Annotated in this window: 46 protein-coding genes, 1 tRNA gene and 1 CRISPR repeat array; of the genes, 17 read left to right on the plus strand and 30 right to left on the minus strand. The window is 33.5% G+C overall.

Going from position 1 to position 43,560, the window contains the following annotated elements:
• Window positions 1-48: 48 nt before the first annotated feature.
• A CRISPR array of direct repeats spans window positions 49-861; the repeat unit is 29 nt; unit sequence GTTTTGTCTGAACTATGTGGGATATAAAG.
• A gap of 1 nt (window position 862) precedes the next feature.
• The 3 genes from NE054_RS00735 to NE054_RS00745 form a co-directional block, all read right to left on the minus strand.
• Window positions 863-1,582, minus strand: coding sequence for a uroporphyrinogen-III synthase (locus NE054_RS00735; protein ID WP_297887189.1), 720 nt, complete (start codon window positions 1,580-1,582; stop codon window positions 863-865).
• Between the two features lie 2 nt (window positions 1,583-1,584).
• Entirely contained in the window at window positions 1,585-3,117 is a 1,533-nt protein-coding gene (locus tag NE054_RS00740) for an ion transporter (RefSeq protein ID WP_297887194.1), read from the minus strand.
• Window positions 3,118-3,181: 64 nt separating this feature from the next.
• A complete protein-coding gene (locus NE054_RS00745) occupies window positions 3,182-3,421 on the minus strand; it encodes a NifU family protein (RefSeq protein WP_297887197.1) in 240 nt (79 codons plus the stop codon).
• Window positions 3,422-3,503: 82 nt separating this feature from the next.
• Between NE054_RS00745 and tmk the strand changes: the two genes are divergently transcribed.
• Genes tmk through NE054_RS00765 form a run of 4 tightly spaced genes read left to right on the plus strand, consistent with a single transcriptional unit; the run spans window position 3,504 to window position 6,818 of the window.
• Window positions 3,504-4,118 carry a dTMP kinase gene (gene tmk, locus NE054_RS00750; RefSeq protein ID WP_297887198.1) on the plus strand — a complete coding sequence of 205 codons (615 nt, stop codon included), beginning with the start codon at window positions 3,504-3,506 and terminating at the stop codon, window positions 4,116-4,118.
• Window positions 4,115-5,035, plus strand: coding sequence for a DNA polymerase III subunit delta' (locus tag NE054_RS00755; protein ID WP_297887200.1), 921 nt, complete (start codon window positions 4,115-4,117; stop codon window positions 5,033-5,035). The genes tmk and NE054_RS00755 overlap by 4 nt, the downstream gene beginning before the upstream one ends.
• A 9-nt stretch (window positions 5,036-5,044) precedes the next feature.
• Entirely contained in the window at window positions 5,045-5,881 is an 837-nt protein-coding gene (gene ricT / locus NE054_RS00760) for a regulatory iron-sulfur-containing complex subunit RicT (RefSeq protein ID WP_297887202.1), read from the plus strand.
• Complete coding sequence (locus NE054_RS00765; RefSeq protein WP_297887204.1) at window positions 5,862-6,818, plus strand: KpsF/GutQ family sugar-phosphate isomerase; 957 nt, start codon at window positions 5,862-5,864, stop codon at window positions 6,816-6,818. Before ricT ends, NE054_RS00765 begins: the two co-directional genes overlap by 20 nt.
• On the opposite strand, the gene NE054_RS00770 is transcribed toward NE054_RS00765, so the two are convergent.
• Complete coding sequence (locus tag NE054_RS00770; RefSeq protein WP_297887207.1) at window positions 6,798-7,169, minus strand: hypothetical protein; 372 nt, start codon at window positions 7,167-7,169, stop codon at window positions 6,798-6,800. The two genes, NE054_RS00765 and NE054_RS00770, sit on opposite strands and share 21 nt — an antisense overlap.
• A 16-nt stretch (window positions 7,170-7,185) precedes the next feature.
• Window positions 7,186-7,614, minus strand: coding sequence for a radical SAM protein (locus NE054_RS00775; protein WP_297887209.1), 429 nt, complete (start codon window positions 7,612-7,614; stop codon window positions 7,186-7,188).
• 57 nt (window positions 7,615-7,671) lie between these two features.
• Between NE054_RS00775 and NE054_RS00780 the strand changes: the two genes are divergently transcribed.
• Entirely contained in the window at window positions 7,672-7,923 is a 252-nt protein-coding gene (locus NE054_RS00780; protein ID WP_297887211.1) for a hypothetical protein, read from the plus strand.
• 72 nt (window positions 7,924-7,995) lie between these two features.
• The gene (gene rgy / locus NE054_RS00785; RefSeq protein WP_297887298.1) at window positions 7,996-11,421 is read left to right on the plus strand and encodes a reverse gyrase; all 3,426 of its coding nucleotides are present in this window, start codon (window positions 7,996-7,998) and stop codon (window positions 11,419-11,421) included.
• A gap of 5 nt (window positions 11,422-11,426) precedes the next feature.
• On the opposite strand, the gene NE054_RS00790 is transcribed toward rgy, so the two are convergent.
• The 7 genes from NE054_RS00790 to hemJ all read right to left on the minus strand — a co-directional run bounded on the left by NE054_RS00790 (window position 11,427) and on the right by hemJ (window position 17,858).
• A complete protein-coding gene (locus tag NE054_RS00790; protein WP_297887213.1) occupies window positions 11,427-11,801 on the minus strand; it encodes a competence protein comp in 375 nt (124 codons plus the stop codon).
• A gap of 14 nt (window positions 11,802-11,815) precedes the next feature.
• Window positions 11,816-12,961, minus strand: coding sequence for an SAM-dependent methyltransferase (locus NE054_RS00795; protein ID WP_297887215.1), 1,146 nt, complete (start codon window positions 12,959-12,961; stop codon window positions 11,816-11,818).
• Window positions 12,961-13,653: an NADH-quinone oxidoreductase subunit I gene (locus NE054_RS00800; protein ID WP_297887218.1), complete on the minus strand. Its 693-nt coding sequence runs from the start codon at window positions 13,651-13,653 to the stop codon at window positions 12,961-12,963. Before NE054_RS00800 ends, NE054_RS00795 begins: the two co-directional genes overlap by 1 nt.
• A 49-nt stretch (window positions 13,654-13,702) precedes the next feature.
• The gene (locus tag NE054_RS00805; RefSeq protein ID WP_297887220.1) at window positions 13,703-15,433 is read right to left on the minus strand and encodes an NADH-quinone oxidoreductase subunit D; all 1,731 of its coding nucleotides are present in this window, start codon (window positions 15,431-15,433) and stop codon (window positions 13,703-13,705) included.
• Between the two features lie 74 nt (window positions 15,434-15,507).
• The gene (gene leuB / locus NE054_RS00810) at window positions 15,508-16,581 is read right to left on the minus strand and encodes a 3-isopropylmalate dehydrogenase (RefSeq protein WP_297887222.1); all 1,074 of its coding nucleotides are present in this window, start codon (window positions 16,579-16,581) and stop codon (window positions 15,508-15,510) included.
• Window position 16,582: 1 nt separating this feature from the next.
• Window positions 16,583-17,422 (minus strand): carboxylating nicotinate-nucleotide diphosphorylase, encoded by an 840-nt coding sequence (gene nadC, locus NE054_RS00815; protein ID WP_297887224.1) that lies wholly within the window; start codon window positions 17,420-17,422, stop codon window positions 16,583-16,585.
• Window positions 17,423-17,429: 7 nt separating this feature from the next.
• Window positions 17,430-17,858: a protoporphyrinogen oxidase HemJ gene (gene hemJ / locus NE054_RS00820; RefSeq protein WP_297887226.1), complete on the minus strand. Its 429-nt coding sequence runs from the start codon at window positions 17,856-17,858 to the stop codon at window positions 17,430-17,432.
• Between the two features lie 67 nt (window positions 17,859-17,925).
• Here hemJ and NE054_RS00825 point away from each other — a divergent pair, with 67 nt between their 5' ends.
• Both NE054_RS00825 and NE054_RS00830 read left to right on the plus strand, forming a co-directional pair.
• Window positions 17,926-18,558, plus strand: a complete 633-nt coding sequence (locus tag NE054_RS00825; protein WP_297887228.1) for a response regulator transcription factor — start codon at window positions 17,926-17,928, stop codon at window positions 18,556-18,558.
• Entirely contained in the window at window positions 18,555-19,403 is an 849-nt protein-coding gene (locus NE054_RS00830; RefSeq protein WP_297887230.1) for a sensor histidine kinase, read from the plus strand. Before NE054_RS00825 ends, NE054_RS00830 begins: the two co-directional genes overlap by 4 nt.
• Here NE054_RS00830 and rpoZ read toward each other — a convergent pair.
• The 9 genes from rpoZ to nuoH are packed head-to-tail and all read right to left on the minus strand — an operon-like array spanning window position 19,384 to window position 27,633.
• Window positions 19,384-19,596 (minus strand): DNA-directed RNA polymerase subunit omega, encoded by a 213-nt coding sequence (gene rpoZ / locus NE054_RS00835; RefSeq protein WP_297887233.1) that lies wholly within the window; start codon window positions 19,594-19,596, stop codon window positions 19,384-19,386. The genes NE054_RS00830 and rpoZ overlap by 20 nt on opposite strands.
• A gap of 37 nt (window positions 19,597-19,633) precedes the next feature.
• A complete protein-coding gene (gene gmk / locus NE054_RS00840) occupies window positions 19,634-20,248 on the minus strand; it encodes a guanylate kinase (protein ID WP_297887236.1) in 615 nt (204 codons plus the stop codon).
• Window positions 20,245-21,714: an NADH-quinone oxidoreductase subunit N gene (locus NE054_RS00845; protein ID WP_297887239.1), complete on the minus strand. Its 1,470-nt coding sequence runs from the start codon at window positions 21,712-21,714 to the stop codon at window positions 20,245-20,247. Before NE054_RS00845 ends, gmk begins: the two co-directional genes overlap by 4 nt.
• Before the next feature lie 3 nt (window positions 21,715-21,717).
• Window positions 21,718-23,226, minus strand: coding sequence for an NADH-quinone oxidoreductase subunit M (locus tag NE054_RS00850; RefSeq protein ID WP_297887301.1), 1,509 nt, complete (start codon window positions 23,224-23,226; stop codon window positions 21,718-21,720).
• A gap of 13 nt (window positions 23,227-23,239) precedes the next feature.
• On the minus strand, window positions 23,240-25,186 hold the full coding sequence (gene nuoL / locus NE054_RS00855) for an NADH-quinone oxidoreductase subunit L (RefSeq protein ID WP_297887242.1): 1,947 nt from the start codon (window positions 25,184-25,186) through the stop codon (window positions 23,240-23,242).
• Window positions 25,187-25,190: 4 nt separating this feature from the next.
• The gene (nuoK, locus tag NE054_RS00860) at window positions 25,191-25,493 is read right to left on the minus strand and encodes an NADH-quinone oxidoreductase subunit NuoK (RefSeq protein ID WP_297887245.1); all 303 of its coding nucleotides are present in this window, start codon (window positions 25,491-25,493) and stop codon (window positions 25,191-25,193) included.
• On the minus strand, window positions 25,494-26,027 hold the full coding sequence (locus NE054_RS00865; RefSeq protein ID WP_297887248.1) for an NADH-quinone oxidoreductase subunit J: 534 nt from the start codon (window positions 26,025-26,027) through the stop codon (window positions 25,494-25,496). It abuts the gene before it with no gap.
• The gene (locus NE054_RS00870; RefSeq protein ID WP_297887250.1) at window positions 26,018-26,620 is read right to left on the minus strand and encodes an NADH-quinone oxidoreductase subunit I; all 603 of its coding nucleotides are present in this window, start codon (window positions 26,618-26,620) and stop codon (window positions 26,018-26,020) included. Before NE054_RS00870 ends, NE054_RS00865 begins: the two co-directional genes overlap by 10 nt.
• A gap of 2 nt (window positions 26,621-26,622) precedes the next feature.
• Window positions 26,623-27,633 (minus strand): NADH-quinone oxidoreductase subunit NuoH, encoded by a 1,011-nt coding sequence (nuoH, locus tag NE054_RS00875; protein WP_297887252.1) that lies wholly within the window; start codon window positions 27,631-27,633, stop codon window positions 26,623-26,625.
• 229 nt (window positions 27,634-27,862) lie between these two features.
• Here nuoH and thiD point away from each other — a divergent pair, with 229 nt between their 5' ends.
• A complete protein-coding gene (gene thiD, locus NE054_RS00880; protein WP_297887253.1) occupies window positions 27,863-28,687 on the plus strand; it encodes a bifunctional hydroxymethylpyrimidine kinase/phosphomethylpyrimidine kinase in 825 nt (274 codons plus the stop codon).
• Here the strand turns inward: thiD and nuoD are convergent.
• From nuoD to NE054_RS00895, 3 genes are read right to left on the minus strand one after another with little or no spacing between them, the layout of a single operon-like run.
• Complete coding sequence (gene nuoD, locus NE054_RS00885; protein ID WP_297887256.1) at window positions 28,643-30,388, minus strand: NADH dehydrogenase (quinone) subunit D; 1,746 nt, start codon at window positions 30,386-30,388, stop codon at window positions 28,643-28,645. The genes thiD and nuoD overlap by 45 nt on opposite strands.
• Window positions 30,389-30,400: 12 nt before the next feature.
• A complete protein-coding gene (locus tag NE054_RS00890; protein WP_297887259.1) occupies window positions 30,401-30,919 on the minus strand; it encodes an NADH-quinone oxidoreductase subunit B in 519 nt (172 codons plus the stop codon).
• Window positions 30,910-31,281 (minus strand): NADH-quinone oxidoreductase subunit A, encoded by a 372-nt coding sequence (locus NE054_RS00895; RefSeq protein WP_297887263.1) that lies wholly within the window; start codon window positions 31,279-31,281, stop codon window positions 30,910-30,912. Before NE054_RS00895 ends, NE054_RS00890 begins: the two co-directional genes overlap by 10 nt.
• A 289-nt stretch (window positions 31,282-31,570) precedes the next feature.
• Here NE054_RS00895 and NE054_RS00900 point away from each other — a divergent pair, with 289 nt between their 5' ends.
• From NE054_RS00900 to NE054_RS00915, 4 genes are all read left to right on the plus strand, one after another.
• Window positions 31,571-32,419 carry an IS982 family transposase gene (locus NE054_RS00900; RefSeq protein WP_273019189.1) on the plus strand — a complete coding sequence of 283 codons (849 nt, stop codon included), beginning with the start codon at window positions 31,571-31,573 and terminating at the stop codon, window positions 32,417-32,419.
• A 105-nt stretch (window positions 32,420-32,524) separates the two neighbouring features.
• A complete protein-coding gene (carB, locus tag NE054_RS00905; RefSeq protein WP_297887271.1) occupies window positions 32,525-34,201 on the plus strand; it encodes a carbamoyl-phosphate synthase large subunit in 1,677 nt (558 codons plus the stop codon).
• A gap of 10 nt (window positions 34,202-34,211) precedes the next feature.
• The gene (leuS, locus tag NE054_RS00910) at window positions 34,212-36,038 is read left to right on the plus strand and encodes a leucine--tRNA ligase (protein ID WP_297887273.1); all 1,827 of its coding nucleotides are present in this window, start codon (window positions 34,212-34,214) and stop codon (window positions 36,036-36,038) included.
• Window positions 36,038-37,168, plus strand: a complete 1,131-nt coding sequence (locus NE054_RS00915; RefSeq protein WP_297887275.1) for a cysteine desulfurase family protein — start codon at window positions 36,038-36,040, stop codon at window positions 37,166-37,168. The genes leuS and NE054_RS00915 overlap by 1 nt, the downstream gene beginning before the upstream one ends.
• On the opposite strand, the gene NE054_RS00920 is transcribed toward NE054_RS00915, so the two are convergent.
• Window positions 37,151-37,333: a flagellar biosynthesis anti-sigma factor FlgM gene (locus tag NE054_RS00920; RefSeq protein ID WP_345780595.1), complete on the minus strand. Its 183-nt coding sequence runs from the start codon at window positions 37,331-37,333 to the stop codon at window positions 37,151-37,153. The genes NE054_RS00915 and NE054_RS00920 overlap by 18 nt on opposite strands.
• A 72-nt stretch (window positions 37,334-37,405) precedes the next feature.
• Here NE054_RS00920 and tsaB point away from each other — a divergent pair, with 72 nt between their 5' ends.
• The 4 genes from tsaB to NE054_RS00940 all read left to right on the plus strand — a co-directional run bounded on the left by tsaB (window position 37,406) and on the right by NE054_RS00940 (window position 40,111).
• The gene (gene tsaB / locus NE054_RS00925; RefSeq protein ID WP_297887280.1) at window positions 37,406-37,987 is read left to right on the plus strand and encodes a tRNA (adenosine(37)-N6)-threonylcarbamoyltransferase complex dimerization subunit type 1 TsaB; all 582 of its coding nucleotides are present in this window, start codon (window positions 37,406-37,408) and stop codon (window positions 37,985-37,987) included.
• Window positions 37,988-38,028: 41 nt separating this feature from the next.
• Window positions 38,029-39,237 carry an N-acetylmuramoyl-L-alanine amidase gene (locus NE054_RS00930; protein ID WP_297887283.1) on the plus strand — a complete coding sequence of 403 codons (1,209 nt, stop codon included), beginning with the start codon at window positions 38,029-38,031 and terminating at the stop codon, window positions 39,235-39,237.
• Window positions 39,234-40,001: a type III pantothenate kinase gene (locus NE054_RS00935; RefSeq protein WP_297887285.1), complete on the plus strand. Its 768-nt coding sequence runs from the start codon at window positions 39,234-39,236 to the stop codon at window positions 39,999-40,001. Before NE054_RS00930 ends, NE054_RS00935 begins: the two co-directional genes overlap by 4 nt.
• 19 nt (window positions 40,002-40,020) lie before the next feature.
• Window positions 40,021-40,111 (plus strand) — tRNA-Ser (locus tag NE054_RS00940).
• A 1-nt stretch (window position 40,112) separates the two neighbouring features.
• Here the strand turns inward: NE054_RS00940 and gmhB are convergent.
• The 5 genes from gmhB to ilvC all read right to left on the minus strand — a co-directional run bounded on the left by gmhB (window position 40,113) and on the right by ilvC (window position 43,550).
• Window positions 40,113-40,661 carry a D-glycero-beta-D-manno-heptose 1,7-bisphosphate 7-phosphatase gene (gmhB, locus tag NE054_RS00945; RefSeq protein ID WP_297887287.1) on the minus strand — a complete coding sequence of 183 codons (549 nt, stop codon included), beginning with the start codon at window positions 40,659-40,661 and terminating at the stop codon, window positions 40,113-40,115.
• Window positions 40,662-41,017: 356 nt separating this feature from the next.
• The gene (moaD, locus tag NE054_RS00950) at window positions 41,018-41,260 is read right to left on the minus strand and encodes a molybdopterin converting factor subunit 1 (RefSeq protein WP_297887290.1); all 243 of its coding nucleotides are present in this window, start codon (window positions 41,258-41,260) and stop codon (window positions 41,018-41,020) included.
• Window positions 41,250-41,915: a 2,5-diamino-6-(ribosylamino)-4(3H)-pyrimidinone 5'-phosphate reductase gene (locus NE054_RS00955; protein ID WP_297887292.1), complete on the minus strand. Its 666-nt coding sequence runs from the start codon at window positions 41,913-41,915 to the stop codon at window positions 41,250-41,252. Before NE054_RS00955 ends, moaD begins: the two co-directional genes overlap by 11 nt.
• 9 nt (window positions 41,916-41,924) lie before the next feature.
• Window positions 41,925-42,548 (minus strand): CDP-alcohol phosphatidyltransferase family protein, encoded by a 624-nt coding sequence (locus tag NE054_RS00960; RefSeq protein ID WP_297887295.1) that lies wholly within the window; start codon window positions 42,546-42,548, stop codon window positions 41,925-41,927.
• A 3-nt stretch (window positions 42,549-42,551) separates the two neighbouring features.
• Complete coding sequence (gene ilvC, locus NE054_RS00965) at window positions 42,552-43,550, minus strand: ketol-acid reductoisomerase (RefSeq protein WP_297887303.1); 999 nt, start codon at window positions 43,548-43,550, stop codon at window positions 42,552-42,554.
• Window positions 43,551-43,560: the final 10 nt, after the last annotated feature.

A 43,560-nucleotide genomic window follows, 5' to 3' on the forward strand; every position in this document is an offset into this window, starting at 1 on the left:
TGACTTTTTGAAAATTTTCGTTTATTTTTTTATTGTAATTTTTAACGGGTTTTGTCTGAACTATGTGGGATATAAAGGCTATAAAATTTTATAAAGGAGGTTTAGTATGAAGAGTTTTGTCTGAACTATGTGGGATATAAAGCTTGATTTAGAGCTTTCTAAGGTTGTAGTTAAGGATGTTTTGTCTGAACTATGTGGGATATAAAGGCGTAGTTTCCATTCAAAATATCGTTTTTGTTTAAATGTTTTGTCTGAACTATGTGGGATATAAAGCGATGTTTCAATGATATGACGTCAGTGATAGACATGTTTTGTCTGAACTATGTGGGATATAAAGATCAGAGAACCGACATAGTGAAACAAATCTTCTCCGGTTTTGTCTGAACTATGTGGGATATAAAGCTTTTTCGAAAATAGTGTTTAAGGTTCTAAAGCTTCGTTTTGTCTGAACTATGTGGGATATAAAGACTTTGTTCCAGATAAAGGTATTGTAATAACGTTCGTTTTGTCTGAACTATGTGGGATATAAAGTTAGGAGTGAGCTATGACAAAGACAAAGAACGAGTATTGTTTTGTCTGAACTATGTGGGATATAAAGGATTGTCTCAAAAAGCTTGTTTCTTCTCCTGATTTGCGTTTTGTCTGAACTATGTGGGATATAAAGTTGAGAATTCAGAAAAAAGTTGGAAGAATGGAGATTAAGTTTTGTCTGAACTATGTGGGATATAAAGGTAATAGTAGTGGGGGATTAAAGGTTATAGCTGAAAGTTTTGTCTGAACTATGTGGGATATAAAGGTTATTTGAAGGTTTAAAGGTTTGGAAAAGGTTTAGGTTTTGTCTGAACTATGTGGGATATAAAGGTTAGAGAGATTTTAGCCTTTTGGTTATTTCTTCAAAAGTGAATATATCCGGAACTATGTCAACCTTAAATCCTTCCTTTTGCAATGCTTTTGCAGTTGTGGAGCCTATTACACAGACAATAGTATCTTTTAAAAAATCTTTTGATTTTTCTACTGAGAATATGTTAACAAAGCCTTTAAAAGTGGAAGGACTTGAAAATACAACTGCGTAAATCTGTTTGTTTAAAAACATACTTTCAATATCTTTTACATTATCCGGAACGTTAAAAACTGTTTTATAAACAGGTACAAGCTTGACTATAAAGTCGTTTCCGGATTCTTTTAACAAAACATCGGAACCTTCCAATGCCCTTATCAAAGCAAAAGTTTTTCCTTTAAATCTATCTAAATTTTTGTTTAAAAACTCTTTTAACCCTTCACCACTAAAAATTTCCGGAATTTCAACATTTAAAAAACCTTTCTCTTTTAGATATGTAGCTGTTTTACTTCCAACAGCCAACAAAGGCTTTGATTTATCTATACTTATCTGAGATAAAAAGAAATCTACAGCGTTTTTGCTTGTAAAAATAAGATAATCGTAATCTTTTTCATTAAAATTGTTAAGCTGAATACTTTCAAACTTTATCGTAGGAAAGGAAATAGGATTAAAACCTTCTTTTTTGAAGGTACCTTCCACTTGTTTAAATTGCTCTTTTTCCCTTGTTATCAAAACATTTTTCATTTTTAGCTCTCATTTTGAGGAATTATAAAAATGTAATCCGCATCTGATATTGTCAAATCATCTGAAGGAGAAAGGATTATTTTTCTGTTTCTTTCTACTGCGATAGGCATCAAACCTTGAGTTCTAAGATACAGAAGAAGACTTCCAAAAGTGTTAAAATCACCAATTTCTTTTAATTTAACTTTCCTTATTCCGGTTTCGTTGTCAATAATCGTTTGTATCAGTTCAGTTGCTCCCGGATTTAAAATACTTGAAAACATTATTTTACCAAGTATCTGTCCGTGAATTAATATATCTTTTGTTCCCAGTCTTTTCTTGAATATCTCAGCATCTTCGTCCAAAAGAACTTCAACGTACAGTCTTGCCATAGGATTGAGAGTTTTAACAAGCATTCCGGTTAGTGCTGTCCTTGCATCTATGTCCCTATCCGTTAGATGAGGTAATTTTTCCCCTACAATAACTACATCTGAAGCTTTATCTACCGCTACGTCCATTAAAACATCTTCCCTTATAAAATCTCCCTTTTTAAAGATTATGTATTTAGACAGCTGTATTCCTAAATCGTTTTTATCATGATTTGTGATTAGTACAACCGGTTTTTCTTTATCTATATTGAGTTTTGTTAGGTTTTCTAATATCTCTTCAGATGTTTCATTGTATCCACATATAACTATATGCTCTTTTAAATCTCTCATCTTTATCTCCCCTTCTTTTAATTGTAAAAGTTTGTTTATAAAAGAAACAGAAAATCCGGCTGTTAAAACGGATATCAAAACAAGGTTAACAAAAGTCATAAAGGATGCTAAAAACTTCCCTACTGATGTGGTAGGAACAATATCTCCATAACCAACTGTGAAAGAAGTTATAGCTCCCCAGTAAATAGCGTTAAATAAACTATTAAAGTCACTATTCCCCGCGTTGTATTCGTATATATACACGATTATTGAAAATACAACAATGTTTAAGAAAATCAGTAAAACTGAAAAAATAAAAATATAACCTTGTTCTTTTAAAGCTGAGAAAACATTTTTAAACCCAGATGAGTATCTTAATATCTTCAATATTCTGAGAATTTGCAAAAATCTAAATGCTCTCAAAGGTCTAAAAATTGGAAGAATAGCTATTAAATCTATTAAAGAGTAAGGTTTTACCATCCACTTTAATTTTACTTTTAAAGCGTAGAAAAAGGACTTTAAATGAGCTTTTAATGTTTTATGTTTATAATGTTTTAGATACTCTTTATAGTCTTCTATAAAATCGGAAATGACCCACCATCTTAAAATATACTCTATGGCAAAAAACCATAAAGTTAAATCTTCAAACTCTCTCAAAAAATAAAATAAATCCGGAGGTAACTTTTCCGCTTCAGGAGTAAGTAATAGAATAACCGTTATAGAAGAAGTTACTACTATAAATGTTGCAACTATACTGTATATATGATTTAATGGACTTAAATTGTTTTCCAGCACATTGTAAAGTAATTGTTTAAACCTTTTTAAGATTGAAGTGTATTTTTTTTTCGTTAGGTAGTTCAATCAATTCCCAATGGAGTTTTTAGATATATTATAACAAAGGATAGGGGCAAAGCCCCATTTTTATTTATCCAAGATTTACAGCTATAACTTCTTTTACTTCCGGAATAGCTTGTTTTAATCTTGCTTCTACTCCACCTTTAAGTGTCCATAAAGACATTGCACATCCGGAACACGAACCCATAAGCCTAACGTAAACCGTTCCATCTTCCGCTACATCTACAAGCTCAACATCTCCACCATCAAATCTTAAATATGGTCTAACTTGCTCTAAAACTTCTTCTACTTTTTGTCTGTCTATTGCCATTTTTTTATACCTCCTTTAAATTTCATTTGTGATAAGATTATATACTATACAAAAATTTTTTTTATGATTTTAATGAGGTTGTATGGGGATTTTTATAACGTTTGAAGGTATAGAAGGAAGTGGAAAGTCAACTCAAGCAAAAAAGTTATACGATTATTTTATAAAAAACTCAATCAAAGCTCATCTTACAAAAGAACCCGGAGGAACACGTATAGGTCAGAAAATAAGAGAGATACTTCTTTCCCATTGGGATGAAAAGTTTCCACCATTTGCAGAACTGCTTCTTTATGAAGCAGACAGAAACATCCATATCAACAACGTAATAAAACCACTTTTACAACAAAACTACATCGTAGTGTGTGATAGATTCTATGACTCTACAACAGCCTACCAACATTACGCACGAGGAATAGATTATAATCTTGTAGAACTGTTAAACAAGACTGTAACAGAAGGAGTTAAACCGGATATAACATTTTTACTTGATTTACCGGTAGAAGAAGCGTTTAAAAGATTAAACAGACAAAAAGACAGATTGGAAAGTGAAGGATTGGAATTTCATAAAAAAGTAAGAGAAGGATTTTTAAAAATAGCTGAAAAAGAGAGAGAAAGGTTTGTTGTTTTAGATGGATTAAAAAATCCGGATGAGATATTCGAGGATATAATAGCAGTCTTAAAAGAGAAAAAGATACTATGAAAATAATAGGGCATCATAAAGAGATAGAACTTATAAAAACATACCTCAGCAAAAATTACGACTCTTTATCACTTCTTTACGAAGGTAAAGATTGTATAGGAAAAAAGTTGATTGCTTTTTTAACAGCCAGAGGCTTTCTGTGTGAGAAAAAAGAAGGTCTTGGTTGTGGACAGTGCCACGACTGTAAACTTGTAAACAACACAGTATCTAACGTATATGAAAAAACAAATCTAACTCCACATCCAAATATAAAATTCATTCCTTACGAAGGAAGAGAGATAAAAATAGATTCTGTAAGAGATGCCATATCTTTCCTAACTTTAAAATCCGATAAAGGGAAAGTTTTAATAATAGAGAAAGCTGAAAACATGAATACGGAAAGTTCAAACGCTCTTTTGAAAACTTTGGAAGAACCACCTTTAAACACCTTAATAATTCTGACAACTTCCAATCAAAACCAAATCTTGCCAACCATCATTTCAAGGTTAAAAAAGATAAGATTTAAAAAACTATCGGATGAAGAAATTAAAGATGTTCTAATTCAAAAAATTTCAGATGAAAGAAAAATTGAGAGTTTGGTAAAGATATCCGGAGGTAGTTTATGTCTTCCATTTAGCATTTTAAATAAAGAAAACGTTTACAACTTAGCTCATTCCTACTACCAACTACTTAAAACAAAAAAACATCCGGAAGCACTATTTTCTATATCTTCTGTAGTAGACAAATTTGATGTTGAAGACTTCAACCTATTTTTTGATATAATTTTAAGATTTTTTGAAATGGATTTAGATAGTATGAAGTTAGATAATAAATTTGCAGAAAAGTTTTTAACAGAGTTTAAAAAAGGAAAAAATGCAGCTACCAAAGGTGTAAAAAAGAAGTTGATTTTAGAAGGAATTTACTACAACTTAAAATGAGGTGATTGTATGGATAACATAAAACCAGTTAGAATAAGATTTTTAGATACAAATAAATTTTCGGAAATCTTGGTTCCTTTTAACGTAAAAAAAGGAGATTTTATAGTTATAGAGTCGGAAAAAGGACATGAACTTGTTTTAGTTATGGGAAACTGTGTTTATACAGATGATACTAAAAACTACAAATTTTTAAGAAGTGCAACAAAAGAAGATATCATGATTTTTGATAAACACGAAGAGGAAGCTCAAGAGTTTTTAAAAGCCTGTAAAGAAGAAGCGGAAAAGCTTGGTTTACAGATGAACCTTTTGAAAAGTTATGTGCCATTAAACAGAACAAAAGCTTTGTTTTACTATACAGCAGAAAACAGAGTTGACTTTAGAGAGCTTGTTAAGATTATGGCAAAAAGAATAAAAATGAGAATAGAAATGAGACAAGTAGGTGTTAGAGACGGTGTCCAGATAGCCGGAGCAGTTGGAGTCTGTGGTCAACAGTGTTGTTGTAATCTGTTTTTGGATAAATTTGAAAATATCACCGTTGAAATTCTATCAGAGCAAAATTTACCACCTACTCCTACCAAATTTACAGGTGTTTGTGGAAGACTTATGTGCTGTCTAACTTTTGAAAAAGAAACCTACAGTATAAAAAACGATTTACCAGAAATAGATTCTGTCATAGAAATAGAAGGTAAACCTTACACAGTAAAAATTTACGATTTTATAGGAGAGAAGATAATACTGTCTGACGAAGAAGGAAATTTAAAAGAGTTGACATTTAAGGAACTTGAAAGTTTAAACCTTTTAAAACCAACAGGTTGTGGAAGTTGTAATGGATGCTCAAATCATTGATATAGGAAAACAGACGATAGAAGAAGAGATAAAGGCACTAAAAAAGCTAAAAGAAAGTCTTGATGAGAGTTTTGAAAAAGCCGTTAAACTTATACTACAAACAGAGGGAAAAGTGGTAATAACCGGAATGGGAAAATCCGGATTGATAGGTAAAAAGATAGCAGCAACTTTATCATCAACCGGAACACCTTCCTTTTTTCTCCATCCTGCTGAAGCTCTCCATGGAGATTTAGGAATGGTAGAAAAAAAAGACCTTGTGATAGCCATATCCAACAGTGGAGAAACCCCTGAACTGATGGCTATCATTCCTATCTTAAAAAGATGGGGAAATAAGATAATTGGAATAACAAACAAAAAAGAGTCATCGTTGGCAAAAGAGTCTGATGTTGTCTTGTATCTTAACGTAGATAAAGAGGCTTGCCCTTTGAATCTTGCTCCTACTTCTTCATCTACCGCAACTCTTGTTTTAGGAGATGCGTTGGCAGTTGCTTTGCTGAAAATGAGAAACTTTAAATCGGAAGATTTTGCTATGTTCCATCCGGGAGGCTCCTTAGGTAAAAAACTTATGAAGGTAAATCAGATAATGAGAAAAGATTTACCTATCGTCAACCAAAACACACCTTTAAAAGAAGCTGTTTTAGTTATGTCAGAAAAAGGCTTAGGTGCAACTTTAGTTGTTGACGAAGAAGGGAATATATCAGGAATAATAACAGACGGAGATTTAAGAAGGTTCATAAATAAAGGAAAAAGTATAGATACATCTTTTGCAAAAGATGTTATGACAGAAAATCCTAAAACGGCAAATCCGGATTGGCTTGTTTTACAGGCTTTGGAACTTATGGAAAAGTATAACATCACAGTTTTACCTGTTGTAGAAGATAAAAAACCAGTTGGGATAATCCATATTCACGACATACTAAAAAGTGGTGCAGTTTAACCTATTTATCATCAATGTGCCACAACCACCTATCTTTCTTGTTCTGTACCTGTTTGAGAGTGTAACTTTTATTCCTTTTTCTTTAAGTCTTAAAAAGAGTTCTTCGTATCTCTCATCGGTGATAGATTTGTAATCAAAAAACTCAATTTCATTGTACTTTAAAAGTGAAACACCTATTCCAAGTTCCTTTGCAATGTCTCCTAATTTATCGATTTCCTCGTAAGAGTCGTTTTCTCCGGCTATGAGAATGTAGGCGATGTTGTAGAGTTTTTTCTTTCTTTTTGACAATGTATCAAGATGCTTTTTAAAAACTTCAAGAAGTTGATTTATAGTATGAGAATTTGGTATCAAAGATTTTCTTTTGTTTTCAAAAAACAGAGTGGAGAGACAAGTTAACTCCATCGTGGTTTAATGAAAGAAGCTCTTTAAAGTTGTGTATTGGAAATCCAGTTGTATAAAAACTAACACTCAAACCATTTGACTTAAAATACTCAAAGGCTTTTTTAACGTTATCCCAGTTCAAAAGAGGCTCCCCTATTCCAGCAAAAGCTATACTCTCTATCTCCAAACCTTCTTCTTTTGCCAATGTGTACTGTTTTATTATCTCATCTGCAGATAAATTTCTGATAAGACCATTTAATCCAGATGCACAGAAAGAACACTTTATAGAACATCCTACCTGAGAAGAAACACACAAAGTTTTTCTATAATGGACAGACTCCACCGTATAACAATCATCTGTTTTTATCTCAAAAAGCTTATTTAACTCATCATTTATGATTTTTACCACTTCCATATTCCTCACCAAAGATTATAATTTAAAAAATAAACAAAATTATACAAGAGGTAAGCGATGAACATAAAAGAAATTAAAGAGCTTGCAAATAAGTTTACACCACAGCAGATAGAAAGGTGTATTAACGAAACTCTTCAAAACGGAAAACCACTTACGGAAGGTTGTAACCCATCCGGAGATATTGTAGAAATACTAAACACCCTTGCAAAAGCTCAAACAGTAAGGGAACTGATGGACCAAGGGATGTCTGAAATAGATGCCATAAGAGAACTTGCAAGAAGGATAAGAGAGATTCAAAGTATCAAATAAAACAAAAAACTTTTCTTTTTCTGATAAAATAAAAAGAATAAAAATATTAAAAACAAGAGGAAAGAAGTGGAAATAATATCAGCTATTTTTGAAAAACTATGTCCAAACTGTTATGGGGAGATATCATCTTACAGGTTAGAAAAAGGTTTACCATGTAAAAAATGCCTTCCGGAAGAAGATTTAGATGTATGTCAGTATATAAAAAAAGGTGAGTTAAGAAACCTTTGTGATATAGAGGAAAAATTAACTCAGTGGCAAAAACATTTTGAAAATTACATACATTCATCACCTTGGAGTCTTCAAAATACTTGGGCGAAAAGAGTTTTCTTAAAACACTCATTCGTACTACTTGCACCAACCGGAATAGGTAAAACATCTTTTGGTATATCCATGGCATCCTTCTTAATAAAAGAAGGAAAAAGATGTTATATACTTTTACCAACAAAATTACTCGTCAAACAAGTTTACGAAAGAGTTAGAAAATTTGGAGTAGAAGAAAAAGACATACTGGCAACCGGAATAGAGAAAAACAACAAAGAAAAAGAGCAAAACAAAGAAAGGTTAAAAAACGGAGATTTTAAAATACTCATAACAACATCTATGTTTTTATACAAAAATTTTGAGATATACCCTCGGGATTTTGACTTTATATTCGTTGATGATGTGGATTCATTCGTTAAAACAGCAAAAAATATAGATAAGGCTCTGTATATAATGGGATTTTCAGAAAAAGATATAAATACAGCACTAGAAGTAATAAAACTAAAAGCCAAACCAAACAAAACAGAAGAAGATTGGAGCAAAATAAATCAGTTATCAGATTACCTTTCAAAACAAAAAGAAAAAATAAAAGGTGTTTTAATAGTATCTTCCGCAACATCAAATCCAAAATCCAGCAGAGTTAGACTATTTAGAGAACTTTTAGGATTTGAAATATCCACCCCAACTTTTTACCTAAGAAATATAGTAGACAGCTATGATGAAGAGTTTTCATATGAAAAACTTATATATTGGATAAAGACTCTTGGAAATGGTGGACTTGTATTTGTACCATCAGACAAAGGAAAAGAGTTCGTAGAGGAAGTCGTAAAATACCTAAACAAACATAAAATAAAAGCTCTATCTTACGAAGATTTAGACGATAAAAATATAAAAAGGTACGAATCCGGAAAAATCCAAGTCCTCGTTGGAATATCCTCCTACAGAAATCCCCTTGCAAGAGGTTTAGACTTACCCCATGTAATCAGGTACGCAGTATTTTTCGGTGTACCAAAAATATCCATATCTCTAAAATTAGAAGAAAACCTTTCCCATATGCTTTGGGCTCTTACTTCAATCCGTAGCTACATAGTTAAAAAATTTCCAGAGATAACAGTTAAAATCAACCAATGGATAACCCAGCTTCAAAAATACCAATACATAACTGCGGAATTTTTACAAGATAAACCTCAACTTCAAGAAAAGATTCAAACTTTACAAAAAGAGATAGGAGAGTTTTTACAAAAACCAGAAGTTATAGAAACATTAAAATCTTCCGATGAACTTACATTAAAACAAAAAGAAGACGGTTACTATTTAGTGGTATCAGATGCAACCGGATACCTTCAAGCATCTGGAAGAACATCAAGACTTTACGCAGGTGGTATTACAAAAGGTTTAGCATTAGTTATGATAGACGAAAAATCCGCATTTAAACATCTGACAAAAAGAGTAAAATGGTTTAGCGAAGACATAGAATTTACAAATATAAACAATGTAAACATACCAGAACTTATCCAACAGATAGACAAAGATAGAGAACTTGTAAAAAAATTCAAAGAAGGAATAGAAATACCACAAGAAAAAGAACTTTTAAAGCCAGCTCTTGTAATAGTAGAATCCCCAACAAAAGCAAAAACCATAGCAAATTTCTTTGGAAAACCGGTAAGAAGAAAGTTAAACCAAGCGGAAGTGTTGGAAACATCAATGGAAGGAAAATACCTTATGATAACAGCATCCTTAGGACACATTTTAGACCTTGTTAAAAATATAGCATATCATGGAGTGATAGTAAAAAAAGATGAAATAACACCTATTTATGAAACTATCGAAGGAAAAGAAGATACAATAAAAGATTTAAGAAGACTTTCCATAGAAAGTGTGGAACTTTACCTTGCAACAGACCCAGACCCAGAAGGAGAAAAAATTTCTTGGGATTTATACGAACTTTTAAAACCTATAATAAAAAATATAAAAAGAATGGAATTCCATGAAGTAACTAAAAAAGCAATAGTAAAAGCCATACAAAACCCAAGGGATATAGATAAAAATTTAGTAAAAGCACAGATAGTTAGAAGAGTTGCTGATAGATGGGTGGGTTTTGAATACTCCCAACTTTTACAAAAAGAATTCCATAAATCTTGGTTGTCAGCTGGAAGAGTTCAAACTCCGGTTTTAGGTTGGATAATAAAAAGAGAAGAAGAAAGTCACAAAAAAGTTTATCTGGTTATAGTAGATATTCCTGTTAATGAAAAACACTTTTCATTTGATATAACTTTTGAATCAAAATTAGAAGCCAAAAAATTCCACGATAACCTAAGGGAAGTAGAAATTTTCATTGAGAAAGTTTATGAAGAATCAGAAAATCCACCACCTCCTTACAGAACAGACACAATGTTAAAAGATGCAAGTGATAAATACAGATTTACACTACCACAAACTATGGATTTAGCTCAAACACTCTTTGAACTTGGTTATATAACTTACCACAGAACAGACTCTATAAGAGTATCCGATGCAGGAATAAACCTTGCAAAAGAAATAATAACTCAAGAGTTTGGAGAGAATTACTTTAAACCAAGAGTTTGGGGAGAAGGTGGAGCCCACGAATGTATAAGACCAACCAAAAACATACTACCAGAAGATTTTGAATCTTTAATATTAAGCAAACAGATAGAAGGACTCAACTACAACCATCTAAAACTTTACAAAATGATTTTCAATAGATTTATAGCTTCTCAGATGATTCCTGTTAAACTAAAGATAGCAGATATATCTATAAAAGCTTTAAACTTTGAGATAAAAGAAAGAATTAAAACACAAGTTGTAGAAAATGGTTGGAATTTGGTATTAGATATAGATACAAAACCTTTGGTAGAAGGCAAAATAAACGTAGAAAACTATAAAAAATTGATTGAAAGACCAAAAGTATACCTTTATACTCACGGTGAACTTGTAAAAGACATGAAAGAAAAAGGAATAGGAAGACCTTCTACCTATGCCACAATAATAGCAAAACTTTTAGAAAGAGGATACGTAATAGAAAGAAAAGGATTTTTAATACCAACAAAGCTTGGAAAAACCGTATATAACTTTTTAATAAATAATCCGGATTTAAAAGAGTTCTTATCTGAAGAATTTACAAGAAAATTAGAAGAAATAATGGATAAAATAGAAGAAGGTCAAGAAGATTACAAGGAAGTTTTGAAAGAGCTTTTCTCAGAAATAAAAAAAGTTTAACAATTTTACTGAGGAGTTTTCAAATTTAGGTAAGTTATGGCTATTCCGGCTAAAACCAGTATAGGTAAACCTATTATAATAGTTACTACTAATCCAAGTATACTTGCTATGACTGTCTTTTTCATTGGTTCCTTAAACATTAAATATCCAAAGTAGGTTTGCAGTATTATCAATGCAACAAACATAACTAACAAAGAGTAATGGGAGATGTACTTTTCGGTAATCATTTTTAAGCCACCGGCTAATGTGTATGGTATCAGAACAACAAAAAAAGACATAAGAAAAGATGTCTTTTTGTAATTTGCAAGCTTTGAAGAGTACCAATAAGAGAAGGTAGCGATAAGTAAAAAAGAAAAAGCTACGATAAAGTTGTAAAGCATTGTAAATTTCTCCTTTATATCTTATACCTATCGTTTTGTGGTGGTAATATTCTTAATCCGGATAAATCCGGATTTTCTACATTTTTATGTTGGATTAGCACTTTAAACTTTTCTCCCATTCCCTTTGGAAGTATTAAAGTTTTAAGTCTATTTAGTCTTTCGTAGGATTTATAATCTCCTTTTTCTTGTAATTCCATCATCACATCACCAAGACCAAGATTGATTAAAAAATGGGCTTGGTCAGTAAAACTTGTAAACTCCAATCCGGATTTCTTACCGTAATAAACAAGAGCAGAAAAGTTTACATGGGAAGTAATATCTTGAAGTCCTACGTTCTCATAGTAATTTTCATTGTAAGTATGTTTGTAATAACACAAAAGAGTTCCTCTCATTCTGTAAGGTTTATAAAGTTCTTTAGATGGATAACCGTAATCTACTGTAAAAACAAAACCTCTTTTTAACTTTTGACCTATTTTACCGATTAAATCAGTTGCGATAAGGTTTATTTCTGTTGTCATTCCTTCCGGAATATCTATTTTTAACTCTTTTAGGTAATCTAAAATATCCTTGGTAGCAGGTCTTAACTCTTCTACAATTTCATCTTCTTTCTTTGTTAGATAAATCTCGTATATCCGACTGTTTAATTTTTTTATAAGGTGGACAGGTAGAGCATCAAAAAGCTCATTTGAATACACTATACCTTCTAAATCTTCTACATCTTCTAAAGTATCGTACCACTTAACGTTAAAACCTTTTAAAAGTTCTTCTTGAGATTTTAGATGGTAAGGTGATTTTTCTATCGAAACAAACTGTAAATTTTTATAAAAATCCGGATAGTTATTTTTTATCTCATTTAAGATATCGTAAGCAAGAAGACCTTTTCCGGAACCCACTTCAACAAGAGAAATTTTTTTATCCTTAAAGTATTTTTCATAAATCTCGTTAAACTGTTTTGCCAGAAGCTGACCAAATACAGGGTCAAGTTCAGAAGATGTAAAAAAATCTCCGTATCCACCTATTTTTTCTTTGTCTGATGTGTAGTATCCAAGGGAAGGATAGTAAAGAGCAAAGTCCATAAACTCTTTAAAACTTATCCCTCCCCTCTTTTCTATTTCTCCTAAAATTAGATTTATTAACTCTTTTTTTCCTGTCAGTTTCATTAAGCTGTTTGGTCCTGATAGTTTGGACCTAACCTTGGCATATTAAAGTCCCAAAGTTTTTCTCTTGTTTTATCGTATTCAGGCCATAACTTCTGGTCTTCTCTCCATTGAGATTTTTCATCAAACTTTTCTTTTCCTCTTCTTGCAACAAAATCGTTGGCTATCTGAGTAAGCATATCTTTATCCAAAACCCAGTTTCTCCTTGTATATGCAGAAAGGTCGTATATATCCGTCATTATAATACAATCCGTTGGACATGCTTGAGTACAAAGACCACAAAAAGTACACTTTGATAAGTCCATATTAAAAACGGTCATAACTTTCAAGCCATAATGGGGATGGTCTTCCGGAACATCCAACTTTTCCGATTGAATATCAAACAGTTCCGGTACAGGACAAGCTGCTTGACAGAATTTGCAAGCAATACATCTTGTTTCTCCTGGTTCAGGTGGTTTTATTTTCAACCTTTTAACCCAACCATCAAATTCTGGACCTTCTGTTCCATCTACCGTTCTTAAACCATGTATTCCTCTAAATCTGGGTGGTGGTACTACAACTTCGTATGGAAAATCAACGGTAATAACCTTTTTCCAAAGATGTTTTATAGTGGTTTTAAGCCCTTTTATAAAATCAAGAAAAAATATTTTTTCAACCAATGTTTGAGGCTTTGCTCCTACCTTTTTTACACCCATTTCCAAAAACCTCCTTAAAGTAATGCTATAAATCCTTTTACTACTCTCATCACCTATCTGTCTCTCCAACAACCGGGTCTATGGTTGAAAGTAATGTTATGGCGTCTGCTATAGGTCTTCCTATTATAGCTTTTGTAAACACTTGCAAGTTGTAAAATGCACCGGACCTTATCCTCATTCTGTGGGCTTTTAGTCCATCTTTTTTGTTGTATATGTAAAATCCAAGCTCTCCTCTTGGGTTGTCTGATGATGCGTAAACTTCTCCTGCCGGAAGTTTCATACCTCTACCATCTATCGTTACCTTTAATTTTTTCTCATCTGGAGTTTGGAAAAAGTATGGGTCGTTTTTAGACATCTTTCTAAGTTTTGCTACACACTGTTCAACAATTCTTATACTTTGCCTCATCTCTTCCATTCTGACAAGGTATCTATCGTAAGAATCTCCTTTTTCTCCAACCGGAATGTCAAACTCCACTTCACCGTAAGCATCGTACTTATCTATCTTTCTTACATCGTAAGGAACTCCGGAACCTCTTGCAACTGCACCTGTCAATCCATAATCGTAAACATCTTCCTCAGTGATTATACAAACATCTTTGTTTCTTGAAAGCCATATTCTGTTTCTTGTTAAAAGAGTTTCGTAATCGTTAATTCTTTCTGGAAGGTCTTTTATTAAATGCTCTATAGCATCCAATGCACCGTAAGGAAGGTCTGCAAATACACCACCTATTCTAAAGTAGTTTATTGTAAATCTTGCTCCTGTTATACCTTCTATTATGTCCATTATCTTTTCTCTTTCTCTAAATGTGTAAAGGAACATTGTTAAAGCACCAAGGTCAAGGGCATAGGTTCCAAGCCATAACAGATGGCTGTTTATTCTTGATAGTTCAGCCATCATCGTTCTAATCCACTTTGCTTTTTCCGGAATATCTATACCTAAGAGTTTTTCCGCCGCTAATACGTACGCGTGGTTTTCGTTGATTGCTGCGATATAATCCATTCTGTCTGTATATGGTATGAACTGTTGCCAGTTTACATTTTCACCGAGTTTTTCAACTCCTCTGTGGAGTTGTCCTATGATGATATCACATTGTTTTACATACTCACCGTCAAGGTCAAACAAAAACCAAATAGTCCCGTGTGTACCAGGATGAAGTGGTCCCCAGTTTAAAACTATCTGAGATGTTTTTACAGGCATTCTTCTTTTTTGGGTTATTTCAAGGTCTTCCATAGTTGGAAGGGCTGTATGCATTCTGTCGTAGTTAAACATTCCTTCTAAAGAATCTCCACGGAGTGTTTCATTTAAAGATGGAAGATATGTGTCTTTTATACCTTCCAGTGGAAAATCTTTTCTAAGAGGATGATAAGGGTATGTTTCCCATAGGAGCATCCGGACTAGGTTTTCGTGTCCTTCAAACTTTATTCCAAACATATCCCAAGCTTCCCTTTCTGCCCATTTAGCACCTTTCCATAATCCGGTTAAAGTTGGTAGCGTTTCATCTAAAGCCCATGTTTTAACTATAATCCTCTGTTGGTAAGAAGGAGAAAAGAGTATCACTACTCCTTGAAATCTTGGGTCTTCTTTTTCTCCGTGGTCTATTATTGTAAGGTCTAAGAACATTCTAAAATCGTATTCTTTATCTTCCTTTAAAAACTTTAAAAACTCTATAAACTTGTCTTTTGGAACTTCTACGGATACTACACCTTTACTTTCAGATACTTTTGGATATCCAAATCTTTCCTCTAACTTTTTTGCCTTCTCAACGCTTATCCAAGACATCCTACCTTCCTCAAAAAGTTTTTAGTAAAACGATGTTATAAAATATTACCTTTTTTTAATAAAAAGTTCAAGTATCACAATCTTTTAATTATCTCTTCTGTCATATCTGCCGTGTTTACTTTTTTAGTTCCAGGAGACCATATATCAGCAGTTCTATAACCATCTTCTAAAACTTTTTCTACAGCATTTTCAATATCTCGTGCTGCCTGAGGAAGTTTACAGGTTATCTCCAACATCATTGCAGCTGATAGGATAGTGGCTATTGGATTAGCAACACCTTTTCCAGCTATATCCGGAGCAGAGCCGTGTATTGGTTCATAAAATGCATACCTTTCTCCCACACTTGCAGATGGAAGCATACCAAGACTACCTGTTAAGGCTCCTGCTTCATCAGATATTATATCTCCAAATATGTTTCCTGTAACGATTACATCAAAATCTTTTGGTCTTCTTATAAGTTGCATAGCACAGTTATCAACGTACATATGTTCAAGTTCTACATCTGTATAGTCCGCGTAAACTTCATTTACGATTTCTCTCCATAAGCCGCTTGTTTCCAACACGTTTGCTTTATCAACACTTGTTACTTTTTTCCTTCTGTTTCTTGCCATTTCAAAGGCAAATTTTGCTATTCTTCTAACTTCGTGTTCGTAGTATATCATGGTGTTGTATCCAACTCTTTCACCGTTTCTGATTTCTCTTCCTCTTGGTTCTCCAAAGTAGATATCTCCCGTTAACTCTCTCAAAACTACAAGGTCCACACCTTTTATAATTTCTTCTTTTAAAGGAGAAGAGCTTAAAAGAGGTGTGTAAGCTTTGGCAGGTCTTATGTTTGCAAAAAGTTCCAGCTCTTTTCTGATTCTTAGTAATCCTTTTTCGGGTCTTTTGTCTGTTGGAAGGTTGTCCCATTTTTCTCCTCCAACAGCTCCAAATAAAACAGCATCGCTTTCTTTACATATCTTTAAAGTCTCAGGTGGAAGTGGGTCTCCTGTTTCGTCTATCGCTGCACCACCAACAAGTCCTTGTTTGTACTCAAATGTTATACCATATTTTTTGGATATAACATCTAAAACTTTTAACGCTGATTCAATGATTTCTGGACCTATTCCGTCTCCCGGTAAAACTGCAATCTTAAAATGCTTTTTCATTTTAAACTCCTCCAGTATTTAATTTTAAACTTATATCAAGCCATTTTGCTGAATGTACTATAGAGCCTGTAGATATGAAGTCAGGATTACACAGAGCGTAATCCCTTATATTTTCTAACGTTATATTTCCGGATACTTCCACCAATTTACTTCCACCGACAATTTCTACCGCTTCTTTGACTTGCTCTACACTCATGTTATCAAGCATTATAATATCAACTTCTGTTTCCAAAGCTTCGTACAACTGCTGAAAATCTCCAACTTCAACCTCTATCTTAACCATAGGAGAAACTTTACTTTTTACTTGTTTGACTACCTCTTTTATACTTCCAACTAACGCAATGTGATTATCTTTAATCATAACCATATCGTAAAGACCAAACCTGTGGTTTTCTCCACCACCAACCTTGACCGCATACTTTTCAAAAGCTCTAAATCCAGGGGTTGTTTTTCTTGTATCAAGGAGTTTAGTTTTCGTTCCTTCAAGTTGCTTTACATATAGATTTGTTAAAGTAGCTATTCCGGATAACCTTTGAAGAATGTTAAGTGAAACTCTTTCTCCTTTCAATACACTTTTACAGTTTCCGTAAACAACACCTACTATTTCACCTTTACTTATATAATCTCCATCTTTTTTAAAACTTTGAAAATCAGCATCACCTAAAATGTTAAAAACTTCCTTTACAAAAACGGTTCCTGCAACTATCCCAGACCCTTTTGCGATAAAAAAACCTTCCACATTTTTATCCAAATCCAAGTTATCGGTTGTGATATCCTTATAGCCTATATCTTCTTCTAAAAACTCCGATAGTTTCTTTCTTAAAAAAACTTTATCAATCATCCCTTACCTAAAAAGGTCTTACTATGACCAGAATAACTATTAAAATAAGTATTACAGTTGGTATTTCATTGTACATTCTAAAAAACTTTCCAGATTTATTACATTCATTCCTTTCAAACTTTCTTCTAACGTACTCATTATGAAAAAAGAATACAGACAAAAGAATCACTAAAACTATTTTTGCATGAAGCCATCCACCAGAAGTCAACAAAGAAGGATTTAAGAAAATCATTCCAAGACCACTACCAACCGTCAAAACAAAAGCCGGAACACCAATCACGTAAAACAATTTCTTTTCCATAACCTTAACAACTTTTACGAAGTTTTCGTTATCTTTATTTTCAGCATGGTAAACAAAAAGTCTTGGTAGATAAAACAAAACTGCCATCCATGAAACCATAAATATTATGTGAATAACTTTAAGCCATATATACACAACAATTCCTCCAAAATATTTAAAATATTTTACTACAAATGCCGATAATGTTTACATGAGAGTTTTGGTGGTTGAAGATGACTTAATATTAGGGGAAAGTTTAAAAGAGTATTTAGAGGAAAATAATGTTGAAGTAGTGTGGGTTTGGGACGATAGAAAGTTGAATGAAGCCTTAATAATGTCGGAATACGATGTTATTATATTAGACCTGATGTTAAAGTATGAAAAGGGAGAAAATATTCTAAAAGATTTAAGAATCAAGGGGGTAAGAACACCAATCCTTATAATGACTGCTAAAAACAAGATAGAAGATAAAGAATTATGTTTTAATGCCGGAGCAGATGATTACATCGTTAAACCTTTCAATCCAAGAGAGCTACTTTTAAGAATAAAAGCACTAAACAAAAGAGCTCATATATCAGATAAAATAAAGATAAAAGATGTTGAGATAGATTTAGATAAACACACAATAACAAAAAACGGAGAAGAGATTAAAATATCAAAAACAGCATGGAATTTACTGACACTTCTTATAAAAAGAAGAGGAGAAATAGTTTCTACAGAGTCAATCCTTAACTATGTTTGGTCTGACAAAGCTGTAGGAGATGAAGTAGTAAGACAGTACATAAAAGAACTAAGAAAAATCCTTCCACCGGATACGATAGAAACTTACAAAGGAGTAGGATATAAACTTAAATGAGGTTTGAACTTAAAATATTTTTATCAATTATGGTAATTTTCATCGTAAGTCTTTCAGTTATAAATTTTGTTAACCTTTTTGTTATAAACGAGATACTGTCAAAGTACGAAGCTTTGTACAACAGAGTTTATCCGGATTATCTAACTAGAATCTATCCAGATAACTTTTCTGAAGATTTAAAAGTAAGATACAGCCGTGTGGTTTTGCTTTGGGAATTTATACTAGTAATAACAACTTCTTTTCTTATTTATATAGTTATTGATAGATATGTAAAAAAAGAAGAAAGGTACAAATCTTTTTTACAGCTAATTATCCTTGCGATATCCCACAAATTTGGAAACGCCTTGGCAAGCATTATCACCAATATCGAGATTTTAAAACAGAAAGAAGATAACAAAAACTTAAAAAGGGTTGAAAAAGTTATCCAAACACTTTCCCACGATATAAAAACATTATCAGAAACCTTTAAAAACTTGACTTTGGACAATAGAAAAGAAGAAGTTGTAGATGTTAAAAATCTGATTTTAGAATCCATAAAAAGCTTTAATCCGGATGGCAAAAAGATTATAACACATCTAAAGCCTTTTAAAAGATACCTATCAAAGACAGATTTAGAAATAATCATCCACAATCTACTTGAAAATGCTTTTAAATATTCAAAAAGCTATGTTCATGTAAAAAATGTAAAAAAATGTATTATAATCAAAAACGATATAAATCCGGAGGTGGAAGGTGGTAGTGGTATTGGTCTTTTAATTGTAGAGAATCTGTGTAAGCTAAACGGTATAAAAATAAAAAAAAGAGTGTCTAGAAAAAGCTTTTTAGTTATCCTTGATTTTTCCTGATTATCTTAGCCTTTCCAGTTGCTATTTCATCTATTGCAATAACCGTTTTCTTTAGTGGAATTCCTTCCTCCGTAACGTAAGTTTCTGCACCTGTTTCATAAAGCTCTATTGCCAACTTAGACGCTGCATGAACCAACTCGTATCTACTTTTAACTTTTTTTAATGCTTCTTCTATCAATGGTCTTTGACTCAAGTTAAAACCTCCAAACTGTTTTTAGAGTAATTTAAAATTATACCATAAGAGATTTTAATTTTTCATCTTTTATGATGTTAATGTCAAACTTCGATGATTTACATCTTTCTGCCAAGATTACACTTTTTATCTTATCTTTTGCTTCTAAAAGGTTGTCGTTTATTACAATGTAATCGTACTCTTTCCAGTATGGTATCTCCTTTTTTGCTGTGTCTAATCTTTTTTGTATTTCTTCTTCTGACTCACCTCTCAATCTCATTCTGTTTATAAGGTCATCTATTGATGGGGGAAGGATAAATACTGTAATTACAGCTGGATAAATCTGTTTTATCTGTTTCATGCCCTGAACGTCTATAACGAGAATTATATCAAAACCTTTTTCCAGTAGCTGAAAGACTTCCTTTTTAGGAGTTCCGTAATAGTTCCCATGAACCAAAGCATACTCTAAAAAAGCGTCTTGTGATATTAAATTTTCAAACTCTTCTTTTTTTAGAAAGACGTAATCAACCCCATCTATCTCGTTTTTTCTCTTCTTTCTTGTTGTGTAAGTAACGACTCTTTTCAAAAAAGGTAATTCTTCCAACAGAAGGTTGGTTATAGTTGTTTTACCTCCCCCTGCTGGCGATGATATTATAAAAAGATTACCTTTCATCTTACTCCAATATTCATGATTAAAACTGATGTTAACACGTTAGATATTTCCCAAAATACAGTTGGATATATTCCAATAACCAAAACCATAACAGCTAAAAATCCGACAGTAAACTTTTCTATAGGATTAAGGTAAAATCTTCCTTCTTTTACAGGCTCATACATATACATGTAAGCTACTACTCTTAGGTAGTATCCAGCAGATACTATACTTGTAACAACTAAAACAACGGCAAGCCACCAAACATTACTTGATATTAAAGCTAAAAATACACCAAATTTACCCATAAAACCAACCGTAGGAGGTATTCCAAGCATTGAGAACATGTATATAAGCATGTAAAGAGCCATTATAGGATGTTTTTTTGCAAGTCCTTTAAAATCTTCTATATCATTAGTCCAGTTTCCATTTTTCTCAAATGCTGATAAAAATATAAATCCTCCAAGAGCCATAAATAGGTAAACAAGAGAATAAAATATCAATGCGGTAAATCCCATTCCATTTGGAGATGCTAAAGCTGCCAGTATGTACCCTGTATGAGCTATAGATGAGTAAGCAAGCATCCTTTTAACATTTTTCTGTTTTAAAGCTACAAAGTTTCCAACAACCATAGATACACCGGCTAGTACAGCCCATCCGTAAGACCAAATAGCATTGTTTAGAGGAAATGCTTCCACCATTACTCTAAGGATTACAGCGTAGGTAGCTATTTTTGATACACTTGCCATAAATCCTGTGATTGGAGTAGGAGCTGCTTCGTATGCATCCGGAGTCCAAAAATGGAAAGGAACAGCGGATGCTTTCAATGCAAGCCCTACTATCAAAAGAGCTACCGCAACTGTTAAACCTATATCTGATTTATCTTGAACTTCATGGAATATTCTTGCAAAATCAAAACTTCCAGTTTTTCCGTATATCAACGCAATTGCATAGCTTATTATTGCTGTTCCAGCACCACCCATTATAAGGTACTTAAATGCACCTTCCTTTGATTTGTAATCCTTTTTCCATAAACCAACGAGTATATACGTTGATACAGACATAAGTTCAAGGCCGATATAAAAACTCACTAAGTTAGGAGAAGATACCATTATCATCATTCCAAGTAATGAAAATATGATGAGATAGTAGTACTCACCATAATAAGTTTTTTTACTTTCTACATAAGGTTGTAAGTTTACGATAGCTAAAATGGTAAATACTATTAAAAAGAACTTAAAAGCAAGTGAAAAACTATCTACGATGTATAAACCATAGAGAGTTATAGCTCCCTCTGATATAGTTAAGATAGATAATGCTCCAACAGCTAAACCTACTACAGAGACTGTAGAAATAAGGATTCTGCTTTTTGTAAAAAGTTCTAAAACAAATACAAGTAATGCTGTTATTAAAACTATTATTTCTGGAATTAAAACCTGAAAATTTGGAACACCTAATCCTGCTACAAGCTGTTGCACTATAGTCATTTTTTACCCTCCTACTATCTTGTGAAGAACAAAGTGGGTTGTATTGTTTATAAGGTTTATCCACCAGTTTGGATAAATACCTATCACAAACATGAATATAACAAGCGGTAAGAAAGACCAAAGTTCAGCTGTATTAAGGTCTTTTAGCTTAGAGTACTCTTCTTTCTTTTCTTCGGTCAACAACTCTTCTTCAAACATCGTTCTTTTGTAAAGCCATAAAGTGTATGCTGCACCTACTACTAAACTAAGCCCAGCTAATGTAGCTGTTAGTATACTTACTTTAAAAGTTCCAAGTAACGCTAAAAACTCTCCTACAAATCCAGACAATCCAGGAAGTCCTGCAGATGCCATAGCTGATATCATAAACAGCGTAGCAAAGACAGGCACGAATTTAGCCATACCACCAAGGTCCTTCATCTCATAACTGTGTAATCTTTCATATATAAATCCGGCTGCCAAGAAAAGAGCTCCAGATGTTAATCCGTGAGATATCATCGTTATAATTGCACCGTTAACTCCTTCCTGATTAAGGGCAAAAGTTCCTATAGTTACAAAACCCATATGAGATACTGAAGAGTACGCTATAAGTCTTTTTATATGGGTTTGAGCTATAGCCATCATAGCTGTGTAGATGATAGCAATAACTCCAAGGGTAAACATTACTGGCATAAAGTATTTTGAAGCTTCAGGAAACCATGGAAGGTTAAATCTAACAAAACCGTACGTACCCATCTTTAACAACACAGCTGCAAGTATTACCGAGCCTGCTGTAGGAGCTTGAACGTGAGCAGCTGGAAGCCAAGTATGGAAAGGCCACATTGGAACCTTTATGGCAAAACCAAGAGCTAAAAGAAGGAAAAATATTATTTCAAGATTATAATGTAATGAAAGCTTCAATAAATCAAAGTAACTTGTAGATAAAACATCGTTTTCCACATAGTTGTATATATACATACCGATAACACCGATTAAAAGGAAAAGAGAACCAAAGAAAGTGTATATGAAGAATTTAGTTGCAGCATAAATTCTTTCTGAATAACCCCACACACCTATTATCAAAAACATTGGAATGAGCATAACTTCCCAAAATACATAGAAAGCTACCAAGTCCCAAGCAACAAAAACACCTATACATGCAGCTTCCAAAACTAAAAATGCTATAAAGTACTCTTTCACCCTTTTCTCTATATTTGTACTCCATACAAAAGCTACAACAAAAGATATAGCTGTAAGCCATACCATCGTTAAACTCAGCGCATCTACCCCAACTTCGTAGCTGATACCAAACTGTGGAATCCAAGCATACTTTTCATAGAACTGAATTTTGTATCCGGAAGGGTCATAAGTAAGAAGCATGTAAGAGGAAAGAATAAACACAACCACAGAAGATACTATACTAATTGGTTTTGCAAATTTTTCATTCAACAAAAATACAATTGCCGCTGCCACCAAAGGTATCAGAATAGAAACAGTTATGATAGGAAATCCTGCGTTAACAAATTCTGGCGTCATCACCTGCCTCCTCCTACTTTAAAAACAAGAATAGTGATAAGAATATAACTACACCTATAAGCATCTGTAAAACATAACCACTGATTCTTCCAAGCTGAGTTTTTCTTAAAACCTCTCCAGCAAATAAGGAACCTTTTCCAGAACCATCTACTATTCCATCTATAATAACCTTATCACCTACAAACCATAGTACTTTTGAAAGTTTGTAATATCCATAAACAAAAATTTTATAGTAGATAAGGTCAAAATACCATCTGTTATAAAACAGATTGTATATAGGTCTAAACATCTCTGTAAGCTTGACAGGGTCTACTTTTCTTAGTTGATAAATTATGTACGCTGTAAATATACCAGCTAAAGCAGTTCCTAAAAGTAATATACCTAAAAACGATGTTAAAGAATGTCCTAAGAAATGAAAAGCATTTGGTTCTATATGAACATGATGGGCTCTTGATAAACCTTCATGAACTAAAACTTTCACCTCTTCAGGTAAAAATTTCATGTAAGTTGGTTCCAAAGATGGTTTTAAGAAGTTTATAAAAAACTCTCTGAAAAATCCTAAAACTACGGTTGCAACCGCTAAAACGATTAATGGTATTGTCATGTTAGGTGGCGATTCATGAACATGCTCCCTTATGTGAGGGTCTAACCTATCTCCGTCAAAGAAAGTTAAGAAGAAGAGTCTAAATATATAGAAAGCTGTAAGAAAAGCTCCACCCCATAAAAACATGAACACAAACGTATTTATCTCATAGGCTCCCTCTATGATAGGGTCTTTACTGAAAAATCCAACAAATGGTGGAATACCAGCTAACGCAAGAGAACCTATTAAAAACGTTCCTGTTGTGATAGGCATCGCTCTTCCTATCTGACCCATCTTTTGAACGTCTAAAAGGTGGTGAAGGGCGATTAATACACTACCTGAACCAAGGAACAGCAATGCCTTAAATACCGCGTGAGAAGTAAGGTGGAACATTCCTTCTGAGAAAAGACCTAAACCTTCCGCTGCAAACATGTATCCAAGCTGTGATAAAGTTGAGTAAGCTATAATTCTTTTTATATCATTTTGAACAAGTCCCATTGTTGCAGCTAAGAATGCTGACATTGTTCCTATAAATAAAACAGTATCCAACGCAATTTCAGAGCTTGCAAACACAGGCATCAGTCTTGCAACCATGTAAACACCTGCTGCAACCATAGTAGCTGCGTGAATTAAAGCAGAAACAGGTGTAGGACCTTCCATCGCGTTTGGAAGCCATATATGAAGAGGTATCTGAGCTGACTTACCAACAGCTCCACCGAATAAAAGTAGTGCTATTGCTGTTATTACCACATAATCAACACCAGCAAGTTTTCCAAATATCTCAAGGTAATCTAAAGTTCCAAATATTACAAAAGCAAGCAAGATTCCAAGTAAAAACAACCAGTCTCCTACCCTGTTAACTACGAAAGATTCCATAGCAGCGTTAGCCGCAGATTTTTTGTAGTGCCAAAAACCAATAAGAAGGTAAGATGCTAAACCAACACCTTCCCATCCAAAAAATAACTGAACAAGGTTGTCAGATAAAGTTAGCATAAGCATCATAAATACAAAGAGAGACAAGTATGCAAAAAATCTCGGATACGATTCATCTCCTTTCATGTATCCGGTAGCAAATATAAAGATAAAAGTTGATACACAGGTTACAACACAGGTCATCAACGCTGAAAGAGGGTCCCATAAAATACTTACGGATATGTTGTAATCTCCTACCGTCATCCAGTTGAAAAGTTTAAGGTTGTAGTAATTTCCTGTTGTAGCTACATCTATAAAGCCTTTTATTGAAGCGATAGCGGATATAGCTACTCCAACAACCGCTACTATTCCGGATAAAGGTTCTCTTAAAAACTTATAACCAAAAAGTCCAATAATAACAAAAGCAACCAGTGGTGAAAACGGTATTATCCATAAGTACTCCATAGCCTTACCCCTTTAACTCTGTTAATTTTTCAACATCAACATCTTTTTTCATTCTGTAAATTGCCATGATTAATCCAAGTCCTATGGCAGCTTCAGCAGCTGCAATTGTAAGAATAAAAAACACAAAAACCTGTCCTACCACATCGTGGAGTTTCATATCAAAGGCAACGAATGCGATGTTAACAGCGTTTAGCATCAGTTCAGTGGAAATAAGCATCGCTATTATGTTTTTCCTTACTATAACACCTATCAAACCAAGAACCATCAAAAGTCCACTTAAAGCTACGTAGTATTCGTAAGGAACCATTTACGCTCCTCCTTCTTTTTCATCTTCTACAATGTCTTTCTTACCAAGTAATATCGCTCCTATCATCGCAACCAACAAAATCAAAGAAGCTACTTCAAAAGGAAAGAGGTACTTTGTAAACAGTAATGTTGCAACAGCTTTTGCATTTGATATTTCTTTAAAAATATCCGGAGAAAATATACCGGTGTTAGAAGCCCAAAGCCCATAAACAGATACATAAGCGAGTTCCAAAAATAGGATGAACCCAAACGGTGCTGATAAAAGAGCGTATTTAGGGTCAACAGCTTCTCCTTTGTACTGTGGAACAGTTGAGATTACCAACACATAAAAAACAACAATAGCAACTGCATAAATTAAGATTTGTAATGCTCCTATTAACTCTGCTCCAAGATTAAAAAACAATCCGGATATAGCTATTAAAGTTGAGATTAAAGATAAAACAGAATATACAATATTTTTGAAAAACACAACTCCAATAGCAGAAATAACTGCTATAGCTGATAAAACCCAAAAAGCTACCACACTTAACTCCATTTTATCTGCCCCCATAACTTAATTCTTTCTTGGTCGTCTATCCAAATTCTATCGGGTTCTTTGAGTCTTCTTCTGTCAAAATCTTTTCCCCTTTCACTCATATCGTCCATATGAATAACACAACTTTCTCTTTGATACTTGGCAGTTTCATATATATCCGTCATGATAAGGCAATCAACAGGACAAGCATCTACACACAGACCACAGTAAAGACAGTTTAAAAGGTTCATATCAAATCTTACAACCTTTTTCTTTCCGTTTGGAAGTTGAACAGCTTCTATCCTAAATAAAGATGGCATAGGACAAGCTTGCTGACACATATAACACGCTACACACCTACTTTCACCTGTGTTTATATCCATAAACTTTTCTAAAACACTGAATGAAGGTGGTTCATTTCCATCTTTAACCCTGTGAGCGTGTGTTCCTCTAAATCTTTTTGGTGGGGTAAGTTTTTCGTATGGATATTTTGTTGTAATAGTTTTCCTTATTAAATTTTTAAAAGTCACTTTCAAACCTTTTATAAAATCCAAAAAAAGTAATTTTTCCAATAAACTTAACTTTGGTCTTTCTACATATTTTAGCTTAACCATAATTACCCTTTAACAATTATAATGATAGCTGTTATAAAAATGTTTAGTAATGAAAGTGGTAACATAACTTTCCAAGCTATTTCTGTAATTTGGTCCACCCTGTACCTTGGTAGTGTCCAATGGACCCATAAAAAGAACATAAACATCATAAATACCTTTAAGAAAAACCAAATAAATGGAGATAAAACTCCGAAGATATGAGGACCTTTCCATCCACCAAAGAAAAGTATAACTGCAATAGCACTTAAAACAAATGTTCCTATATACCATTCAGCTAGTGGAAAAAGACCAAATTTCATTCCGGAATACTCAGTGTTATATCCGGATACAAGCTCCGCTTCCGCTTCTTGAACGTCAAAAGGTGTTCTTCCCGTTTCCGCCAATATTGCAAAAAGAATAACAATGAACGCTATAGGTTGGTACCATATAAACGCTCCAAAAAAACCTTCCTGTGCTTGAACTATCTCTCTTAAAGAAAAAGAGCCTGCCATCATTATAGGACCAACCATTGCAAAACCAAGAGCTACCTCATAACCTATAAGTACAGCAGCTTTTCTAAGACCTCCTATCATAGGATATTTACTGTTAGACGCCCAACCTGCAAATATAACACCGTAAATACTGATACTACCAAAAGCAAGAGCTAAAATTAATCCAATATTTAAATCTGTTATAAAAGGTTTAATTTCTATTCCAAAGATTGTAAAAGGGTCTCCAAAAGGAACAACCGCAAGTATCATTATAGCCGGAACGAAAGCCATCAAAGAAGCAAGATAAAAAAGAACTTTATCAACGTTGTTTGGAACCAAATCCTCTTTCGTTAGAACTTTTAGAGCATCTGCAATAGGTTGGAGTAAACCATGATATCCAACGTGAAGAGGTCCGGGTCTTTGTTGAACATGTCCTGCGAACTTTCTCTCTATCAAGGTTAGGTAAGCAGCCGCAAGGAACATGCCAACTATAAATATTACAGACTTTATAACTACTCCTATTACAGTAGCTAACATCTCCATCAGCAACCTCTTATTCTGGTTTTAATATTTAAATTATCTTAACATAAGAATTGAAAAAATTAAACACCGTTTTATTAATTTTTTCGAAGAATTCACTTAAGTTTTTGATTTAAATAGAATTTTACCATTACAAAATGTATAAAATTACCGTTAAAACGTAAAATAGTATGAAAATTCAAAGGTTAAACCTTGTTATAATTTTAATAAAAAATTCGGAGGTTGAAAAAAATTGATAGCGAAAGCTTTAACTATAGCAGGGTCCGATAGTGGAGGTGGCGCAGGAATACAAGCGGATTTAAAAACGTTTACATCCTTAGGTGTCTATGGAATGACAGCGATAACGGCGATAACTGTCCAAAATACGGTTGGAGTTTTTGGTGTACATCCAGTTCCACCGGATATAGTTTACGGTCAAATAAAAGCTGTAGCAGAAGATATAGGAGTTGACGCTTTAAAAACAGGTATGTTATTTTCGGAAGAGATAATACAAGCTGTATCTCAAGGTGTAAAACATTTTAATTTAAAGAACTTGGTAGTAGACCCTGTGATGATAGCAAAATCTGGAGACCCATTACTGAAAGAATCTGCAAGGAAAACACTTATAGAAAAACTACTACCTGAAGCTTTGATAATAACTCCTAACATTCCGGAAGCTGAGGATATATGTAAGTTTGAAATAAAAAATATAGAAGATATGGAAAAAGCCTGTAAGTTTATATACTCATTAGGACCTAACTATGTAGTTTTAAAAGGTGGTCATTTAGAGGGAGATACAAAAATTGACGTTGTTTACGACGGTAAAAACTTTGAGTATTTAAAAGCAAAAACAGTTCCTACAAAAAACACTCATGGGACTGGATGTACATTTTCAGCTGCTATTACAGCCTTTTTAGCCAAAGGTGAAAAACCACTAGATGCTATAAGAAAAGCTAAAAAGTACATACACGGTGCTATAGAAAACAGCCTTTCGTTAGGTAAAGGACATGGTCCACTGAACCATACATGGAATTTATCTGTCAGTTTCTCCAACGACAGGGTCGATACTTCCAAGTAGAGCAACAGCATCAGCTACCGTTCTACCTTTTATAAGTTTAGGGAATATCTGTAAGTTATAAAACGCTCCAGACCTTATTCTTAATCTGTAAGGTCTGCCCTCCCCTTTACTAACCATGTAAAAACCTAGTTCTCCTCTTGGATTTTCTCCGGATAGGTAAATTTCCCCTTCAGGAGCCTTTTCTCCGTATATTCTGAGATTAAAGTCTTTAACCATAGCTTCTATGGATAAGTAAGTTTCTTGAAGAGTTGGCAAAACATAAGGATTTTCCGTAGCTAAATACTTATCATCTTTTAGTTCTTCCAATTTTTTTATACACTGCTGAATTATTTTTACACTTTGCTTCATTTCTTCCATTCTAAGTAAGTATCTGTCATACGCATCTCCAACAGTTCCTAATGGAATTTCAAAATCTACCTCTGAATAGGCATCGGTAGGTTGGATATACCTTATATCATAAGGAACTCCAGCACTCCTTGCCATAATTCCTGTAAGTCCATACTGGTAAACATCTTCTTTACTTACAACTCCTACATCTTTGTTTCTTTTTATCCAAATCCTGTTTTTTGTAAGTAAGTCCTCATAGTCTTTTATTCTTGATGGAAAATCTTTTACAAAGTGTTTTATAACATCAATGGCTCCTTCCGGAAGGTCGTATCTTACTCCTCCTATCCTAAGGTACGATGAGTTAAGTCTTATTCCGGCTATACCTTCTATTATATCCATTAATTTTTCTCTTTCTCTAAATGTGTAAAGGAACATAGTTAATGCTCCAAGGTCCAATGCAGTTGTCCCAAGCCACAACAGATGGCTGTTTATCCTTTGAAGTTCAGCCATCATTGTTCTAATCCACTTTGCTTTTTCGGTAGGTTCAACACCAAGGAGTTTTTCTACCGCATTTACATACGCTATATTTGAACAAAGGGCAGATATATAGTCCATCCTATCTGTGTAAGGAATAATTTGGGTGTATGTTAAATCTTCAGCTAACTTTTCTATTCCTCTATGGAGTTGTCCTAAAATGATATCACAGTTTTTTATAGTTTCTCCTTCTAAATCAAACAAAAACCATATTGTTCCGTGTGTACCAGGATGAAGTGGTCCCCAGTTTAAAACTATCTGATTTTTTTTCTCAATTCTTTTTCTTTCGGTAATTTCTAAATCTTCTAAAGTTGGAATAGCGGTGTGATAAGGGTCGTAATCATGACTTGGAATGTTATCTCTCTCGTTTAGAGAAGGTAAGTATGTATCTTTTATTCCCTCTTTAGGAAAGTCTTTTCTAAGAGGATAGTAAGGATAAGTTTCCCATAAAAACATTCGGACAAGGTTTTCATGCCCTTCAAATTTTATTCCAAACATATCGTAAGCTTCCCTTTCAGCCCATTTAGCTCCTTTCCACAGAGGTACAATAGAAGGTAATGTTTCATCTGTCCATGTTTTAACTATGATTCTTTCGTTATACTCCGGAGAGTAAAGGATGTAAACAGCTTGAAATCTTGGATTGTGAAGAGGATAATCTACAACTGTAAAGTCTATAAACATTTTGAAAGAGTATTCCGAATTTTCTTTAAGGTACTTTAATAGGTCTAAGATTTTCTCTTTTTCTATCTCTACAGTTGTAGCGTTTTTATATTCTTTTATTTTCAAAGTTGGGAAGGCAGACCTTAAAGATTCTGCCTTCTGTAAGTTTATCCATAACAAAATTAGCCTCTTTTATTTCGAGATAGGTTTTGATTCGGTTGGAATTCTTATAGGTATCTCTTTTAACTGTTTTCCTTCCTGTTTTTCTTTTATTTTCTTTTGAAGTTGCATTATACCCCACAGTAACGCCTGAGGTGTTGGAGGACATCCGGGAATGTAAACATCAACGGGTATTATTCTATCTACACCTTGAAGTGTAGAGTATGTAGGAAATGGTCCTCCACCTGATGCACATCCTCCCATAGAGATAACCCACTTAGGGTCTGGCATCTGTTCGTAAATAAGTTTAAGCATAGGGGCAACTTTGTTAACAACCGTTCCTGCAACAATCAAAACATCAGACTGTCTTGGAGAACCTCTGAATATTATTCCAAGCCTGTCTGTATCAAACCTTGAAGCTGCTGTATGCATCATCTCAATAGCACAGCATGCAAGCCCAACAGAAACAGGCCACAAAGAGTTTCTTCTTCCCCAACTTAAAACTTCTTCTACTGTTGTTAAAATTATTCCACTGTTTCCTGTTATTGCCATTTTAACGCTCCTTTTTTCCATGCATATAAATATCCTAATATAAGTATAAACAAGAATAAAAACATTTCTGTAAATATGAATCCGGCTGCAACCTGAGCAACTTCTTTAAATATGACAGCCCACGGAAATACAAATGCAGATTCAAGGTCAAACAACACAAGCAGTAAACCTAAAAGGTAGTACTTTTGGTCTATGGTTGTCCATGTTGATTTATCGTAAAGAGGTACACCACACTCGTAAGGATATCCCTCATATGGCTCTGGTGTTCTTGGTGCTAATAGTCTGTTTAGGATAAGTAAAGCTGCACCTATAACGACCGCTAAAACGAAAAATACAACCAATCCAAAGTATCCTGTAGCCATCCGTTGCCTCCTGCAAATGTGTAAAATTAGAATAACCCAAAATGAAAAAGAATGCAAGATTTTTATAACACGGTTTGAAAAATTTTTAACCCTAACCTTAGTTTCCAATTCAGAAAATAGTTTATAACAAAAATATACTTCCTTATGTGTTTACTTTGCTACAGAAAAGTTTGCTTAAATTCTTAAATTGGAAATTAGGGTTAAAACCCTAATTTCCAATTCGAAAAAAAGATGAAATAAAAAACCTCCAGTGGTATCATAAAGTAAAACTACCACTGGAGGTAAAATCATGACTTTTAGAGATTATATCATAAACGTTTATATTCTGACAGATGAAATCCTAAAACTCATAAAACATAAACATAAAACAAATAAGCCTAAATTCTCTGATGTAGAGCTTATAACTCTCATCATATTTTCTATGAGCTATAGAAAAGGTGATTACAAAATAACACTTAAGGAATTTAAAGAGAATTACAATGACCTTTTCCCTTATGTTCCTCAATTACCAGCAATAGTAAAAAGAGCTAAAAAACTATATAAACTTGCTCAAGTAATCTCAATCATTCTTACAAATTTATTTTCTGAGAAGATAACCACAGTATACATAGCAGATACAAAACCAATACCTGTTTGTAAAAATCAAAGAATGAAAAGAAACAAGAAAGTTTCTGGTAAGTTATACAAAGGAAACAACGGAACAAGAGAATGGTTTGGTTTTAAAATAGGATTAATAGTGGATTATTACAAAAGACCGATAGGATATGAGATTATTCCAGCTTCAAAGCATGATATAAACTTTTTAAAGGAAGTAAAAGAGGACAGTGTTTTGATAGATATATTAAACAAAGGGACAATAATAGCAGACAAAGCTTTTAATTCAAAGGATTTAAAAGAAGAATTTAAGAGTTTAGGAATAGAGTTAGAGGCTATAAGAAAGAAGGGGAAAGTACATCACAAACAAAAGGATAAACAAGAGTTTTTAAAGAGAGTAAGGAAGAGAATAGAGACAGTATTTAGCAAGTTATACTATATGGGAATAGAGGATATCAGGGCAGTATCTTTAGAAGGATTTAAAGCTAAGATAAACTTCTTCATTTTAGCTTTAAGTTTTGCTACTTGTCTTGGTTTGTTTTAAAATTATTTAAATTTAAATTGGAAATTAAAGTTTAAACATTAAAGTTTATATCTGTATATTCCAAAAATGCTAAAATATATATCTAAAATCTCAACGAGGTAAAGTATGCCAAAAAGGACTGATATTGAGACAATCCTTCTAATCGGATCCGGACCTATCATAATAGGACAAGCTGCTGAGTTTGATTACTCCGGAACACAAGGAGCAAAAGCTTTAAAAGAAGAAGGATATCGTGTTATTTTAGTTAACTCAAATCCGGCTACCATAATGACAGACCCTAACATAGCCGATAGAACTTACATAGAACCTTTAATCACACCTGTTTTAGAAAAAATAATAGAAAAAGAAAGACCAGATGCCATTTTGCCAACCCTTGGAGGACAGACAGCCTTAAACCTTGCAATAGACCTTTACGAAAAAGGAATACTTGATAAATACAATGTAGAACTCATAGGTGCAAAGTACGAAGTTATAAAAAAAGCAGAAGACAGAGACCTGTTTAAAAAAGCTATGGAAAACATAGGTCTTTCTATGCCTAAAAGTGCAGTTGTAAAATCTTTAGCAGAAGCGGAAGAAGTTATAGATTGGATAGGTTTTCCGGTTATTATCCGTCCATCTTTTACATTGGGAGGAACCGGAGGTAGTATAGCGTACAACCGAGAAGAGTTTTATCCTAAGGTAAAAGCCGGATTAGACGCATCTCCTATCCATGAAGTATTATTGGAAGAATCTGTTATAGGTTGGAAAGAGTTTGAAATGGAAGTTATGAGAGATAAAAATGACAACTGCGTTATCATATGTTCAATAGAAAACCTTGACCCTATGGGAGTTCATACGGGAGATAGTATAACCATAGCTCCAGCTATGACTTTATCAGATAGAGAGTATCAGATACTTAGAAATTACTCAATAGCCGTTATGAGAGAGATAGGAGTTGAGACAGGAGGCTCAAATGTTCAGTTTTCTCAAAATCCAAAGACAGGAGAGTTTTACGTTATAGAGATGAACCCGAGAGTCTCAAGGTCTTCCGCTTTGGCATCTAAGGCAACAGGTTTTCCAATTGCAAAGATAGCAGCGAAGTTAGCCGTAGGATACACCCTTGACGAACTTCCAAACGACATAACCAAAAAAACTCCTGCATCCTTTGAACCTACAATAGATTACATAGTGGTAAAAATACCAAGATTTGACTTTGCAAAATTTCCGGAAGCGGACCCAACTTTAACCACTATGATGAAATCCGTTGGAGAAGTGATGGCAATAGGAAGAACATTCAAAGAAAGCCTTCAAAAGGCATTAAGAAGTCTTGAACTTGGAAGATACGGTTTTTATATGGGACTTGAAAAAGTAGATGAAAACACTTTGAAAGAAAAAATAATAAAACCTAACCCTGATAGATTATGGTATATAGCAGAAGCTTTTAGAAGAGGATTTACAGTTGAGGAAGTAAACAAGCTTTCCCATATAGATATATGGTTTTTAAGTCAGATAAAAGAAATAGTTGACTACGAAATCTATCTATCAAAAAAAGATGTTAACTCCATTACGGACCAAGAGCTTGAGAAAGCAAAACAGTGGGGATTTTCAGACAGAGAACTTGCAAGACTCTTAAAAACTACCGAAGAAGAGATAAGAAAAAGAAGAATACCAGTCTCTTATAAAGTGGTTGACACGTGTGCAGCAGAGTTTGAAGCGTTTACACCTTACTACTACTCATCATACGAATCTTTATCCGGAAAAGTAGAAGAAAACAGTGTTGTTTATTACAGAGACTCTGAATAAGGAGAAGAAAATGGAGTACAGATTTCAAGAAATAGAAAAAGAATATTTAGAAAAATGGGAAAAAGAAAACATTTTTAAATCTACGGAAAACCAAGATAAATCAAATAAGTACTATGTTTTAGAGATGTTTCCATACCCATCTGGAAAAATTCATATGGGGCATGTAAGAAATTACGCGATAGGAGACGTTATAAACAGGTACTACCGGATGACAGGTAAAAACACCCTTCACCCTATGGGATGGGATGCATTTGGAATGCCAGCAGAAAACGCAGCCATCAAAAGTGGTGTTCATCCGGCAAAATGGACTTACGAAAACATAGACTACATGAAAAAACAGCTAAAAAGACTTGGTTTTTCCTACGATTGGGAAAGAGAAGTTACAACCTGCAATCCGGATTACTACAAATGGAACCAGTGGATATTTTTAAAAATGTTTGAAAAAGGAATAGCATACAGGAAGTCTGCCCTTGTGAACTGGTGTCCCCATGACCTTACAGTTTTAGCAAACGAACAAGTTATAGATGGGAAGTGTTGGAGATGTGGAACACCTGTAGTCCAAAAAGAGATACCATCTTGGTACTTAAAAATAACGGACTACGCAGAAAGACTACTTCAAGATTTAGAAAAACTCAAAGGTAAATGGCCATCTCAGGTTTTAACAATGCAAGAAAACTGGATAGGAAAATCTATCGGAGCAACCATAAAGTTTCCAATAAAAGATTTCCAAGAACACTTAGAAGTATTTACAACTCGCCCAGATACGATATACGGTGTTACATTTATGGCTGTTGCTCCAGAAAATCCAATCGTATTGAAATTAGCGGAAGGAACACCTTATGAAAAAAAAGTCAAAGAATTTGTAAATAAAATAAAATCTATGTCTACAAAAGAAAGAGCAATATTGGAAGAAAAAGAAGGAGTTTTTACAGGGAAGTACGCTATAAATCCACTAACAGGTGAAGAAGTACCAATATACGCTGCCAACTATATACTCTGGGGATACGGTACAGGTGCAATAATGGCAGTACCTGCCCACGACCAAAGAGACTTTGAATTTGCCAAAAAATACTCTCTTCCTATAAAACCAGTAATAAAACCCGTTGACAAAGATTGGAACTTTGAAAAAGAAGCTTACGAAGATGAAGGAATTTTAGTAAACTCAGGTCCCTTTGACGGTCTTAAATCTTCCCAAGCAAAAGAAAAAATAGTTGAGTTTTTAGAAGAAAAAGGTATTGGTGAAAAAACCATAAACTACAAACTAAGAGATTGGAACATATCAAGACAAAGATACTGGGGAACACCAATACCGATAATATACTGTGATACCTGTGGTACAGTGCCCGTACCAGAAAAAGACCTTCCAGTTATACTTCCTCAAAATGTAGAATTTACAGGTGTAGGAGGTAATCCTTTATCAAAAGTTGAGGAGTTTGTAAACACAACCTGTCCAAAATGTGGAAAACCTGCAAAAAGAGAAACGGATACAATGGACACTTTTGTTGACAGCTCTTGGTACTTCCTTAGATACACGGACCCGAAAAACCAAGAAAAACCATTTGACAAAGAAAAAGCAGATTACTGGATGCCTGTTGATATATACATAGGTGGCATTGAACATGCAGTATTACACCTTCTTTACTCCAGATTCTTTACAAAATTTTTAAAAGATATAGGACTTGTTGAGGTAGATGAACCTTTTGAAAAACTATTAACACAAGGAATGGTCCTAAAAAAATGGATAAGTATAGAAAAACTCCTTGAAATATTAGGTTTAGATGAAGAGTCAACTGTAGAAGAACTTACGGAAAAAATTAAAGAATTTTCAAATAAGTGATGATTTACTTAGATAATGCTGCGACAACTTTGGTTTTACCGGAAATTTTAAACTCATTAAAAGATTTGTACTCAGAATACTTTGCAAATCCAAACTCTGTTCACAAAGAAGGACAAAAAGCAAGACATTTAATAGAAAAAAGCCGGTTTTCCATTGCAGAGTACCTTGGTTGTAAATCCGATGAAATAATATTCACATCATGTGCTACTGAAAGTAACAACTTAGCCATTTTTGGACTTGCTGAAAGCTATCCGGATAAAAACCACATAATAACAACTCCTATAGAGCATAAATCAGTACTCATGCCTTTAAGACAACTTTCAAAAAAAGGATACAAAGTAGATTTTGTAAAGGTAGATAAAAACGGAGTTGTTGACTTAGACCATCTTAAGAGCTTAATAACAACTAAAACTTTGTTAGTATGTGTAATTCATGGAAACAACGAAACAGGAGTTTTACAAAATTTAAAAGAAATAGGAAAAATATGTAAAGAAAAAGATGTTGTATTTTTTACAGATACGGTACAATCTTTCTGTAAAGAAAATATACCTATTGAGTATGTTGACATGTTTTCTGTATCCGGACATAAAATAAATGCTCCAAAGTCCATAGGAATCCTTTACAAAAAGGAAAATATAAAACTACAACCAATTATATTTGGTGGAGGTCAAGAAAAAGGTTTAAGGTCCGGAACTCAAAGCCCTCCCCTTGTACATTCTTTGTATATGGCAATTGATTACTGGCAAAAAAATAAAGAAGATTTAGTAAATCATCTAAATAGTTTGAGGTACACTTTTGAAAAAAAGATTAAAGAAAATATTCCGAATTTACATATAGTTGGTGAAAATGTGTCTCGTCTTCCAAACATTACAAATGTTATCTTTCCCAAAGTTGATGCCCAAAGTTTAATAATAGCTTTAGATACACAAGGGATAGAAGTGTCTTCCGGCTCTGCATGTTCTTCCGGAACTCCCACCCCCTCCCATGTTTTAACGGCTTACGGATACTCAGAAAAAGAAGCTCTGTCCTCTGTCAGATTTTCATTTGGCATTTTCAACACCTTAGAAGATATAGATATAGCGGTAGAAAAAATTACTGATATTTATAAGGACTTAACTTTTTTCCTTTAACTTTTTTAAAATACTTTCCACAAGCTCTTGAACTGGGACATCATACTTTCCTTCGGCTATGAGCCGTTTGATTTCTTCAATTCTTTGTACTTTCATCTCTTCCTCCTGCAATAATTCTTCCATCAACTTTTTTAAAACCTCATCTAAGTTGTTATCTTCACACATCTTACCAACCAAATTTTAAACTTCAATAAATTTTCGGTATAATTTTTAAAAACTTTAAAAAGAGGTGATTAATTGTATTTAAGTATAGATACTTTTTCTGATAACTTTGGTGTTGCTTTGTTTGATGAAGAGAAAGTATACGGATACAGAGAGTATCTAAAACCAAAACCTTTTTCTGAGATTTTAATTGTGGAAATAGATAGTATGTTTAAAACTCTTGAAATAGATAAAAAAAACCTCAAAGGTGTTATGGTTAATATAGGTTTAGGTTCCAACACAGGACTTAGAGTCGGTGTTATAACGGCAAAAACTCTATCCTACACTTTAAATATTCCTATTTACGCATATAAAACCTTGGATGTAATGATTTATAAGTATAAATACTTTTGCGGTAATGTTATAGCTGTTATCAACATTGGTAAATCGATGGTCGCTTACAAAATAAAAGACCAAGAACATTATCACATTAAAAAGTTTGAAGAGTTTTTAAAGATTTTAGAAGATTTTAAAAATTCTCTTGTTATATCAAAAAATTTAAATATAGAAAACTCAATAAAATTAAAAACATCTTTAGCTTTGGAAGGGGGTTATTTTTGCTTAGAAAATAAAAACCTCGAAAATTTATACTTACTTGAACCTATATACCACGACTAAAGATTTATATTTTTAATCCGAAAAGGAAAAAGAGGTTGAAAATGTTAAGGATAATAGTATTTCTGATAACGGTTTTATTTATAGGGTTTTCATCCGGATTTGAGATTAAATCCGGAATACACAACGAAAAGGTTAGGATAGTTTTAAATAACATAAAAGATGCAGATATTTTGACGGTAGATAACACAGTTATCATAAAAGTTAAAGATACATACCAAAAATCCAATTTCAAAGTGGACCCATCAGTAGTAAAAGAGTTTGAAGTTTACATGAACGAAGAAAAGAACTCATCTTTGATTTACATTACACTACAAGATGGAAGTTCTTTTAAATACTTTACTCTTTCAAATCCGGATAGATTCGTAATAGATATAAACAAACCCTTATCGGTTAAAAAGGATATAAAAAATCCGGAAAAATCTGAAGAAAAATCAACATCACAAGCTGATGTTCTTGCCAATATCCTTAAAAATTTAGAAAACCAAATAAAAGACACTTCTGTATCCTCTTTAGAAATAGAAGTTCCTAAAAGCTTTTCGGGAAAGAAAAAAATTATAGTTATAGACCCAGGACATGGAGGACACGACCCGGGAGCAATAGCAAACGGTCTAAAAGAGAAAGACATAAACTTAAAAGTAGCATTAAAGTTGAAAAACTATCTTGAAAAAGATGGAAGATTTAAAGTTTATCTAACAAGAGAAAACGATACGTACGTTCCTTTATACGATAGAACATTGATAGCATTAGAAAAGAAAGCTGACCTCTTTATAAGTATTCATACAAATGCCTCAGAAAATCCAAACCTATCCGGGACATACGTTTACACACTCAACCTTAGAGGAGCAACATCAAAACTTGCAAAAATGGTTGAAGAAAGAGAAAACAAAACAGTTTTAAATGTAGTAAAAGTTAGTGCCAATCCTAATGTAAACAAAATAGTGGCAGATATGGCAATAAGCCACACAATGACTGAAGGTTTAAATTTTGCAAAATTTATTCAAGTTAATGCAAAAAACCTTCTAAAAGATACAGAGTTTAAGAGAATTGAATCTGCAAACTTTGCAGTTTTAAAAACACCTTCCATTCCAGCTGTGTTGGTAGAAACAGCGTTCATCACAAATGAAAATGATGCTAAACTGCTGGCAAACGAGCAGTTCTTAGACAGTATAGCAAAAATACTCTATAAATCAACTGTAGATTACTTTTTCAGGTACAAAAACTTAGTGTTTAACAATAGGACAGAAGGTTGATATTAGCCGTAGATATTGGTAATACCACTGTAGAAATAGGATTTGTGGAAAGTTTAGATAATATCCAAAGTATGAAATTTAAAACGGATATAGAAAAAACTCCAGATGACTGGCTTTTAAATTTAGATTTTTTCAATAGTTTTTTTAATATAGAAAAAGCTAAAATAAAAGAGATTCTCGTATCTTCTGTCGTCCCTCAGATTGATAGTGTAATTCGTACAGCCTTTTTAAAGTATTATAATAAAAATCCTCTTTTTGTCGGTAAAGATATCTTTATTCCCATAAAAGTTAACTATGAAGACCCATCACAAGTAGGAGTAGATAGATTAGTCAACAGTTATGCTTCATTACACATAACAAAACCACCTATCGTATGTGTAGACTTTGGTACCGCTATAACATTCGATGTAGTAAATAAAAGTGGAGAATACGATGGAGGATTAATATTCCCCGGAATAGAAACATCTTTAAAGTGTCTTTTTTCAAAAACTGCAAAACTACCAAAAGTAAACCTTGAAAAACCACCATCAGTTATTGGAAAAAATACGGTAAACAGTATACAATCCGGATTGTACCATGGATATATATCTTTGGTTGAAGGTGTTATAGATAGGATAGAAAAAGACTATAAACAGAAGTTTAACATCGTGATAACAGGTGGAAATTCTTCTTTTGTTGTTTTTGATTTAAAAAGGAAATTTATATATGAGCCAAAATTACCTCTTAAAGGTCTTTTTTATCTTGCAAAAACATTTATCAAGTAATATAATATATACTCCTGATGGAGAGGTGGCTGAGTGGTCGAAAGCGGCTTCCTGCTAAGAAGTTGTGCGGGGTAAAACCTGCACCGCGGGTTCGAATCCCGCCCTCTCCGCTTACTTCCTTAAAATAAAATTGTTTACAACATCCAATACATCTTCACCTATAAAATCCGCTGTTGTGTTATCAACATACTTCATTCCTTGTCCAGTCTTTACCAAAGCTGCCTTTATACCTTCTTTATGAGCTGCAAGAATGTCGTTCTCTTTATCTCCTATCAAAAAAGATTGAGAAGGGTCTATGTTATACTCTTTTATTGCTTGTTTTATCATTCCACTTTCAGGTTTTCTACAATCACACTTTATAGAGTATTCTTCTACTATACCATTTTCATGGTGAGGACAGTAATAAACTTTTTCTATCTTAATACCTTCTTTTTCAAACTCTTTTAACATGTAATCTGTAAGTTTTAAAAAATCTTCCTCTGTGTAATATCCAACAGCTATTCCGGATTGGTTTGTAACTATAAAAAGTTTGTATCCGGATTCTTGTAATTTTTTCAAAGCCTCAAAAACGTTTGGATAAAACTCAAAATCTTCAACTCTATGTACGTATCCTTTATCAACATTTATAACACCATCCCTATCCAAAAAAACTGCCTTCATACTATCTCCTCTTTGAAAATTTTGTATAAATTATAATATGAATCATTACCATTATTAACGTCAGAATAAAGATGATTTTTGGAGAAATGTTGATATAAACTAATTTTTCCAAATAATAAGATATAAAACCTTGCGTGTAATAATCTTTCCCTGCCAATTTTCTAAAATAATTTTCCAAGTAAGTTAAAGGACATGTAAAACCAAACATTTGAAGAAAAACGGCAAAAATTCAACCAAAGATATGTATATACTTTATTTTTTTATAGAAGATACCTAAAAGAGAACCAAAAATTAAAAACAGTATCCATAAAAAATGTATCAGTATAGTTAAATCTGCTAAAATTCCAAAGATTAACTTATCCACCACTAACAGGCGGTATTATAGCAACTTTATCATTTTCATTTAAAATTCTTTCTTGTGATGTGTACTCTTCATTTACAGCTATCATTGACTTTTCTAAAATATCTTTTATATGTGGGTATTTTTTAACTAAAAAATCTATCAAATCACCAACTGTTTTACCATCTAACTCTACCGTTTCAAAGCTTCTTCCTAATTTATCTTTTATTTGTGAAAAGTACAGAATTTCAATCTTCATACTTAACTTCCCACTCAGTAATAAGGTGAGAGCCTCTTATAAAATGAGCCCTTAACTTTAGTTTGATAACATCTTCTAATGTTTTGAATCCTTCTCCTCCTACCAATGTAGGTGTGTCAGTTCCACCAACGATAAATGGCATGTGAATTATTCTTATCTCATCAACTAGTCCAAGGTTGAGTAGATTCCAATTAAGAGTAGAGCCTCCTTCAACCATCAAAGTATGTATTCCTCTACTGTAAAGAAAATCCATCATCTTTATTAAATCTACATTATCTTCACCTATCTTTACAACCTCAACTTTTTCAGATAAAGCTTCTACTTTTTCTGAAGGAGCTTTTTGAGTAGTTATTATGATTGTAGGAGCATCACTTTTTAAAACGTTAGCATCTAAAGGAATGTTTGCTGATGCTGTAGGAATTATCCTTGTTGGATTTTTCCCTTTTACGTACCTTACGGTTAGATAAGGGTTATCGGTTCTTATCGTTTCCGCTCCTACCATTATACCATCAACTTTTGCCCTTGTTTCATGTAGATATCTGTTTGCTTCCTCATCCATAAATTTCATAATTTCTTTTGAAGAAACACCTTTTGAGAGTGTTAACTTTCCATCAACGGTAAGCTCAGATAGTATAATTGTATAAGGTCTTTTCATCGCATCCTCTTAATCGTAATCTTTGTTGTACTTTATGTAAAGATAAACAATCCTTTGTAGTAAGGATAATGTTGTCAAAGCTGTTATTAGTACAAATCCAAACTCAAGTCCACCAAAGATTTTAAAATGTTCAAAAATTGCAAATACTATTATAGTTAAAAGGGTTTCTGGTCTTCCAAAGAATCCTACTCCTTCCAATGGGTCTTCTATCTTTCCTTTTTTCCTATTTGAAAATCCGATTTCTGCGTACGCAACAGGCTTTATGAATGTGTGGAGCATGTTTGCCGTTATTGCTATCGCTGTTAAGTAAGGAGTTGAGTATGTAATTCCTATAAAGAAAAGTAAAAATCCATCAACGAATTTGTCTGCAAGCCAATCAAATACAGCTCCAAATTTTGAAGCTTTTTCTTTTTCTCTTGCAACTACTCCGTCCAGCAAATCAAAAAAACCACTCATGAAAACCAGTATAGCTCCGGTTAAAGGTTTTTCTTTGAAAAAAGATATAGCGGCTAATACTCCTATTATTACCGATATTACTGTTATTATGTTAGGAGTTATACGGGTCCTCGCAAGGAGGACCCCAACTGGTTCGTACACTTTTTTAAGACTTTTTCTTTTTGATGTTAAGTTCATGTTTTATAAACCTTTACCACCAAGCCAAGGCATCATTTTTCTTAATTCTTTTCCTACTTTTTCAACTGGATGGTCTTCATCTTTTTTAACAAGTGCGTTAAAGTGAGGTCTGTTTGCTACATTTTCAAGTATCCATTCTTTTGCAAACTCACCTTCTTGGATTTCTTCCAGTATCTTTTTGTAAAGAGGTTTGACTGCTTCATAAACTCTTTTTCCTCTTGTTACGTCTCCGTACCTTGCTGTATCTGATATTGAGTATCTCATTCCGGATATGCCGTATTGGTATATAAGGTCAACTATGAGTTTTAACTCATGTAAACATTCAAAGTATGCAACTTCTGGTTGATATCCAGCTTCTATCAATGTTTCAAATCCGGCTTTTATTAAAGCTGTTGCTCCACCACACAGAACTGCTTGCTCTCCAAATAGGTCCGTCTCCGTTTCTTCTTTAAATGTGGTTTCTATAAGTCCTGCTCTTGTACAACCTATACCTTTAGCGTATGCCATCGCAATTTCTCTGGCTTTTCCTGTAAAGTCTTGGTAAACTGCAAATAATCCAGGAACTCCTTTTCCTTCTTCATACATCCATCTGACTAGATGTCCTGGACCTTTTGGTGCAACTAAGAACACATCAACGTAAGCAGGTGGAACTATCTGTCCAAAGTGTATGTTGAATCCATGGGCGAATGCCAAAGCGTTTCCTTCATCAAGGTTTGGAAGAATTGCCGATTGGAAAAGTTGAGGTTGAACTGTATCTGGAGTAAGTATCATTATTACGTCTGCTTTTTTAGCAGCTTCATCCGGAGAGTAAACTTCAAAACCTTCCGCTTTTGCTTTTTCTATAGACCTACTTCCTGCAAGAAGTCCTACAACAACCTTTATACCACTGTCTCTTAAGTTTAGGGCATGGGCGTGTCCTTGGCTTCCATAACCTATTATAGCTACGGTCTTATCTTTCAAGTAGTCTAAGGATGCATCTTCGTCGTAATAGATGTTTGCCATTTTTTCCTCC

Source organism: Sulfurihydrogenibium sp. (assembly GCF_027448985.1).
In the GTDB taxonomy this organism is placed as follows: Bacteria; Aquificota; Aquificia; order Aquificales; family Hydrogenothermaceae; genus Sulfurihydrogenibium.

Coding starts and splice junctions, on each gene's coding strand:
- NE054_RS00895 (WP_297887263.1), bottom strand. CDS start 31,281: ATGGCTACAGGATACTTTGGATTGGTTGTATTTTTCGTTTTAGCGGTC.
- NE054_RS00915 (WP_297887275.1), top strand. CDS start 36,038: ATGATTTACTTAGATAATGCTGCGACAACTTTGGTTTTACCGGAAATT.
- nuoL (WP_297887242.1), bottom strand. CDS start 25,186: ATGGAGTACTTATGGATAATACCGTTTTCACCACTGGTTGCTTTTGTT.
- nadC (WP_297887224.1), bottom strand. CDS start 17,422: ATGATTGATAAAGTTTTTTTAAGAAAGAAACTATCGGAGTTTTTAGAA.
- NE054_RS00960 (WP_297887295.1), bottom strand. CDS start 42,548: ATGAACTTAACATCAAAAAGAAAAAGTCTTAAAAAAGTGTACGAACCA.
- NE054_RS00930 (WP_297887283.1), top strand. CDS start 38,029: ATGTTAAGGATAATAGTATTTCTGATAACGGTTTTATTTATAGGGTTT.
- NE054_RS00865 (WP_297887248.1), bottom strand. CDS start 26,027: ATGGAGTTAAGTGTGGTAGCTTTTTGGGTTTTATCAGCTATAGCAGTT.
- NE054_RS00795 (WP_297887215.1), bottom strand. CDS start 12,961: ATGAAACTGACAGGAAAAAAAGAGTTAATAAATCTAATTTTAGGAGAA.
- NE054_RS00790 (WP_297887213.1), bottom strand. CDS start 11,801: ATGCTTTACAACTTTATCGTAGCTTTTTCTTTTTTACTTATCGCTACC.
- NE054_RS00800 (WP_297887218.1), bottom strand. CDS start 13,653: ATGGGTGTAAAAAAGGTAGGAGCAAAGCCTCAAACATTGGTTGAAAAA.
- leuB (WP_297887222.1), bottom strand. CDS start 16,581: ATGAAAAAGCATTTTAAGATTGCAGTTTTACCGGGAGACGGAATAGGT.
- carB (WP_297887271.1), top strand. CDS start 32,525: ATGCCAAAAAGGACTGATATTGAGACAATCCTTCTAATCGGATCCGGA.
- nuoK (WP_297887245.1), bottom strand. CDS start 25,493: ATGGTTCCTTACGAATACTACGTAGCTTTAAGTGGACTTTTGATGGTT.
- NE054_RS00830 (WP_297887230.1), top strand. CDS start 18,555: ATGAGGTTTGAACTTAAAATATTTTTATCAATTATGGTAATTTTCATC.
- leuS (WP_297887273.1), top strand. CDS start 34,212: ATGGAGTACAGATTTCAAGAAATAGAAAAAGAATATTTAGAAAAATGG.
- NE054_RS00780 (WP_297887211.1), top strand. CDS start 7,672: ATGAACATAAAAGAAATTAAAGAGCTTGCAAATAAGTTTACACCACAG.
- gmk (WP_297887236.1), bottom strand. CDS start 20,248: ATGAAAGGTAATCTTTTTATAATATCATCGCCAGCAGGGGGAGGTAAA.
- NE054_RS00870 (WP_297887250.1), bottom strand. CDS start 26,620: ATGGTTAAGCTAAAATATGTAGAAAGACCAAAGTTAAGTTTATTGGAA.
- NE054_RS00765 (WP_297887204.1), top strand. CDS start 5,862: ATGGATGCTCAAATCATTGATATAGGAAAACAGACGATAGAAGAAGAG.
- NE054_RS00735 (WP_297887189.1), bottom strand. CDS start 1,582: ATGAAAAATGTTTTGATAACAAGGGAAAAAGAGCAATTTAAACAAGTG.
- moaD (WP_297887290.1), bottom strand. CDS start 41,260: ATGAAGATTGAAATTCTGTACTTTTCACAAATAAAAGATAAATTAGGA.
- NE054_RS00775 (WP_297887209.1), bottom strand. CDS start 7,614: ATGGAAGTGGTAAAAATCATAAATGATGAGTTAAATAAGCTTTTTGAG.
- NE054_RS00755 (WP_297887200.1), top strand. CDS start 4,115: ATGAAAATAATAGGGCATCATAAAGAGATAGAACTTATAAAAACATAC.
- NE054_RS00890 (WP_297887259.1), bottom strand. CDS start 30,919: ATGGCAATAACAGGAAACAGTGGAATAATTTTAACAACAGTAGAAGAA.
- NE054_RS00805 (WP_297887220.1), bottom strand. CDS start 15,433: ATGTCTTGGATAAGCGTTGAGAAGGCAAAAAAGTTAGAGGAAAGATTT.
- nuoH (WP_297887252.1), bottom strand. CDS start 27,633: ATGGAGATGTTAGCTACTGTAATAGGAGTAGTTATAAAGTCTGTAATA.
- NE054_RS00845 (WP_297887239.1), bottom strand. CDS start 21,714: ATGACTATAGTGCAACAGCTTGTAGCAGGATTAGGTGTTCCAAATTTT.
- ilvC (WP_297887303.1), bottom strand. CDS start 43,550: ATGGCAAACATCTATTACGACGAAGATGCATCCTTAGACTACTTGAAA.
- NE054_RS00900 (WP_273019189.1), top strand. CDS start 31,571: ATGACTTTTAGAGATTATATCATAAACGTTTATATTCTGACAGATGAA.
- ricT (WP_297887202.1), top strand. CDS start 5,045: ATGGATAACATAAAACCAGTTAGAATAAGATTTTTAGATACAAATAAA.
- tmk (WP_297887198.1), top strand. CDS start 3,504: ATGGGGATTTTTATAACGTTTGAAGGTATAGAAGGAAGTGGAAAGTCA.
- gmhB (WP_297887287.1), bottom strand. CDS start 40,661: ATGAAGGCAGTTTTTTTGGATAGGGATGGTGTTATAAATGTTGATAAA.
- NE054_RS00850 (WP_297887301.1), bottom strand. CDS start 23,226: ATGACGCCAGAATTTGTTAACGCAGGATTTCCTATCATAACTGTTTCT.
- NE054_RS00955 (WP_297887292.1), bottom strand. CDS start 41,915: ATGAAAAGACCTTATACAATTATACTATCTGAGCTTACCGTTGATGGA.
- NE054_RS00920 (WP_345780595.1), bottom strand. CDS start 37,333: ATGTGTGAAGATAACAACTTAGATGAGGTTTTAAAAAAGTTGATGGAA.
- NE054_RS00745 (WP_297887197.1), bottom strand. CDS start 3,421: ATGGCAATAGACAGACAAAAAGTAGAAGAAGTTTTAGAGCAAGTTAGA.